At 68.4% G+C, this 55858-nt stretch carries 53 protein-coding genes and 1 pseudogene (1 of these 54 cut by a window edge); 39 read left to right on the forward strand and 15 right to left on the reverse strand.

Translation table 11 applies throughout. The features are described 5' to 3' along the window. Nucleotides 1–87: 87 nt before the first annotated feature. A complete protein-coding gene (locus tag QSK18_RS32390) occupies nt 88–834 on the reverse strand; it encodes an SDR family NAD(P)-dependent oxidoreductase (protein ID WP_352396707.1) in 747 nt (248 codons plus the stop codon). Nucleotides 835–903: 69 nt separating this feature from the next. Between QSK18_RS32390 and QSK18_RS32395 the strand changes: the two genes are divergently transcribed. Beyond that, nucleotides 904–1758 carry a LysR family transcriptional regulator gene (locus QSK18_RS32395; protein ID WP_285627116.1) on the forward strand — a complete coding sequence of 285 codons (855 nt, stop codon included), beginning with the start codon at nt 904–906 and terminating at the stop codon, nt 1756–1758. A gap of 328 nt (nt 1759–2086) precedes the next feature. On the opposite strand, the gene QSK18_RS32400 is transcribed toward QSK18_RS32395, so the two are convergent. Together QSK18_RS32400 and QSK18_RS32405 are read right to left on the reverse strand one after the other, a co-directional pair. Continuing rightward, complete coding sequence (locus QSK18_RS32400; protein ID WP_285627119.1) at nt 2087–2299, reverse strand: DUF397 domain-containing protein; 213 nt, start codon at nt 2297–2299, stop codon at nt 2087–2089. Then, nucleotides 2296–3144, reverse strand: a complete 849-nt coding sequence (locus QSK18_RS32405; protein ID WP_285627122.1) for a helix-turn-helix domain-containing protein — start codon at nt 3142–3144, stop codon at nt 2296–2298. Before QSK18_RS32405 ends, QSK18_RS32400 begins: the two co-directional genes overlap by 4 nt. 523 nt (nt 3145–3667) lie before the next feature. On the opposite strand from QSK18_RS32405, the gene QSK18_RS32410 reads away from it, so the two are divergent. The 4 genes from QSK18_RS32410 (at nt 3668) to QSK18_RS32425 (ending at nt 5526) form a co-directional block, all read left to right on the forward strand. Continuing rightward, nucleotides 3668–4006, forward strand: coding sequence for a hypothetical protein (locus QSK18_RS32410; protein WP_285627125.1), 339 nt, complete (start codon nt 3668–3670; stop codon nt 4004–4006). Then, a complete protein-coding gene (locus tag QSK18_RS32415) occupies nt 3996–4325 on the forward strand; it encodes a hypothetical protein (RefSeq protein WP_285627128.1) in 330 nt (109 codons plus the stop codon). Before QSK18_RS32410 ends, QSK18_RS32415 begins: the two co-directional genes overlap by 11 nt. A gap of 27 nt (nt 4326–4352) precedes the next feature. Then, complete coding sequence (locus tag QSK18_RS32420; protein ID WP_285627131.1) at nt 4353–4682, forward strand: hypothetical protein; 330 nt, start codon at nt 4353–4355, stop codon at nt 4680–4682. Between the two features lie 136 nt (nt 4683–4818). Then, on the forward strand, nt 4819–5526 hold the full coding sequence (locus QSK18_RS32425; protein ID WP_285627134.1) for a class I SAM-dependent methyltransferase: 708 nt from the start codon (nt 4819–4821) through the stop codon (nt 5524–5526). A 515-nt stretch (nt 5527–6041) separates the two neighbouring features. On the opposite strand, the gene QSK18_RS32430 is transcribed toward QSK18_RS32425, so the two are convergent. Then, a complete protein-coding gene (locus tag QSK18_RS32430; RefSeq protein ID WP_285627137.1) occupies nt 6042–6266 on the reverse strand; it encodes a helix-turn-helix transcriptional regulator in 225 nt (74 codons plus the stop codon). Then, entirely contained in the window at nt 6263–6685 is a 423-nt protein-coding gene (locus tag QSK18_RS32435) for a hypothetical protein (protein WP_285627142.1), read from the reverse strand. Before QSK18_RS32435 ends, QSK18_RS32430 begins: the two co-directional genes overlap by 4 nt. 227 nt (nt 6686–6912) lie before the next feature. Between QSK18_RS32435 and QSK18_RS32440 the strand changes: the two are divergent. Then, nucleotides 6913–7353 (forward strand): annotated as a pseudogene (locus QSK18_RS32440) (transposase); the annotation flags it as partial. A gap of 278 nt (nt 7354–7631) precedes the next feature. Further along, entirely contained in the window at nt 7632–8954 is a 1323-nt protein-coding gene (locus tag QSK18_RS32445) for an ISL3 family transposase (protein ID WP_285627151.1), read from the forward strand. Nucleotides 8955–9413: 459 nt separating this feature from the next. Here the strand turns inward: QSK18_RS32445 and QSK18_RS32450 are convergent, their stop codons facing one another. Continuing rightward, nucleotides 9414–9725 carry a putative quinol monooxygenase gene (locus tag QSK18_RS32450; RefSeq protein ID WP_006247389.1) on the reverse strand — a complete coding sequence of 104 codons (312 nt, stop codon included), beginning with the start codon at nt 9723–9725 and terminating at the stop codon, nt 9414–9416. Between the two features lie 111 nt (nt 9726–9836). After that, complete coding sequence (locus QSK18_RS32455; RefSeq protein ID WP_285627198.1) at nt 9837–11075, reverse strand: IS256 family transposase; 1239 nt, start codon at nt 11073–11075, stop codon at nt 9837–9839. An 835-nt stretch (nt 11076–11910) separates the two neighbouring features. Here QSK18_RS32455 and QSK18_RS32460 point away from each other — a divergent pair. From QSK18_RS32460 to QSK18_RS32480, 5 genes are all read left to right on the forward strand, one after another. Then, complete coding sequence (locus QSK18_RS32460; RefSeq protein ID WP_285627201.1) at nt 11911–12588, forward strand: hypothetical protein; 678 nt, start codon at nt 11911–11913, stop codon at nt 12586–12588. Further along, nucleotides 12585–15581, forward strand: coding sequence for a LysM peptidoglycan-binding domain-containing protein (locus QSK18_RS32465; protein ID WP_285627203.1), 2997 nt, complete (start codon nt 12585–12587; stop codon nt 15579–15581). Before QSK18_RS32460 ends, QSK18_RS32465 begins: the two co-directional genes overlap by 4 nt. Beyond that, nucleotides 15578–16351, forward strand: coding sequence for a hypothetical protein (locus QSK18_RS32470; protein WP_285627206.1), 774 nt, complete (start codon nt 15578–15580; stop codon nt 16349–16351). The genes QSK18_RS32465 and QSK18_RS32470 overlap by 4 nt, the downstream gene beginning before the upstream one ends. Nucleotides 16352–16636: 285 nt before the next feature. Beyond that, a complete protein-coding gene (locus QSK18_RS32475) occupies nt 16637–17299 on the forward strand; it encodes an ABC transporter ATP-binding protein (protein WP_285627210.1) in 663 nt (220 codons plus the stop codon). Between the two features lie 83 nt (nt 17300–17382). Continuing rightward, a complete protein-coding gene (locus QSK18_RS32480) occupies nt 17383–19521 on the forward strand; it encodes a hypothetical protein (RefSeq protein ID WP_285627213.1) in 2139 nt (712 codons plus the stop codon). Between the two features lie 333 nt (nt 19522–19854). Here QSK18_RS32480 and QSK18_RS32485 read toward each other — a convergent pair whose 3' ends face one another. Next, a complete protein-coding gene (locus QSK18_RS32485) occupies nt 19855–20493 on the reverse strand; it encodes a TetR/AcrR family transcriptional regulator (protein WP_285627216.1) in 639 nt (212 codons plus the stop codon). A 129-nt stretch (nt 20494–20622) separates the two neighbouring features. On the opposite strand from QSK18_RS32485, the gene QSK18_RS32490 reads away from it, so the two are divergent. The 13 genes from QSK18_RS32490 (at nt 20623) to QSK18_RS32550 (ending at nt 37566) form a co-directional block, all read left to right on the forward strand. Beyond that, nucleotides 20623–21390: an NADPH-dependent F420 reductase gene (locus QSK18_RS32490; RefSeq protein ID WP_502894306.1), complete on the forward strand. Its 768-nt coding sequence runs from the start codon at nt 20623–20625 to the stop codon at nt 21388–21390. A gap of 733 nt (nt 21391–22123) precedes the next feature. Next, nucleotides 22124–23968, forward strand: a complete 1845-nt coding sequence (locus tag QSK18_RS32495) for a Xaa-Pro dipeptidyl-peptidase (protein ID WP_285627222.1) — start codon at nt 22124–22126, stop codon at nt 23966–23968. Nucleotides 23969–24832: 864 nt separating this feature from the next. Next, entirely contained in the window at nt 24833–25600 is a 768-nt protein-coding gene (locus QSK18_RS32500; RefSeq protein ID WP_285627225.1) for a hypothetical protein, read from the forward strand. Between the two features lie 148 nt (nt 25601–25748). After that, on the forward strand, nt 25749–26345 hold the full coding sequence (locus tag QSK18_RS32505; RefSeq protein ID WP_285627228.1) for a hypothetical protein: 597 nt from the start codon (nt 25749–25751) through the stop codon (nt 26343–26345). 877 nt (nt 26346–27222) lie between these two features. Continuing rightward, nucleotides 27223–27864, forward strand: coding sequence for a hypothetical protein (locus QSK18_RS32510; RefSeq protein ID WP_285627231.1), 642 nt, complete (start codon nt 27223–27225; stop codon nt 27862–27864). Between the two features lie 70 nt (nt 27865–27934). Beyond that, the gene (locus tag QSK18_RS32515; protein WP_285627234.1) at nt 27935–30397 is read left to right on the forward strand and encodes a TadA family conjugal transfer-associated ATPase; all 2463 of its coding nucleotides are present in this window, start codon (nt 27935–27937) and stop codon (nt 30395–30397) included. Beyond that, nucleotides 30394–31482, forward strand: a complete 1089-nt coding sequence (locus QSK18_RS32520) for a type II secretion system F family protein (protein ID WP_285627237.1) — start codon at nt 30394–30396, stop codon at nt 31480–31482. Before QSK18_RS32515 ends, QSK18_RS32520 begins: the two co-directional genes overlap by 4 nt. Then, nucleotides 31476–32465: a hypothetical protein gene (locus QSK18_RS32525; protein ID WP_285627239.1), complete on the forward strand. Its 990-nt coding sequence runs from the start codon at nt 31476–31478 to the stop codon at nt 32463–32465. The genes QSK18_RS32520 and QSK18_RS32525 overlap by 7 nt, the downstream gene beginning before the upstream one ends. A 113-nt stretch (nt 32466–32578) precedes the next feature. Continuing rightward, nucleotides 32579–32959 (forward strand): TadE/TadG family type IV pilus assembly protein, encoded by a 381-nt coding sequence (locus QSK18_RS32530; RefSeq protein WP_232813221.1) that lies wholly within the window; start codon nt 32579–32581, stop codon nt 32957–32959. Nucleotides 32960–32964: 5 nt separating this feature from the next. Further along, nucleotides 32965–33441, forward strand: a complete 477-nt coding sequence (locus QSK18_RS32535) for a hypothetical protein (RefSeq protein WP_232813220.1) — start codon at nt 32965–32967, stop codon at nt 33439–33441. Further along, the gene (locus QSK18_RS32540; protein ID WP_285627244.1) at nt 33438–34001 is read left to right on the forward strand and encodes a hypothetical protein; all 564 of its coding nucleotides are present in this window, start codon (nt 33438–33440) and stop codon (nt 33999–34001) included. Before QSK18_RS32535 ends, QSK18_RS32540 begins: the two co-directional genes overlap by 4 nt. Then, complete coding sequence (locus QSK18_RS32545) at nt 33998–36634, forward strand: AfsR/SARP family transcriptional regulator (RefSeq protein ID WP_285627248.1); 2637 nt, start codon at nt 33998–34000, stop codon at nt 36632–36634. Before QSK18_RS32540 ends, QSK18_RS32545 begins: the two co-directional genes overlap by 4 nt. Nucleotides 36635–36750: 116 nt before the next feature. Then, complete coding sequence (locus QSK18_RS32550) at nt 36751–37566, forward strand: hypothetical protein (protein ID WP_285627251.1); 816 nt, start codon at nt 36751–36753, stop codon at nt 37564–37566. Between the two features lie 194 nt (nt 37567–37760). Here the strand turns inward: QSK18_RS32550 and QSK18_RS32555 are convergent, their stop codons facing one another. Beyond that, on the reverse strand, nt 37761–40451 hold the full coding sequence (locus tag QSK18_RS32555) for an ATP-binding protein (RefSeq protein WP_285627254.1): 2691 nt from the start codon (nt 40449–40451) through the stop codon (nt 37761–37763). Nucleotides 40452–40618: 167 nt separating this feature from the next. Here QSK18_RS32555 and QSK18_RS32560 point away from each other — a divergent pair, with 167 nt between their 5' ends. Together QSK18_RS32560 and QSK18_RS32565 are read left to right on the forward strand one after the other, a co-directional pair. Continuing rightward, a complete protein-coding gene (locus QSK18_RS32560; protein ID WP_232813217.1) occupies nt 40619–41068 on the forward strand; it encodes a hypothetical protein in 450 nt (149 codons plus the stop codon). After that, a complete protein-coding gene (locus tag QSK18_RS32565) occupies nt 41068–41808 on the forward strand; it encodes a matrixin family metalloprotease (RefSeq protein WP_285627259.1) in 741 nt (246 codons plus the stop codon). Before QSK18_RS32560 ends, QSK18_RS32565 begins: the two co-directional genes overlap by 1 nt. 8 nt (nt 41809–41816) lie before the next feature. Here the strand turns inward: QSK18_RS32565 and QSK18_RS32570 are convergent, their stop codons facing one another. Then, on the reverse strand, nt 41817–42032 hold the full coding sequence (locus QSK18_RS32570; protein ID WP_285627262.1) for a hypothetical protein: 216 nt from the start codon (nt 42030–42032) through the stop codon (nt 41817–41819). Nucleotides 42033–42370: 338 nt separating this feature from the next. Here QSK18_RS32570 and QSK18_RS32575 point away from each other — a divergent pair, with 338 nt between their 5' ends. After that, nucleotides 42371–44590, forward strand: coding sequence for a glycoside hydrolase family 3 N-terminal domain-containing protein (locus QSK18_RS32575; protein WP_285627265.1), 2220 nt, complete (start codon nt 42371–42373; stop codon nt 44588–44590). 326 nt (nt 44591–44916) lie between these two features. Here the strand turns inward: QSK18_RS32575 and QSK18_RS32580 are convergent, their stop codons facing one another. Then, nucleotides 44917–45201 carry an RNA polymerase sigma factor gene (locus QSK18_RS32580; protein WP_285627268.1) on the reverse strand — a complete coding sequence of 95 codons (285 nt, stop codon included), beginning with the start codon at nt 45199–45201 and terminating at the stop codon, nt 44917–44919. A 290-nt stretch (nt 45202–45491) separates the two neighbouring features. Here QSK18_RS32580 and QSK18_RS32585 point away from each other — a divergent pair, with 290 nt between their 5' ends. The 4 genes from QSK18_RS32585 (at nt 45492) to QSK18_RS32600 (ending at nt 48090) form a co-directional block, all read left to right on the forward strand. Continuing rightward, a complete protein-coding gene (locus tag QSK18_RS32585) occupies nt 45492–46529 on the forward strand; it encodes a hypothetical protein (RefSeq protein WP_285627271.1) in 1038 nt (345 codons plus the stop codon). Nucleotides 46530–46757: 228 nt separating this feature from the next. Next, nucleotides 46758–47027 carry a thioredoxin domain-containing protein gene (locus QSK18_RS32590; protein WP_232813211.1) on the forward strand — a complete coding sequence of 90 codons (270 nt, stop codon included), beginning with the start codon at nt 46758–46760 and terminating at the stop codon, nt 47025–47027. 287 nt (nt 47028–47314) lie between these two features. After that, entirely contained in the window at nt 47315–47740 is a 426-nt protein-coding gene (locus QSK18_RS32595; RefSeq protein ID WP_232813210.1) for a hypothetical protein, read from the forward strand. Continuing rightward, on the forward strand, nt 47737–48090 hold the full coding sequence (locus QSK18_RS32600) for a winged helix-turn-helix domain-containing protein (RefSeq protein ID WP_232813209.1): 354 nt from the start codon (nt 47737–47739) through the stop codon (nt 48088–48090). The genes QSK18_RS32595 and QSK18_RS32600 overlap by 4 nt, the downstream gene beginning before the upstream one ends. A 147-nt stretch (nt 48091–48237) precedes the next feature. Here QSK18_RS32600 and QSK18_RS32605 read toward each other — a convergent pair whose 3' ends face one another. Next, a complete protein-coding gene (locus QSK18_RS32605) occupies nt 48238–49035 on the reverse strand; it encodes an SDR family oxidoreductase (protein ID WP_285627276.1) in 798 nt (265 codons plus the stop codon). Between the two features lie 78 nt (nt 49036–49113). Here QSK18_RS32605 and QSK18_RS32610 point away from each other — a divergent pair, with 78 nt between their 5' ends. From QSK18_RS32610 to QSK18_RS32625, 4 genes are read left to right on the forward strand one after another with little or no spacing between them, the layout of a single operon-like run. Further along, complete coding sequence (locus tag QSK18_RS32610) at nt 49114–50022, forward strand: sigma-70 family RNA polymerase sigma factor (RefSeq protein ID WP_285627279.1); 909 nt, start codon at nt 49114–49116, stop codon at nt 50020–50022. Between the two features lie 39 nt (nt 50023–50061). Continuing rightward, nucleotides 50062–50577, forward strand: coding sequence for a hypothetical protein (locus QSK18_RS32615; protein ID WP_285627282.1), 516 nt, complete (start codon nt 50062–50064; stop codon nt 50575–50577). Between the two features lie 51 nt (nt 50578–50628). Next, entirely contained in the window at nt 50629–51084 is a 456-nt protein-coding gene (locus QSK18_RS32620; protein WP_285627285.1) for a MerR family transcriptional regulator, read from the forward strand. Next, entirely contained in the window at nt 51081–51464 is a 384-nt protein-coding gene (locus tag QSK18_RS32625; protein WP_285627288.1) for a PPOX class F420-dependent oxidoreductase, read from the forward strand. Before QSK18_RS32620 ends, QSK18_RS32625 begins: the two co-directional genes overlap by 4 nt. Before the next feature lie 107 nt (nt 51465–51571). On the opposite strand, the gene QSK18_RS32630 is transcribed toward QSK18_RS32625, so the two are convergent. Beyond that, nucleotides 51572–52531 (reverse strand): alpha/beta hydrolase family protein, encoded by a 960-nt coding sequence (locus tag QSK18_RS32630; RefSeq protein ID WP_285627291.1) that lies wholly within the window; start codon nt 52529–52531, stop codon nt 51572–51574. Between the two features lie 140 nt (nt 52532–52671). Between QSK18_RS32630 and QSK18_RS32635 the strand changes: the two genes are divergently transcribed. Continuing rightward, nucleotides 52672–53052: a MerR family transcriptional regulator gene (locus QSK18_RS32635; protein WP_285627293.1), complete on the forward strand. Its 381-nt coding sequence runs from the start codon at nt 52672–52674 to the stop codon at nt 53050–53052. Between the two features lie 39 nt (nt 53053–53091). Here QSK18_RS32635 and QSK18_RS32640 read toward each other — a convergent pair whose 3' ends face one another. Both QSK18_RS32640 and QSK18_RS32645 read right to left on the reverse strand, forming a co-directional pair. Then, nucleotides 53092–53478, reverse strand: coding sequence for a MarR family winged helix-turn-helix transcriptional regulator (locus QSK18_RS32640; RefSeq protein WP_232813201.1), 387 nt, complete (start codon nt 53476–53478; stop codon nt 53092–53094). A gap of 110 nt (nt 53479–53588) precedes the next feature. Beyond that, a complete protein-coding gene (locus QSK18_RS32645; RefSeq protein WP_285627296.1) occupies nt 53589–54446 on the reverse strand; it encodes an MBL fold metallo-hydrolase in 858 nt (285 codons plus the stop codon). A 255-nt stretch (nt 54447–54701) separates the two neighbouring features. Here QSK18_RS32645 and QSK18_RS32650 point away from each other — a divergent pair, with 255 nt between their 5' ends. Further along, nucleotides 54702–54980, forward strand: coding sequence for an AlbA family DNA-binding domain-containing protein (locus tag QSK18_RS32650; protein WP_285627299.1), 279 nt, complete (start codon nt 54702–54704; stop codon nt 54978–54980). A 25-nt stretch (nt 54981–55005) separates the two neighbouring features. Beyond that, nucleotides 55006–55858 carry the 5' portion of an ATP-binding protein gene (locus QSK18_RS32655; RefSeq protein WP_285627302.1) on the forward strand. Its footprint extends 275 nt past the window's final position, so only the first 853 of its 1128 coding nucleotides appear in the window; its start codon is at nt 55006–55008; the stop codon falls past the right edge of the window.

Raw genomic sequence — 55858 nt, forward strand, 5'->3', positions numbered from 1 at the left:
TAGCCACGCGGGTCCGCGAGCGTCCCCGCGTACGGATCAGCTGGTGACGGCTCCTGACCCCTGAGGGGCATGGGCCTGCCGATCTGCCTACCAGGGAACCTTGCCATTGTCGTCAAAGAAGCCACCCGTTGGGCACTCTCGCCCGAGAGTGGCCAACTGCACCACGATCGCGGCGCCCTCGGCCGCCGATCGGGTCACCTGGTACGGCAAGCCCTTAACGAAATCCGTGGCGGTCGCGCCGGGCGCGACCGCGTTCACCAGGATTCCCTCGTGGGACAGGGCCTTGGCGTACTGGACCGTGAGCATGTTCAGCGCGGCTTTCGACACTGGGTAGCCCAGCAGCCCTGGCATCCGGCTCATGTAGTGGGTCGCATCAGTCATCCAGGTCATCGAGGAGGTGCCGCTGGAGACGTTCACGATCCGGGCCGCGGACGAGCGGCGCAGCAGCGGCAGTGCCGCCTCGGTCACGGTCATGACGCCGAACAGGTTCGTCTCGAAGACCGCCCGCACCCCGTCAAGCTGCGCCGAACCCGGCGCCTGCACCCCGAAGTCGCCGGCGATGCCGGCATTGTTGACCAGAATGTCCAGACGGCCGAACCGGTCGCCGATCTCCTTGATGGTCGCCGTGACCCCGGGCTGGTCGGTCACATCCAGGGCGATCGGGTGAGCCGTACCGCCTGCTGCGCGGATCTCGGCCGCCGCCGCGGCTCCCCTTTCCAGATCCCGGGCGCCGACCAGCACGGTCATCCCGAGTTCCGCGAACCGGTCCGCGACGGCCCGTCCGATTCCCTTGTTCGCCCCGGTCACCAGCGCGATCGTCGTCTCATCACTCATGCGCATAGACGACCACCGCCCCCGCCGCCCGACCAGGATCAGCTCGATCTCGGTCGATACCCTCAGGGTATGGAGCTTGAGACCCGCGAACTGCGCTACTTCGTTGCGGTCGCCGAGGAACTGCACTTCGGGCGGGCTGCCCACCGGCTGGGTATTGCCCAGCCACCGCTGTCCCGAGCGATCCGCCTGATCGAGCGCCGGATAGGGGTCACCCTGCTGGAACGCACCAGCCGCGAGGTCAGCCTCACCCCGGCCGGCGAGGTGCTCCTCACGGAGGCCCGCGCCGCGCTGAACACGGTGGCTGCAGCGGTACGCCACACCCAGAGAGCAGCCGAAGCAACACCGCGCCTGGTCCTGGCCCTCAAGCCCGGCGGTGACTCCGACCTGCTGCGACCTCTCCTCAAGGGCTACGCCGCCACTGCCGGCGCCGTCCGGGTCGACCTCGTCTTCAGTACCGGCGAACGCGCCGCTATGGTCCGGGACGGCCGCGCTGACCTCGCCCTGCTACACCGGCCGCAGAATGACCTGAGCGGTCTGGACAGCGAGGATCTACACACCGAGGAACAGGTCGTCGTGCTTCCGCAAGGCCATCCGCTGGCCACCCGAACGACCGTGGCGATGGCCGACCTACGCGGCGAACCCCAGCCGCGCTGGCCTGAGGCCCGCCCCGGCGTGACCGGCCATCCCGTCACCGACACCGATCAGCTGCTGCAGCTCATCCAACTGGGCCGAATGGTCGCAGTGCTCCCGGGATCAGTCCGAGATCGTCTGCCTCCGGGCACGGTCAGCCGTCCGATCGAGGACGCTGGGCCGGTCACCCTCGTGATCGCCTGGCGCCGAGCATCCACATCCCGCCAAGTCGCCGGATTCGTCCGCGCCGCAACCTCCGCCACCCATGCCCCGCACCAGGGCTGCGCATCCTGAACCCGAGACAAGACATCATTGCTTCAACTCTTGCCCTACACAGCACGATTCAGCATGAGGCCCAGGTGACATACGCGCCTCCGCCGATGCTCGGCGTTGGAGGCCGGGCCAGCCACGGGAAGGAGCCGAGCCGCGGCCCAGGCTCGCTCCAGCCTGTCGATCACTTGCTCGATGCTCGCGGCGGTCGCTGGTCAGCCATCGGCCGCTGGACGCGTTACTTGATAACGAGCCCCGTGCCGGCGTAGCTATCTGCGGTGCTGGAGCGCCGAGAGCTCAAGGCGGCTCCAGGTACTCAAAATCAGGTGCTACGGGGTTGTGTCGCAGATGATCAATGCGCGAGATGGTCAAACTCGTTGCGCTTGGCCCCGTCGATGAAGGCCGCGATCTCGGAGCGTGTGAACCGCAGCACGGGTCCCTGCGTGTCCTTGCTGTCGCGCAGGTAGACAACGGTCGCGTCACCGGCACCGCTGCCCAGCTCTACGCAATTTCCGGACGAGCCGGACGCCGTGGCCTTGACCCAGGTGATGTGATCGGTGCTCATCGTTCGTACTCCTTGAGGTGAACCGACTGTGCGACCAGCCTGTCATATGTCCACCTCAGTTCCTGGAGCATCGTCGCTTTCACCGAGTACTGCCCAGCCAGGTAGGTCTCGGCGTAGGCCAGGTCCGGTTCCTTGGGATCGTCAAACTCCAGGAGTGTGAACTCACCCTTCGCAGCTGCCCTCGCCCCGTTGGTGAGCGGCAGCACGCGAATCACGACGTTCGCCTTCCTCGCCAGGACGCGCAGGTGTTCTCGCTGTTCCCGCATGACGTCCGGGCCACCCACCTGGCAGAGCAAGGCGGCCTCGTCGACGACGACCGAGACGTCAACGGTTCGCCGGTCGAAGACGTTCTGCGCCCGGTGCACGCGAATTTCGGCCAACCGGCGCGCATAATCGTGATCCTCGACGTAGTGGGGATCACTGGTGGCCAGCGCGGCGGCGTAGGCGGGGGTCTGACACCAGCCGGGAATGTTCACCCCGAAGACGCGCATGCGGTCCGCCACGGCCTCCAGATCGAGCAGCTGGACCAGCCACGGGCTGATGTCCTGCCGGTACTTCTCGTGCCACTCGTCCTCGTCAGCCTGCTCCACCATCTCGAGCAGGCGCGCCGTTGCCTCAGGATCAAGGCGGTAGAGGCGGCAGGCGCCACTGACCAGCAGGTAGCTCGGCTTCACCTCGCCGCCCTCGAGACGCCGGATGGTGCGCGGGCTGACGTGCAGCGCGGCGGCCGCCTCGGTCAGCGGAAGCTCCTTGCGGGCACGGTCCGGGAAAAACGCCTCCCGGGCGGCCTTGAGCTGGCGGCCGATAGACCTGCGCTGGGTCGCCGCGCTCGCCCTCTGCGTCATGATCGCCCCCGAACTGTGGCGCGGCCAGTGACACGAGCGCGGCGGCTTCCTGTCACGGCCTTCGAGCTAATGCCCGAACGCCACCTTGTACCCCGGGGCTGCGCAGCTGGACTGTAGTGGCAGGTGCATCGGCCCGGTCGGGCCGGAAGCTCCTGCTTCAGGTAGGGGGAGAGGAAAGCGGTGGTGGGGCCGTTGGGTCGAGAGGGATGGCCTGACGGTCCTCCGGGCGCAGCAAGATCAGTGCGGATCAGCCGGTGTGCTCGTCCCTGCCTGCAGGTTCGTAAACGGGCTGGCAGCAACGCTTCTGTCCTGCGGTTCATCGTTTCCCCTCCTCAGCTCTCGCCGTACGACTGACACACCGGGACTGGACACGTCGCCTTAACAGGCCGACGGCCTCGGCGCAACGTTCCGAAACGGGACGTGGCAGCAACGTAGACCTCCGGCAACGATCGGGATCGGAAATTCCGTTCTTGAATCGGTTAAACCTTGGTCAAGACTGTTGGATGACGTGAGGAGTGCAGCCATGGACGACGACGAAGTCCTCCGGCAACCCCTTGAAGTACCCGCAGCTGAGCTGCTGGTCTACCTGCGCCGCAACGGTATCGCCGTACGCGAGGCATGGGATCTGCCCGGGGGTGCCCTGCTCAGTTACGAGCCGGCCCTCGCCCAGGCGCAGATCGCGGAAGGGCTCCTGTTGGCGCAGCCCGGCATCGGCACGGTCGACCACGTGGGCCCGGGGCTGCTGCATGCGCGGCGTTGCTTGCAGCCTGAGGGCCAGCAGAGGCGGAACGCGCGCCCGGGACCTGCCCGGATGTTCCGAGCCCTTTCGCGATGGCCCCAGGGGTACCTCGGTGAGCGTTGACCTGTCGGCCCTGCGCCGCCCTGATGGCTACACGGGCCACACACGTATTGAGGTGGCCCTCGTGTGCAGGCGGCCGACTTCCGTTGTGCGGCTTGAGCTTGTGATGGGCGGCGAGGACATTACCGTCTGCCTCGACGGACGCCCGCTGGTCGTGATGGCGCGCCTGCCGTTCATCACCTGGCTGTGGTTCGGCGGTGACTACCGCTGCGGTGGCCTGCTCTGGGCTGTCCACGACGGGCGGGCCGTGCTGAGCGTCGACGGGCAAGAAATCTACGAAGTGGGCGGGGACGCCCTGACGCACGTGGCCAGCGTCGTCTGAGATGACATCAAGAACAGGGAGCTGAGCATGCGCGAGCGACTGCACGACAGCGGGCACCGCTGGAGCCGGACCTCGATCGTCGACGAGGCGGCCATCGACCATGAGCGGACCATCGGCACCGTCCCCGGAGCGGGCAACGACCTGGTCAGGGTCCGAGTCGCCCAGCGCGTCGACGTGAACCTGCTGGCCGAACCCATCACGCTTCATCACAGTCCTGTCCGAGTGACCGTGGGGGAGGCCTTCGAGCTCAACGTGGCGCAGACCCGGGACCTGGGCAGGCTGCTCCTGCAGGCAGCTGACTTCGCCGACCAGGTGGCAAGAGCAACATCGCGCCCTCGGCTCGTAGCCGGCGGCTGAACCGGTTGACGGGGCGGGCGCGAGCCCGCCTTACTCACAACTTCGGAAGAGGCCGAAGGTGCGTGGGGCAGCCGACGGCGGCCGATCGTCCAAAAGCACTGACATGTCGTCCTGATCAGCGAAAGGGGCCTGAGGGTTGAGCCTGAATACGCCCGCGGTCGTCCGTTCGGGCAACAACCTCTACCGAGATCCTGAGCTTCTCGACGAGCTCATGGACGACACGTCCTATACCGACCGGGTCCTACAACTGATCGGCGCCGATGACCTGCCCGCGCGCGATGTCCTGGATCTGGGATGCGGGACCGGGCGGGTCCTGGCCCAGATCGCGCAGCGGCGGCCCAACTGGCGGCTGCACGGAGTCGACTTCCAGACGGATCTGCTGCTGTACGCGGCGAGGCGGTATCCGCTCATCGGCTGGACGGAGGAAGACATCCGGACGCTCAGCCTGGAGATGGAGTTCGATGCCGTCACCATTCTGGGGCACAGCTTCTCGTACCTGATGGACGATCACGACGTCGATGCGGTCCTGGATGTGGCCATGGGGCATCTACGGCCGGGAGGTCTTCTTGTTGTCCACGTCCTGCCGGAGGTCAGGGAGAGTCCCGAACTGATCGCGACGATGCAGACCTGTCGGGGAGAAGTGACGCTGAGGACGTTGGCCACGGTGAACGGGCGCGGGCGTCGTCTGACCACGCGGTCCTGGACGTTCCATGACAGTGGGGTGGTCTGGCACGACGTGTTCGAGCAGCGGGCGATGCCTCTTGGCGATCTTGCGGCTCGGGCGCAGCAGGTTGGCTTCCGGCTGGTTCCTGGTGACGGGGATGTCCTTGCGTTTCAGGCGTAAGACGGCAGGACGAGCGCCCAGCCCCGCTCATCAGGCTTCGGTCTGGGGCGATGAAGACGGCATGGTGATGACTCTGGTTCCAGCCCGCGGCCGACATGTCCGGATCCGGCAGCAGGACCGACACACGCCATCCTGACCGGGCGCCGGGCCTGCCCATCGATCACGCCTTGCTGGAGGTCAGGGAGAGTGCCGAACTGATTGCGACGATGCAGACCTGCCGGGGAGAAGTGACGCTGAGGAGGTCGTCCACCACGGGTGAACGGGCGCGGGCGTCGCCTCACCATACGGTCCTGGACGTTCGATGACAGTGGGGTGGTCTGGCACGACGTGTTCGAGCGGCGGGTCAGGTCTCCTGACGGCCTTGCGGCTCGGGCGCAGAAGGTTGGCTTCCGTCTAGGACGTGTCCTGTGGATCAAGGCTAGGCGTCCGGCGACTACCTGGCCGCAATGAAGTAGGGGTTCCTCTGCCGAGACTCCGGACGAGCATCGCAGACGGATGACTGCCGGGTGAGGACGTCATCCATCTGGCGGGGCAGCCCACTGGAACACGTCCTGCAGGTCGGCGCCGAAGACGTGCGCGATGCGGAAGGCCGCTTCCAGTGAGGGTGAGTACTTGCCGGTTTCGATCGCAGCGATCGTTTGCCGCGTGACGCCGATGCGCTGGCCCAGTTGGCTCTGCGACATCTCCCCGTGCAGGAAGCGCAGCGTGCGAATTCGGTTGGTCAGCGTTCCTTCGATCATGACTGCAGGCGGTAGCTCGTCACCACGGAGGCGTAGTGCACGACCTCGGCGATGATGATGGCGAAGAGTGCGGCGTTGACGATGCTCCATCCCTCGGCGTTGAAGGGCATCACGACGCCGACGAGGATCATGCCGGCGATCAGGGCGTAGTACCCCAGGGTGACCGAGCGGCGGTCGATGGCGCGGTCGCGCTCATCGAGGGGCATGCGGGCATCCAGTGGTGATCGGCGCCGCAGGAACCAGTGCCCCAGCCCCAGTAGGACCGCTTGGGCGATTGCTGCGGTCCCGAACGGGACGAGGAGGTGCAGCCCGGGCAGTCGGTCACCGCCGCCGGGAGCTGCCGCGAAGGCGAAGTAGGGGCCGAAGGTGACCGCCATCGCGATCAACGACAGCCAAGCGATCTTCTCCCGGTACGGCACTGCGACCGCCTCCCCGTGTCGATGTTAAGTGAAGCGTACATGGAGTTAGATGCGGTTAACAGGGGTGGTGACCATCGGACCCGGGCCACCGCGCTAGGTGTCGAGCTGTGACGCCGCCCGACTGGGGCCGGGACTGTCCGGGGAACGGTGTAATGCGGTCCGGCCTGACCTGCCGAGCCTGAGCGTTCGGCGGACAGGAGTAGGACATGTCCGACAGCATCGAGCCCATGACGGGGGCTCAGAGAACGGTCAGTAGTGATGATCTGCAGCATGTTTCGGGTGAGGCGGGTGAGATCATCGGGGCATTCCTGACTGGTGAGGATCAGCAGCGCCTGGCCGTGGATCTCGTGGCTCAGGCCAAGGCGACGGGAGCGGATCTGGTCGGTCCGGACGGGCTGATGGCGCAGTTGACCAAGCGGGTCCTGGAGGCTGCGCTGGAGGCCGAGATGGTCGAGCACCTCGGCTACGAGGCGCACGATCCCGAGGGTCGTAACGGGCGCAATTCACGCAACGGGAAGCGGTCCAAGACGGTCCTGACCGGTCTGGGGCCGGTCGAGATCGACGTGCCGCGTGATCGTGACGGCTCGTTCGAGCCGGTGATTGTGAAGAAGCGCCAGCGGCGTCTGGACTCCATCGACCAGATCGTCTTGTCGCTCACGGCAAAGGGCAGCTCCTAGAGAGGATCAAGGAGTGGTCGGATCCTCAGGCGTTAGCCAAGGAACTAGGCGAGAACTGGGTTGGTGGCTATTTTCCCGAGCCAACCATGGCCGAAGAGATTGCCTCTCATGGCCCGATGGGGGCTGTTCTGCAGGCGCCGGGAGGCGGGCGGCATATGGGGCTCTTCGCAGTTGAGGGTGTAGAGGCCGTGGGCGCGTCGGTCCCGGGATAGGCGTCGAGGTCTTCCGAAGATGGCGGTTCCTACGCCAGCCACCTGGAAGACCTCGACATGCGTGACGCTACCTTCGATCGTCCTGACCTGACCACGTTCTGCCGCCTCGACGAACTCGGACTTCACGTCGTCGGGCAACGCTTGGAGGCCGGGCGGGCGGTGCTGGCCTGCCGCGTTGTTGCGCCGGATCCCGCAGATACCTGGTGTGACCGTTGTGGGAGCGAAGGCGCAGCGCGCGGTTCGGTCGTGCGCCGGCTGGCGCACGAACCGCTGGGCTGGCGGCCGACGACGCTGCTGGTCACGATCCGGCGCTACCGCTGCACCAGCTGCGGACACGTGTGGCGCCAGGACACCTCCCGCGCGGCCGAGCCGCGGGCGAAGCTGTCACGGCGCGGGCTGCGGTGGGCGCTGGAAGGCCTGGTCGTGCAGCACCTGTCCGTCGCGAGGGTCGCCGAAGGCCTCGGCGTCGCGTGGAACACCGCCAATACCGCGGTTCTGGCCGAGGGCAAGCGGGTCCTGATCGAGGACCCGCACCGGTTCGACGGCGTGCAGGTGATCGGCGTGGACGAGCACGTGTGGTGCCACACCCGCAAGGGCGACAAGTTCGTCACCGTGATCATCGACCTGACCCCGGTCCGCGCCGGCACGGGACCTTCACGGCTGCTGGACATGGTCGAAGGCCGCTCGAAACAGGCTTTCAAGCAGTGGCTCTCCGACCGCGACCCGTCCTGGCGGGCCGGGGTGGAGGTGGTCGCGATGGACGGGTTCACCGGGTTCAAGACCGCCGCCGCGGAGGAACTACCGGCCGCGACCGCGGTGATGGATCCCTTCCACGTCGTGCGCCTGGCCGGTGACGCGCTGGATGGGTGCCGGCGCCGGGTCCAGCAGGATCTGCACGGTCACCGCGGCCGCACCGGGGACCCGCTCTACGCCGCCCGCCGCGTGCTGCACACCGGTGCGGACCTGCTCACGACCAAGCAGCACCGGCGGATCACCGCCCTGTTCACCACCGCCGGCGGTCAGCATGTCGAGGTCGAGGCGACCTGGGGTGTCTACCAGCAGATGATCACCGCCTACCGCGAGCCCGACCGGGGCCGAGGCCGGGACCTGATGAAGAAGCTCATCGCCTCCATCAGCGACGGCGTCCCCGGCGCCCTGGTCGAAGTCGCCCGGCTGGGGCGCACCCTGAAGAAGCGGGCCGACGACGTCTTGGCCTATTTCGAGCGGCCCGGCACGAGCAACGGCCCGACTGAAGCGATCAACGGCCGCTTGGAGCACCTACGCGGCACCGCCCTCGGCTTCCGGAACCTCACCAACTACATCGCCCGCAGCCTGCTCGAGACCGGAGGCTTCAGGCCCCGACTACACCCTCAATCGTGAAGATCCCGATATGCCTCGCTCCGCTCGGCAACGCAGCGTGGCGTTGTGTCGCGACCTGGACGTGCGAGGTGTCAACGGTGCGTCGGCGCAGCGATCGTTGTGTGCGCAGCGAGATGCTCCATGCCGCACGCGCGGCGCGCACGAACGCAACGCCCCGGAACGCCAACGACCCGTCATCGCTGCGACGCGCAACACGTCTCCCGTCACGGCAACGGATCGCAACCACGACCCGCCCACGGCGCCTCGCGGGACGGAGGGCAAGTTGACACAGTTGCGCTGCCATGGAACCGCGCTGGCTCTCTCGATGACCACCGGTGAAACAGTGCCGCTCCAGGCTTGCGCCTGGTGTTGCCTGGCCTCCTCGTGATCGGCCCGTCGGGGATCGTCAACGTGGTGCCGGTGTCGAGGCGGTCGGGTCCGACGGCTCGGCGGGGCGCGATCGTCTCGTGCGTTGGCGGACTACGGGAGCTTGGACGCCAGGACGTCGGCCGCCAGGATCTCGGGTGCTGCGCCGAGGAGGTGCTGGTTGGCCATCAGGGCTGCGACGATGGCGCCGTTGGCGTGGGCGTCGCGAGCGGCCTCGTCGGGGAATGCATCGAAGATCCAGAAGGTGTCGGCGTGGGTCCTAGCCGCGAACCAGACAATCGTTCCTACTTCTTCGTTGGCGAGTGCGACAGCGCCGGCGAGCAGATCGGCGAGCGCGTCGTGCTGTCCATCGGCCGCGACGATCTTGGCGACGAAGGCATACGGAAGTGATGCGGGTGTGGACATGAGGGGTTCTCCTTGAAGTCGGGGTTCTTCGTGGGGCGAGTTCAGCGTATGACGAGGGTCAAGCCCATGGAGGTGGTGTAACGGTCGTGTCGCGTGATTCTTCTTGGCTGGTCAGGCGGTGATTGCCTGGATGTCGGGGGTGTCCTCCTTCGGGGTGTTGGCGGTGCGGGCTTGGGCGAGGATCTCGGTGCCGAGGTAGCGGCGTCCTTCGATCCATTCGTCGTGTTGTTCGGCCAGGACGGCCCCGACCAGGCGGATCAGGGCGGCGCGGTTGGGGAAGATCCCGACGACGTCGGTGCGGCGGCGGATCTCGCGGTTGAGGCGTTCCTGCGGGTTATTTGACCAGATCTGCCGCCAGAGAGACTTCGGGAACGCGGTGAAGGACAGGATCTCGGTGCCGGCGTTCTCGAGGTGCTCGGCGACGGCGGGGAGTTTCTCGTCCAGGGCCTCGATGACCCGGTCGAACTGGGCATGGACCGAGTCCGCGTCGGGCTGGTCGAAGACCGAGTGAAGAAGCGTTTTCACCCACGGCCAGCTGCTTTTCGGGGTCGCGGACATGAGGTTCGCCGCGTAGTGGGTGCGGCAGCGCTGCCACGACGTTCCGGGCAGGGTCGCGCCGATCGCGGCGACGAGCCCGGCGTGGGCATCGCTGGTGACGAGCTTGACCCCGGACAGGCCCCGCGCGGTCAGGTCCCGGAAGAACGCCAGCCATCCCGCGCCGTCCTCGGCGGACGTCACTCGCAGGCCAAGGATCTCGCGGTGTCCGTCCCGGTTGACCCCGACCGCGACCAGGGCATGGACGTTCGCCACGCGTCCGTCCTCGCGGACCTTGAGCACGAGGGCGTCGGCGGCCACGAACGTGTACGGGCCGGCGTCCAGAGGCCGGGTCCGGAACGCCTCGACCTGCCCGTCCAGGTCAGCGGCCATCGCCGAGACCTGGGACTTCGACAGACGGGTGATCCCGAGGGACTCCACCAGCTTCTCCATCCGCCGCGTCGAGACGCCCAGCAGGTAGCAGGTAGCCACCACCGACGTCAGTGCTGCTTCGGCCCGCTTGCGGCGCTCCAGCAGCCAGTCCGGGAAGTACGTACCAGTAAGGACTTTCGGAATCGCCACGTCAAGCGTTCCGACGCGGGTGTCGAAGTCCCGGTGACGGTAGCCGTTGCGGGAGTTCACCCGCTCCGAGGAGGGGACGCCGTAGCCGGCGCCGCACAGGGCATCGACCTCTGCGCCCATCAGTGTCGTGATGAACGCGCTCAGCATCTGCCGCAGCAGATCGGGCGAGGCAGACTCGAGCTGGTCATTGAGGAACTGGGCAGGGTCGATCTGGGTACTCTGGTTCTTGGCCATCGCGTGGTCTCCTACGAGCAGATTTTGGTAGGTCTCTCGAAGATTCACGCGATGGCCGCCCTACGTCCGGGTACGCCACGGTCCCCGGATCAGGTGACCCTCGTGATCGTTACACCACTCTCGTGGACTCCACTCTCATCGATCGTCCGGCAAGGATAGAAGATCATTTGATGCGTTGGTGACGGACCGGTGTGACGCGTCCGCAATCAATTGAAGACGGGCAGTCCGCTCAGAGGCAGGTCTTCGCTCCGTTCATTGCCCAGGCAGCACAGTGAAAATATCGCGCACGGACCGTCAACCTTGCTGGTCAGAGAGTGCTGGAACAAGGCATGGACGCAATACCGGCTTCTCTTCTTGCACACCGGTTGTGCGAGGAGAGGACCACATCGATGCCCCCACCAGGTTCGTCCCGGACCCGTTCGCATCGTGGGACTTGCGCCGTCGGTCCGCCTGTACGAGCGGGCCTTCAGAAGGAAGCGGCGCAGTTAACTGCTGTGCGAGGGGGAAGGCCGTAATGCTGCACCGTCCACAGGACAGAGGACGGGTCGTTACCTCACGGCGACTCTGGCTCGCGCTGGTGGTCATGGTCGCCACACTCGGGTGTGCCGCGATCGGAGCCGTGCTGCTGGCTGGCTCTGACGCGGGTGGCGATGTTGCTGGTGTGAGGGCATCGCACGAGTCCGCCGCTTCCTCGACGGCGCCGGCGAGGTCGGGTTCGCCCGGGGGAGCGGGCCAAGGCAAGGGCGAACAGCCGGCAGACCGTGATGCTTCAGCAGCGCCCGCATCGGTAAAGCCAGTGGTGAGGCGGGCGCGAAACAAGGTCGCAGCCCGGGCCATGCCGGACACCGGCACCGGCCGCGCCTACGGCGAAGCCGAGCCAGCCACAGGACCGCTGCCGGCGCCGATCGAGCTCCCCGCGGCCCGGGGCATGGACGAACTGGGGGTACCCACGGGTTTCCCGCCCACGCAGGAGGGCGCTCTGGCGCAGTTGACGGCCATCGCTACTGCGGCAGCGAACTCATCGTCGGTACCGGGCGTGGAGCGGGTCCGGCAGGCGTGGGTGGCTCCGGGTGGTCCGGATGCGGGGGAGTGGACGTGGCGGGCCTCGATGACGCACCTGCTGCAGATGCTGGACACGCCGCTGTCTGGATCAGCCGGAACCCGGATCACCGGCCGCCCGCTGATGGGGCTGGTGAAAGACACCGGCGGGCTCGATGTGGGCACCGGGTGGGCGGTGGTGTGCGTGGACGTGGCCCTGGACCTGCAGGTCGACGGGTGGACCCACCACGGGGTGGTGGCCGACTGCCAGCGCATGCTGTGGGACGGGCAGCGGTGGCTGATCGGGCCGGGTGCAATACCGGCGCAGCCCGTCTCGCAGCCGTGGCCCGGCACCGACGCTGCCTACGAGGCCGGATACCGGGACCTGGTCACGGCCGCCGAGGCCGGCGACGCTGCCGAGCCCAGAGGGTTGCAGGAGAGACCGGGGGAGACGGCCGGGCAGGGGGCGCCGTGAGCCAGACGGAGAACCCCGCCCAGCCTTCCATGGAGTCGGCAGAACGCCCTTATCTGCCAGGGGGTCTGTACGCGCGGGCTCTGGGGGCGGCCGCTGTGCTGCTCGGAATTGTTGCCGGGATTCCCGCTGCCCTGCTGGGGTTCGGAGCCGGCCCGCTCCACACCCTGACCTACGCCCAGGAAGCCGTCGAGGCCGGCCGGTACGCATGGGTGCTGCTGGCCGCGCCCAGCCTTCTGCTGTGGGCATGGTGGGTATGGGCCCTGCTGTCCATTGTTCGTGAGTTCCGCACTCAGCGGCAGGCTCTGGCCAACAACCACCTATGGACGACGCGGGGCTCGGGGCTGTTGTCGGACCGCCAGGGGCGCGGTGCGGGTCACGGGAGTTGGTGGGTGCGCGCGTTGGTCACCACCGTGGTGCTGGCCCCGATCGCTGCCCCCGCGACGGCGCTCGCCGCACCCGTGCCAGCCACGGCCAGTTCTGCAGAACTGACGGCTGGACTGCCGACTGCGGTCGGGCCGACGCTCGTTGCCGGCCCCGCGGACAACGCCAGTTCGCCATCGGCAGGCAAGGGCGAAGCTGCGGCGCGCCCTGCCCGTACGGATCCCCACGCCCAGGAGGCCGAACTAAAGGCTGTTCAGGACGCGGTACAGGTGCCCGCGTCGGCCGAGGCTGCGACGCGGGCGGTCACGGTGCAGTCGTGGGGGCAGGACTCCACGCTGTGGGGTCTGGCCGAGACGCACCTGGGAGACGGCGCTCGCTGGGGCGAGATCTGGTCCCTGAACGAGGGGCACCGCCAGCAGGACGGCACCGTGATGCGCAGTCCGTCGTTCCTGCGTCCTGGCTGGACCGTGCTTGTCCCCGAGACTCACCATCATCCGTCCAACGGCACACAGGCCGCCCAACAGGCACCTGCGACGGGCGGGAGCTACACCATCGCCACTGGCGACCGGCTGGCGGACATCGCCAGCCGCTACCTGGGCGACCCCGAGCAGTACACCCGGCTTCAGGACCTCAACCGGCGCACCATCCCGGATGCCGACCACATCGAGACCGGCGACCAGATCAGGCTGCCCAGCCAGGTCCGCGACCGGGGCAGCAGGCCTCACGCGCGGGGCACGAGCACCCCCGCGCAGCGATCCGATACGACACCAGCCAGCGGGGAGTTGGCCCAGGACGCTCCGAACGGACATCGCGTGCCCGACGATGCGACCACAACGATGCCCCAGCCTGCGCCCTCCGCCGAGGTGACCGGCAAACCAACGCGACCGAACTCGCCAACGCCGCAACCGACGTCCCCAGATTCGAGCTCTCACGAGACAACGCACGCTTCACCGACTGCGTCGACGAACTCCGGATCCACTGGCAGCCTCGCCGAGCACTGGGTGGACACTCCCGCCGGCATCGGGCCCTTGCTCGGTGACGTCTGGCAGTGGGCTCTCGGCCTGGGCGGCGCCGTCATGGCCGTTCTCCTTCTGCGGCGGCGAAAACTGCGCCCAGACGAATACTTTCCTGAACGCATGGACAGCGAGCACCGCCGGAACACCGACCGGGACGGGCTCGAGTTGGCCGGCACCGACGATGAGGAGTCCTGGGACGATACGGACCGGGAGGACGGACCCCGGCTACGGCCGGAGACCGCCGCAGTCGTTCGGCGTCCCGCGATCGACCAGGCGCGGGCAGCCATTCACCAGATGGCCCAGAACGTGCCGGCGGCTGCTCCCGCCCGTTCCGCCACCCACGAGCCGTCTGAAACACCGAGACCTGAAGTAGTTCAGGTGCAGACCAATTCGGTAGAGACCGAGCAGGGCGGTGTCGCTCCGCCGCGCCGTGTCTACGTCGTCAAGAACGATTCCGCCCGCCCGCGCAACGGCGCCGTGCCGCGAATCTCGCCGAAGCCAACTGCCGTCCGGTCAGCAGACTCGATCCCGCCCCTCGCGAATCCCGTCCACCTCAACGCTCATCCCACGGCACCGCCCCCGGATCCCGGAACCCTGCCACTCATCAACGGCCATCAGCAGAACACTCAACTGGACGACAAACCCCGGTCACAGCCGGACCCGCAGGAGCAGGCCGAGCGGCGGCCCCGGCGACCGCGGCACCGCGCCGAACCCGCTCGCACGACCAGCGAAAGCGAAGCTGCCCCAAAACCGCTCGCGCAACCGAGCCCTGCGCAACCTCCGCCACCCGACCCCACCCGTCCTCAATCGGATCAGCCCCACACGACGCCTGACCTGGCACCCAAAACCAACGCCCCACAAACTAATGCGGGACCCGCCGACCGGGGCGCGGCCGCGGCACCGGTCGCGGACTGGGAAACGAAGCCGCCTAAGAACCACAGCGCAGCCGCGTCCTCGAACGTGCACATCCGTCTGTTCGGCGCCCCCGCCATTCTCGACAGCAACGGCACCCCCGTCCCCAACCTCCGCCGTCAGGCTCTCGCCCTGCTGCTCTACCTGGCGCTGCACCCGGAAGGTGCCTCCACCAGCACCCTGCAAGAAGTCCTCTGGCCCGACGCCACCCTCACCAGTGCCAAGAAACGTTTCTCCACCGAGATCTCCAACCTGCGTCGCGTCATCCGGGCCGCCGCCGGCACCGACGACCTCAGCTACGACGCCGTCCCCGCCGACCGCGGCCACTACCGGCTGCGCCCCGACCTCGACATCGACCTGTGGACGTTTACCCGCGCCCTCGCCCGCGCCGAGAGTGACCCCGAGCACCGCGAACAACACCTGCGCCGGGCCATCGCCGCCCAGAGCGGGCACCTCGCCGACGACGGCACCCGCTACCCCTGGCTCGCGCCCCACCGCACCCACCTGAGCCGGCAGCGAGCCAAGGCCAAACGCGCCCTGGCCGCCCTCATCCAGGACGAGAACCCGGAAGAAGCAGCAGCTCTCATCACCCAAGCCGACCAGGCCGAGGCCAGCCTCGGCCCGCCACGGCAACCCCGACCCGACCAGGCCAACTCCCACCGGTCCCCGGAGAGCCCCCGATGACCCAGCCGAGCACACCCTCGACCGACACGCCCCGGCCGTGGCTTTCCGGTCTATGGACGCGGGTGCGCACCGACCCGCGCAACAGCTTCTCCGCCGCCGTCTGCCTGGCGCTCGGCTCCATCGCCTTCGCCGGCTCAGCGACCCACATCCTGCACGTGGGCGCCTACCCCCACGTCGACGTCACCGGCTGGCTGGTCTGGAGTGTCGCCGGCAGCCTGGAGGCCCTGGCCGCTTACGCCGCCTGGGAAGCACGCCAGCGCCGCGGATGGAACCGGGCCATCCCCGCTCTGGTGCTCCTGGCCTCGCTGGCCTTCATCATCCTGGCCAACCTCGCCGCAGCCGAGGACGACGCCTGGGCCGCCCGGCTGCCGTGGGCCGACGCGTTCGCTGTGGTGCCGCCGCTGTCGTTCCTGTCCGTGGTCGCCATCGCCGAGAGCCGGACCTGGAAGCTGCCCTCCCCGCCGCGCCCGACGCGGACGCCACGCACGGCCAAAGCCAAGGTGACGGGCACCGAGCCCGAGAAGCACAGGTCCCCGGTGGGGCCCACGCCGCTGGCGAGTGTCTCGGCGGTGACCTCGTTGAAGCCGGTCGTGCGTCCGGGCGAGGGGCGCTCGGACGCGGTGGAGCGGTGGCTTGCGGAGGGGCAGCGCTGGAAAGCGATGATCGAGGCCGGGATGGACGCTTACGGGGTGGGGGAGACGGCTATGAAGAACGAGATCCGTCGTGCCCGGCGGGCCGTCATCGATCAGCCGGAACAGGCCAGTCGTTGATGGCCGGCGTCAACGGCCTCCGTATTGGGGGCGCTGACCACCGTCAGCCCGTCACGACCGCCGGGTCGGGTGGAACCGGCTTCGCGCGAGCGCTCTTCGAGGCATGGACCGCCGCGCCGGGCGACATCTGAGGCCCTACCCGACCGGTAGGCCCGAGCGGCGACAACTGCGTTGTGCGGAATTTGAGCCGCTACGATCACACTCCAGTGCGCCGTGGTGTCGTTTGACAGGAGGCCCCACAGCGCCCCGCTCGAAGGTATATCTGTCATAAAAGATGGGAAGCACATGCTCACGGCCCGAGACGTGCATTTTGGCTACGGCGGTGAGCCGGTTCTTTCAGGGGCCGATCTAGTTGTGGCCCAAGGTGAGTCGGTCGCTCTTGTAGGTCCCAGTGGGGCTGGTAAGAGTTCTCTTCTGTATTGCCTCGCAGGGATTTTGCTGCCAAGTTCGGGAGAGATCACATTAGACGAAACTGTGATCTCGGCGGCATCGGCGAGCGAACGTTGCCGCCTCCGGCGGGAGCGATTCGGCTTCGTTTTCCAGTTCTCTGAACTCGTTCCGGAGTTGTCGATCCGGGAGAATGTCGAGTTTCCGCTACGCCTGATGGGATTTGCCCGCAAGGAAACTCGACGCCGGGCTACCGACATCATGGAAAGACTGGGAATCCTGGCGTCCGCAGACCGCAGGCCTGGCCAGGTATCCGGGGGACAGGCTCAACGTGCAGCTGTCGCTCGCGCCGTCATCCATCGACCGACCCATGTTTTCGCCGACGAGCCTACCGGATCTCTGGACACCGTATCCGGGCGTCAGGTTCTGGAGGAACTCCTGGCTCTGGTCAAGGAAGAGCAGAGTTCTCTCATCCTGGTCACCCACGACCAGAATGTGGCAGCCGCCATGGAACGGCAGATTCAGGTCGTGGACGGCCGATGCATGGCAGGGGTCCAGTGACGGGGTGGGCGCTGGGGTGGCGGCTGGCCACACGTCCCAGCGGTCCGGCGCGCGCCCGAGCAGTCCTGATCGTCGCCGGGTTCATGCTGGCGACCACAATCATCACTCTCATTCTTGCCTTCACTCAGGCCACCCAGGCGAGGGAGAGTCGCACCCAGAATCAGATTCCGGTGTTCAGCATGGAGCATGCGACGTTCCACGCCAAGAGTGTGACTCTGCCTTACAAAGGACAGCCCTGGACCATCATTTTCGTCGCTGCCTCTGCTCCTGAGGCAGTGCCACCCCCCGGGCTGTCGCGTTTCCCCGGCCCCGGCGAGACCTGGCTATCACCGGCTTTGGCCACCCTCAGCAGGTCGGACGACATCGTTGGGCAACGCGTCCCAGGCGACCGGATGGGGCTGATCTCCCCGGAAGGTCTAGTCGCCCCCGATCAGTTGCTGGCCATCGTCGGTCGGGAGGACCATGCTCTTGGCGATGTCGGTGCCTCGTCCGGATGGGGACCTTCCTTCGCAGGCGACGGCTCCAGCGACACTGTGGTTCCCCGCTCGGCCATCTTCATGGCGACAGCGGCCCTGGTAGGGATCCCCCTCTTCTTCTTCGCGCTGACCGTGAACCGCCTGTCATCAACCGCACGCGCACGTCGCAACGCAGCTCTGTATCTTCTCGGAGTTCCTCAGCCTGTTTTAGCAAGGGCAGCGGGCGTGGAGGCCGGCCTGCTTGCAGCCTGCGGGACCGGGCTCGGCCTGCTGATCGGATCGTTTCTCATCCCACCGGTTGCGACCAGCGGAATCATGGGGATTCGCTGGTTCCCCGAAGATACGGATCCTGGTCCGGTGCAGATCGTCCTGCTGGTGGCGACGATGACCTGGGGAGCGTCCCGCCTCAGCGCCAACAGTGTTCGGCGGCAGGTGCAGTCACCGCTCGCAGTCCGCCGTGGCAACGCTTCAGGTGGCGGCGGCCTCCTGAAGTTCCTGCCCCTGACCATCGCGTCCAGTGTCCTCCTGTCGCTGTGCATCATCGGGGCCCTGCAGCGTGATCGCGCCTTGGCTACCGGGCCTATCAGCCTCCTGTTCGTGCTGGCTGCGGCCTGCGCCGTGGGTGGTTCGCTCTTGGCCCTTCCCCCGGTGACGGCCCGCCTGGCAAGGCGATTCAGTAAATCGTACGTACCGGTTCCTGTCCTGCTGGCGGGGCGACGCTTGTCCTTTGACGCCTCCGCGAGCACTCGAATGGCTGGAGCTGTCGTTCTGCTCCTGGTCACCAGCCTTCTCGGGCTGGCCGTGGTCAACGACATTCAGTCCCTCGTGCAGGTATCACGAGCCGGTCACACCATCGAGGTGGTCCTGCCCCAGTCCGCTTCAGCTACACAACTACAGAACGCGCTCAGTTCGGTGGAAGCCCCGACCACCGCACTGCTCCTCCCAGTCAATTCTTCCGACACCGAGGTGTCCACCAATCTCGCCGTCGTCACCTGCCAGGATTTTGAGGCTCTCGGGGGTAGGACGGCCGCAGACTGCAAAGCGAACACGCTTTACTCTGTCGCCGGAACCCCGGCGTCCCTGGCAGGCCTTCCTCCGGAACGGCAGAGACAGCTTCCCTCAGCCGCGGCCATTGAACTTCCAGCGGAATCGCTCACGGCAACGGTTTTCGCCGGAAGTACGCTTCTCCTCACTCAGGAACCCTCAGGGTGGGCAGAGTCCGCGCAGGGTGCCATTTTGGTTGCTCTTCCCGGGCCTGGTGAACGGGCTGCTGCCGATTTCACGACGCAGGTCCTGCAGGCACTTCCCCTCGCCGACATCAACTACACCGACCTTGACATCACTTCGCTCTACCTCTTACCCATCTTCCGTCACATGATTTTCGCGTGCACAGGCCTAGGACTTCTGACCGCGCTGGCCACGTATCTGATCGCAGCCGGCGACCGGGGCCGGGAACGGCGCCGGGAAAATGCCGGGATGATGGCTTTGGGAACTCCACTCGCTGTGTTGATCGGTGCTGAGGTTTACCAGGTCCTTCTGGCCGTAGGGGTCGCTGTTGGCCTTGGAACCGCAGTCGGTTGGCTGATCGCCCAGGGCTATCTGACGCTCGGAGGCCACCACGGCCTCTTTCTGACTGCTCCCCTGACGGGCATCGCCCTGGGGGCCCTGGCTCTGGTTGCGGGTGGTGTCACCGCGCCACTGTTCGTCGCCGGGCGTATCAGCGCCGAGGACCTGCACCGAGAATGACAGGCCTCAACCCGAACCGCCCCGGAGTGTCCGGAGGGCACAGCACTCCGGACACGCCGGGGCGGTTCATGCAGGACGGTTGCACCGTGCTGTCCCATCCGATGGACTCGGAAGGTCGAGAGCCACTTGCCGCATGGAGCGAGCGCTACCCGACCTCGGTCACGAAAAAGCTGCTCCGTCAGAAGGCTTCAGTAGCAGAGCTGTTCCGGTCCAGTTCTGGGTGAGGATTCATAGCCTCAGAACCCCGAATTCGGAGCAGCCCCGATCGACCCTGGCCGCCGCCTTCCTTCATGGCCGTGCCCAGGACAGTGCCTGCGTCGTGGCCATCCTCGCTCAGGACGGCAGGGGTTCGAGGTGGCGGCTGCTGAGTCCGTCGAGGGAGATGGTCATCAGTCGCCGCCAGCGGTGCTCATCGCCGACGATCTGCACCGTGTTGCACAGCGATCCGCTGAGGGCAAGCAAGTCCTCGGTGCTCACACCGGGTCTGATGACTCCCGCCTGTTCACACCGCTCGCGTAGTTGATCGATGAACACCCGGCATTTGTGCACGCACGACTCCGTCGGGCCGCCGGTCTGGATGTAGCTGTCCATCAAGGCGCGGTTGTGGGCCTGGGTGGTCAGTGCCTGTTCGAAGAAGCCCGATAGTGCCTGCCAGGGATCCGGCGTGGCCGCGGCGCGTTCGTGGGCCTGGGTGAGCCAGGCGGTGAACTCCTGCTCCAGGCTCAGGCGCAGCAGGTCCTCCTTGGACGGGAAGTGGCGGTAGAGGGTGCCCATGCCGACTCCGCTGCGCCGGGCGATCTCGCGCACGTCCACGTCTGCGCCGTGCTCGGCGAAGACGGCCGTGGCGGCCGCGATGATCGCGGCCCGGTTGCGCTCGGCGTCGGCTCGTCTGGGACGAGTGGCCGTCGATGCGCCGACAGTCGTTGCAGTACTCGGTGCAGCGGTCGTTTCGGCGGCGCGGGGTTCACTCACGCGTTCAGGATACGCCCGAACGCGAGTATGCGGAGCAAGCGCTCCGCTCATGCTACGTTCAAAGGGAGCGCTTGCTCCGCTTACCCCTCATCGGGGGACGGCACACTCATTCATCAGACGGAGAGCACCATGACCACCCTGGGCATCATCGGCAGCGGCAGCATCGGCACCGCCATCGCGCGACTCGCCATCGCAGCCGGACTGGACGTGGTCCTGTCGAACTCGCGGGGCCCACAGACCCTCACCACGCTGGTCGCTGACCTTGGCGCAGCCGCACGCGCCGCGACACCGGAGGAAGCGGCTCGTGCCGCGGACCAGGTCGTGGTCGCCATCCCCCTGACCGCCTACCGCTCCCTGCCCGTCGCAGCCCTGCAGGGCAAGGTGGTCCTGGACACCATCAACTACTACGCCACCCGCGACGGGCACATCGAGGACCTGGACCTGGGGCGGACCACGACGTCCGAACTCGTCCAGGCCCACCTCGTCGGCGCCCGCACCGTCAAGGCGTTCAACAACATCGCCGCTTTCCACATCCCCGCCCTGGCGCGACCGGCCGGATCGCCCGACCGCTCGGCGTTGCCGATCGCCGGGAACGACGCAGCCGCCCGGAGCGAAGCGGCCGAACTTATCAGCCGTCTGGGCTTCGACACCGTCGACGCTGGTCCGCTCTCGCAGAGCTGGCGCTTCGAACCCGAGACCGCCGCCTACGCCCCGGCCTACGCAGCCGACCCCGCGGCCGTGCTTCGAGGCTGGCAGCAGATGGTGGACGACCTACGTGAGGGTCGGGCTCCCCAGTTGCCCGCCCCTGACGCCGGATCTCCGCTGCCGGCCGCGCGCCTGAATGAACTGCTGGCCAGTGCCGAGCGCAAGTTGACCGCCGACCGCATCGTGGCCTGAAGCTTCCCGAGCCGGATGACCGGCTTGACCGACAGGGCGTGAACGTTCGCAGCAGTGGCCCACTTCAGATGAGGGAGGTGGGCCATGGGATCGCCAACGGCGATGACCGCGTCACAGTGCTTCTCCCGGCGGGTCTGCTGTCAGCCGGCGGCGGCCTGGAGGCCGGTTCTGCAGGCCAGGCCAAGGCCCTGACTGGCGCCGACTCCTACTCACACATCACGCCATCGCTGTCGGCATCTCGGGACCAGCCGTAGCGGATGTCTTCGGGCCGAGCCAAAAGCTGGTGGTTTCGTGTCCGGAGGGATCGGCCAGGACGCCGGTGAATACGACGCACCAGTCGTCGGCGAGGGTGACGTCGGCGGGGTCGCGGCGTAGTACGTCGTTGCCCCGCTTCGACGGCCTCGACGATCCAGGAATTCGCGCTACGGGCCAACGATGGTGCCCGGGGCGGCCTGGATTCCGGGGAACTGGCGCAACTGCCCACCTGCCCCGCCTCGGAGGCCGCGCTCGTGCACTCGAGATCGTGCTCACCGGCGACCTCAGCGGCGCAGCGACCGCCAAGCGTTGGGGTGGGTGGACCGAACAGAGTCGCGCTACCGGACAGGCTCTCTCCCCATTTAGCGGATCTTGCTCCTGCCGCTAGTGAAATCCCAGGGCCCATGAGACACGGACCAGGCAATTCATTTCACGTATGCCTCGTCCTTGCACCGGCAGCTGTGATGCACTCAGGACCATGAAGCCGAGCACCCACCGGTCCCCTCTGGCCCTCGCGCTGACGCTCGTGTCGGCCGGACTGGTGGTCGGCCCTTCGCTGATCGCTCTCCCATCAGCAACCGCCGCGACTGCGTCCGTAAACTCCCTGGACGACACCACGGTCACCCGCCCCGACGGGCTGGTCGTGGCGGGCGGGATGACTCAGCCGGTCTTTGCGGCCGCCCGGGTGATCAGGGAACGGATCTGGGTCGAGACCGCTGTCGACACCGATGCCGACGGTCGTCACGACCGGGTCGCGATCGACATCGAACGCCCTGCCGCCAGAGGGCGAGTGGCCAGCATCCTGGAGGCCTCCCCCTACTGGGAATGCTGTCAGGACGTCGTCAGGCACCCGGTGGACGTCCCCCGGTTGCCTCAGGAGCGGATCGGTGACGGAAAAGGGGTGAGCGTCAGTTCAGCGGTGGAGCTCCAGGCCGCGCAGGCCAACCGCGCGGCCGCCAGGACCGCGGACCGCTACGTCTCGCGGGGCTACGCCTCCGTGCATGCCCAGACGATCGGGACGGCCGACTCGGACGGCTGCCCCACCAGCGGCGACCACAACGAGACGCTGGCGGTGACCGCCGTGATCGACTGGCTGGCCGGTCGCGGTCGTGGCTTCCACAAGGACGGCACCCCGGCCAAAGCCACCTGGAGCACCGGCAAGGTGGGCATGATCGGCACGTCCTACAACGGGACCCTCGCCCAGCAGGCGGCCACCACCGGCGTCGACGGCCTGAAGACGATCGTGCCGGTCTCGGCGATCAGCAGCTGGTACGACTACTACCGGGCCAATGGTCTGGTGGTGGCGCCAGGCACCTATCAGGGCGAGGACACAGACATCCTGGCGCGGCTGGTCGTATCTAACCGCCAGAAGAAGATCTGCGAGCCCATGATCAGGGCGATGGAACGCCAGCAGGACCGGGTCACCGGTGACTGGAACCGGTTCTGGCAGGACCGTGACTACGTGCGATCAGCCGGCAAGATCAAGGCGAGCGTGTTCGTCGTCCATGGACTAAAGGACTGGAACGTCAAAACCCGGCATGTCCAGCAGTTTTGGAACGTTCTGAACCGCAACGACGTGTCCCGCAAGATCTGGTGGCATCAGGACGGGCACGGTGGACCCTCCGACGACGACACCTACACCCTGCCGAACGGAAGGACTGCCACCTTTGACGACGTCGTGAACCGCTGGATGGACCATTGGCTCTACGGCGTCGACAACGGGATCGAAAAGGAGCCGCGGGTGATCATCCAGCGAGCGAACCGCACGTACCGCACCTACCGCAGCTGGCCGGACAAGCGGGCTCGCAACCGTAGCTACTCACTGGCCGCACTGGGCGGCACGCGCCGCGTCCAGTCCTTCGTGGACGCCGGCTCGAAGAAATCGGCGCAGAAACTGGTGAGGGAACCAGCGAAGGCCAACCCGAACCGTCTCGTCTACCGGAGCCGCAAACTGACGGGAGCCACCAGGATTTCTGGTACACCCCAGGTCAGACTGAAGCTCTCCGTCGACAACCGGCGCGATGCCAACGTCACCGCACTTCTGGTGGACTACGCCCCGTCCGGCAAGGCAAAAATTGTCAGCCGCGGCTGGACCGACCCGCAGAACCGGACCTCCACCCGTGCCAGCAAACCGCTGGTCAAGGGGCGTTTCTACGATCTGAAGTTCGGGCTTCAGCCCCAAGACTACGTTTTCGCTGCCAGGCATCGCATCGGACTGGTCGTGATCTCCACCGATTTCGAGTACACCCTGCGTCCGAAGTCGGGGACGAAGATCAGCGTGAAACCAGCGGCCAGCCGCATCAATCTTCCTGTGGTCGGCTGAGTGAGGCTCGGGAGGTCCACCAACCGGTCCGATCGCAGCCCCAGTCCGCGCTGGACACCAAGGGTCCGGTCCTGACCGGCGTTCGGTTGAACACTCTGTCTGGATGCGTGGGAGGCGTTCCGAGCAGATGCCCTGAGGCAGGCCATGAGCGCCGCCGAGGTGGACTCGGGGCCGGCCGGAAGCCGGATCTGCCTGCACTCGGACGGCACGGGCGAGGGAACGTCCACGCGACGCCGGTCAGGTAACCGGTGAGCATGGAGCTGAAAACAATCAGCGAGCTCCTCGTCCGTCAGATCTGCGTCGGCTGGAGAGCCCACGCAGGCACGGATGAGCTCACGAACTGGAGCCATTACGTCCGACCTCCAACCCTCCCGGGCCTCACGGGGGATGATCGCGCGGTCTGGCGGCGCCCAGGGTTGGTCTACGGCTGAGCGAAGTGGCAGTGGGCTCGAACAACGTGGAAGTCAGATCACGCGGTCCGGCCCGTGACGCTTCCCCAAGCGCCGGGCCCGGGTGTCGACGCCGACCAGCCACGGCGAGATGAGGTCCTCCGAGGCATTCCGGCAATTCTCGAGAACCTGCCGGAGACCGGGTCGAACGTTCCCCCGCCTCCCGGTCTCGGCTCTGGCGGATCCAAGGCACAACCCTTGTTCAGGCAACCCCGCAAACGCCCGCACAGTCATTCCGACGCCAGGATCCGGCAGGCAGGCCCCACCGGTGGCAATGCCTGGCCACGACCTTGGACAGCTGCAGAGTGTTGTGAACCTGCAGGTCAACGGTCACTAGACGTAGGTGTGGAACAAATCAGCGGTGGTCTGGGTGAGGCGACAACGCCCCCAGGACCTCTCCCCGCAGGAGCCGCTCATGCTTCATCATCGCCACTCCCAACCGCGCAACCGCGACGTGCAGCGCACGCCCCGCCGTCGAGTGTTCGCTCTGGTTGTGGGAGCCGGGGGCATCCTTGTTCTCTTCATCGCCGGCCTTGCCCTCTCGATCGCCGCCGCGCTCGGCATCGGATCGCAGGAGGAAGCAGCCGAAGCAAACCGGCGCGCCAGCGTCCACACGGCCCGGCCCAGCTCCTTCGACGCAGAGACGCCAACCATGTCGCCCGCGCCCATCGTCATCCCGGGGTCCACCACGGCCGGCATCCACGGCGTGGCCACCGGCTATCCGCAATCAGCAGAGGGCGCCGCCGCACAGCTGGCCGCCATTGACGTCGCGGTGCTCAGGGAATCCATGGACGCGGCCGGCGACACCCTGAGCGATTGGTCCCACGGCAACGCACAACCGGGCTGGAGCATCGAGGCGCTCATCAACGAGGTACGCCAGCAGCGCGGCCACCGCCCCGAGGTGATGCCGGTGATGGCCCGCATCGGGCGCACCGCCACACTCAACCGCTTCGACGTCTGCGTCCTGCTGCAGGTGCAAGACGCGAGCGAGCGCCGTCAGAGTCCAGACCGGTCGGCCCACTCCTTCGCACACTGCGAGGCCATGGTCTGGAACGAACGCCGCTGGCTCATTGCCCCCGGGAAGGCCGCCCAGCCGCAGGCAGTCCCGCAGCCGGGATCCGCTGAGGCCTACAAGGCGGGCTACCGAATGCTCCAAGGAGCGGCCGCACCCGACCAAAGGTGAAACCCGCAGGTTAGACCCTGAATTTGGGATTTTCGTGAAACAAGAACGAGTTACATATGCCCCGATTGTCTTGACATTGAAAGATGGCGGAGAGTAAACGAATGGTTGCACTGAAGAACAGTGTGCAGACGGCCACGGGAGACCACAGGTGAACAGGCGGATCAGCGCCGCATTGACGATGGGTGTGGCGCTCGCCGCGCTGGTGGCTTGCTCGGACTCGGGAGGTGATTCGACGGCGGAGCCCTCAGCCTCTGTCGCGCCCACTACAGCAGAGCCGTCCCCGACAGTCGATCCCGAAGTGCAGAAGGCTGTGGATGCGTACTTGGCCTATAGTGCGGCGTCCAACAAGGCTCAGGAGAACCCGGTTGGCAAGGGGGAGAAACTCCCTAAGGAAGCCGACTTTGAACGTTGGTCCTTCGACCCGGCTCGGGCCCAGACGCTAGTCGACATCCATGTCTTGGATACGTACAACGCTGAGTACCGAGGAAACGCGCCCGAGTCGCACGTGGATGTTGAGAGTTCCGATCTTGCAGCATCTCCTTACCCGCTGGTGAAGCTGACCGACTGTCTGGTTCCCCGTGGTGAGTATGTGCCGTTCAACCGGAAGACCGGTAAACCCCTGCGTTTGACGGGTGGCGCCAATCTCGAGGAGCCCTACCTCTCGATGATTGAGGTCGTCAAGGTGGACGACCGCTGGGGGGTCCGGTCCCTTGAGGTGCAACAAGAGGGAACATGCGAACCCTGAGGACGTACGCCTTGGCCGGGCTGTTCGTCCTTGCCCTCAGTTTCAGTTCGATGCCAGCACACGCCTCCTGTCCAGGTAAGAAAACTGACGGGCTGTGCAACTACAAGGGTCGCGTTTGTTTTGCTCTAACTCAGGAATGCGAAGAAAACGGGGGAGAGCAACCGAGCAGCGGAGGCGAGACGCCGGGGGCGCCTGAGTCACGTCGCTCAACACGGAACACGATGAGCGACCTCTGCGAGATCGCGCTAGCGGTGCCACAACCCCCCGCTTCAGATCCTGTCTGGCGAGGCAATTCTGACGGAGCCGTCTACACGAGGACTTGTCCGATGTCAAAGGACCGCGTGCCCGTGATGACTACCTATTGGGCACCGCCAGAGGCGGAAGCCGAGGTGCTAGTCGTCGATCCCATACTCCTGGCCGAGCAGGCGAGGAGCAGTATGCGTCTGCCGAAACCGAAGTTGGCCCGTTCGCCAGGTAACTCGTCTTGGGTCAACGAGTACACGTGGGTGTGGTTGGAGAGCGCCTGGAAGGAAAAGGAGGCCACGGCCAGGGCCGGGGCGTCCTGGGCCACGGTCACCGCCAAGCCCAAGAAGATGCGTGTCACTGCAGGATCGCAGAGCGTCTCGTGCCCGGGCCCAGGAAGGGCATGGACGCCAGCCGACGGCGCCGGTGCCCCGTCCAAAGGCGGGTGTGCGCTCATGTTCTCGGAGTCAGGGAAAGGGATTGACGTGACGGTCACGGTTCCATACGAGGTGTCATGGACCGGATCCGGTGGCTCCGGTGGCGATCTGGGCGTGCTCACGATGACCGCGACGCAGTCGGTTACGGTTCTGGAGGCTGCGGCGGTGGCGCGGTCATGACTGCCGGGCCATTCGGGGTGCCGGTCGCGGCCCGCGAGCGTCCGCCCGTGCGACGGCGGCGTAGCCCCGTGCGACTTGTCCTGACCTTGCTGCTGTTCGGGGTCGTGATGCTTGTGATCGGGTTCGTGATCGAGCGGGCGGGAGCAAAGACACAGGTCCTGGTGCTGGCGCAACGTGTGGTGCAGGCGCAGGAGATCACCCGGGCCGATCTGACGAGCACCGATCTGGCTGGCGGGGTTTCGGCGATCTCGGTTGATCAGCTGGAGCGGGTGCTGGGGCAGCATGCGGCGTTCACGATGGAGGCCGGCACGTTGCTGCAACCGACGTCGTTGATCGGGCAGGACGCTGCCGATGCCGGCCAGTCGAGTGTCGGCATCAGTGTGCCGGTGGGTTTGGTGCCGGAAGGGCTGCGGGCTGGGGACACGGTCCGGGTGATGCAGATCCCCGAGCCGGAAAACGACTCTAACGACCAGACACTGAACGGGCTTTCGCCGGGCACGGTGCTGGTGGACGGCGCCCTGATCACCGCCGTGTCCGAAGAGCCCACGAGTGCGGGGAACCTGGTGATCACGGTGCGGGTGCCGACGGACGTTTCGGGGCCGCTCCTGGTGGCCAGTACCTGGGGGCAGGTCGGTCTGATCCGGGTGGGCGGGGCGTGAGCGCTCTCTGCAGGGTCGAGGGGGCGTGGCGTGCGCTCCGTGGTGGGGGTTTTGAGATGAGGAGCAGGGCATGACGGGGGCCGTGAGTTACGCGCTGGTGCGGGAACTGCGCGCGCAGGTCGCTCAGCGGATGACCACGGCCCGCAGCGTCCGGGCGCAGGCCGGTCAGGGCGAGCTGGGCACGGGGGAGGAACGTCAGCTTGCTCTGGCGCTGATTGCGGAGGCTGTGAGGGATCTGGCGGCCACGCACGTGGCGGAGGGCCGCGGGGCGCCGGACGGGGTCAGCGACGGGCGGCTGGCGTGGGCGGTGGAGGCGGCCATGTTCGGGGCCGGCCCGCTGCAGCCGCTGCTGGAGGACGAGGACCTGGAGAACCTGGACCTCAACGGGTACGACGAGGTGTGGGCGACGTACGCCTCCCGGGGCCGGGTGCGGCTGCCGCCCATCGGTGACTCGGATCAGGATCTGATCGACATCCTGCGCTCGCTGGCCAGTTACGCCGGTCCGGTGGCCCGCCCGTGGAGCACGGTGCACCCGCAGCTGGATCTGGGTCTGCCGGGCGGGGTGCGGGTCTCGGGTCTGCTGGCGGCCTCGGCGCGTCCGCAAGTGTCGATCCGGCGTGACCGGCTGGGGCCGCAGGCGTTCCTGGACGTGCCGCCGCGCCGTTACGCCGATGCCATTTCCCTGGTGGAACTGGGGACGATGGACCGCCAGTGCGCGGCGTTCCTGGGCGCGGCGGTGCGGGCTCGCGCGAACATCCTGATCGCGGGGGCCACGGACGCGGGCAAGACCACGTTGTTGCGGGCGATGGCGAACGCCATCCCGCCGGGCGAGCGGATCATCACGATCGAGCAGGCCCGGGAGTTGCGGCTGGGGCGTGAGGCCGCGCTGCACGCCGATGTGGTGGAGCTGGAGACGGTGCTGCCGTCGGCCGATCACAAGGGGGGCCTGGAGGGCGCGGATCTGGTGCGCCGGTCCAAGCGGATGAATCCCGACCGGCTGATCTTCGGTGAGGTCCTGGCCGGTGCGGAGGCCCGCGCCATGCTGGAGGCGATGCTGCAGGGCGGTGACGGGTCGATGTCGACCATCCACTCCCGCAACGCTTATGGCGCGATCGCCCGGCTGATCATCGGTCTGGGGTCGTTGCGGGAGCCGGTCCAGCCCTCGACGACGGCAGCGCTGATCGGGCAGGCCATCGATTTCGTCGTCTACGTCCGCCACGTTGCCGGATCGCGCCGGGTCGTGACCGAGATCCTGGAGATCTCCGGCCATCAGGGCGAGAGCGTCTCGTACGCGACCATCTTCGTCTCGCCGGAGCCCGGCGAGCAGCCAGCCGGACTACCGCACGTCTCTGGGCGGGGCGAGGCCCCCGGCGAGAGCTACACGCCAGCGCGCCGGGACACGCGGATTCCGCTGCGGCGCGCGGGCTTACTGGCCCAGCACGGTTACACCGATGAGCTGGGGGAGCGGCTCAACGCTGAGGGCACCCGGTCGGAGCGACGCCGCAACCGGCAGGACCCCGGTGATCGGTCCGGCAGTCACCGGCTGCCCGTGCCCGAGCCGGAACGTGCCCGGCCGTGGTCGGATCTCATGCCGTCCACACACCCAGCTATCAACGTCGGTGCGGTCGAGCCGGCTGAGCCCCTGGGGTCTGTACACCTGGCGGGGAACGCTGTCGAAGCACCGGCCGGCAATGTCGACCCGGCGGGCATTCCTGAGTCCTTGCTGCAGGATACCTGGACTGCAGCGGATCCGACTGACCTAGCATTCGTCGCAACGTCTTTCAACAGCCGGGCGCCGGGTGATGGATCAGATGCCCTGGTCGAACATGTCACGGTCGACGGTGTCGTCCGCGCGAGCCTGGATCTGCCAGACGACGGGCGTGTTGACAGCGAGCCGATCGTTCACCGTCGCAGGCCTGAACCGCTGGCCCCGGCGCCTGCTGCCGCCGATGATGCGGACGCAGCAGCGTCCCTGGACGGCGACAAGCTGGTCAGCGAGGTCCACGACGCGCCAGGGGCCATGGCTGGGCTGACCGCGCGTGCTACCAGCCCGATCATCGATATGGGCGCACGCCGGCGAGGCGCTGCGCAGGCCGTGTCCTCCGCCGAGGCGCCCCTGCTGGTGCCTGGCGAGAACGATCACTACAAGGGGACGTCCGTGGCCACCGTGGGCGCCGACGTCGAGGAGGCGGGGGCTGAGGAGGCAACGCGAAGTTCCGGCTCGGGGACCGGCTGGCCCTCTGCATATCCGACCCGCCGTGGCCGGCGTGCCCGGCCGCCCGCTTCACCGCACACTTCGTCCGTAACGTCCAACGAGGCAGCAGGATCCGGCGTGCTCGACAGGGCCGCCGGCTATCGCGACGAGGGACGGGCCGGGGAACAGGGGCCGGCCGAGCCGTGGCTGGCCGAACCGGCGTCGTTGGTCGCAGCTACGGACATACCCGGCCACCGGGCGCAGGCCGGACCGGGGCCTGCTGATGAAGACGACGTGCCGGAGTGGAAACGCCTGGGTCTGCCGCGGAGCCAGCGATGACCCCCACCCCATCCATCCTGCTCCTGAGCGCACTGCTGGCCCTGTCCGCCGTCGCCGCCCTGAATCTTCTGATCACCGAGCTGCGCGCCGCCCGCGCCGACTCGTCACCGGCAGGCGAGAACGCCGGGGACCGTAATGGCTCCTGGCTGCCGGGCGGGTCCGTGCTGGACGCGGCCGGCCCGGGACGACGGTGGACGCCCTTCGTGGTCCGCTGGGTCGCGGCGGGGGCTGTGGCGGTGCTGGTGGGCTGGGCGACCGGGTGGCCGGTCGCGGCGGTGGCCTGCGCGGCTCTGGTGGTGGCGTGGCCGGTGCTGACGGGTGGCCGTCGCGCCGAGCGTCGTGACATCGATGTGCTGGAGGCGATCGTCACCTGGACCCAGGGCCTGCGCGACACCGTGGGTGGTGGCGCGAGCCTGGAACAGGCGATCGGGGTCAGCGTCGAGGGCGCCCCGCCGGTGCTGCGGCCCGGCCTGGAGCAGGTCCGCAGTCGCATGATGCTGCGTCAGCCCCTGGACAGTGCGCTGCGGCCCCTGCAGGGCGTTCCCGGCGCCGACTTCGTGGTGGCAGCGCTGATCCTGGCGGCCCGCCGCCGGGGTGACCGGCTGCCCGACGTGCTGTCGGGGATCGTGGCCACGTCCGCGCACGAGGTCGCACAGCGGCGGCAGATCATGGCGGCCAGGGCGGGTATTCACCGCAGCGTGCAGATCATCATGGCCGTCACGGCGGGGATCCTGGCGTGGATGGCGACGGTGGGCGCCGCCTACATGGCCCCCTACGACAGTCTTTCCGGCCAGGGGGTGCTGGCTGTCGTCATCGCCATCCTGTCGGCGGGCTTCATCTGGCTGCTGCGCCTGGACGCCACCAGCACCGGCCCGGGATTCCTGAGCGACACGGAGCTGAGCGCCCGCCAGCACCGCATCATCGACTCCCTCGCCCGGCCGCCGGCCGCCACACCCATCACGCCCATCACCTCGCCAACCGCCGTGGCCACCTCCTCCGCGGCTGGCGCCCGCCCCGTCTCGTCCCTGGGTAACGGCGTGGACGCCGGCGAGACGGCCTACCCGCAGCAGGTGCGGCCATGGTGATCACGATCGTCCTGGCGGCAACCGGGGCCGCTGCCGTCACGGCGCTGGCCACCGCCCTCTGGCCCGCCCAGTCCCTTCCTGCTGGCCGTCCCGGTGAGCGCTCCGAGGACCGGGCCGACGTCCGCGCCCGCAACGCCGGAGCCGTCCGCGGTGGTGGGCGCAGCGCCGGGTCCACCGTGGACCCGGCCCGGAGGGCAGGGGCGGGTAGGGCGGTCGTGTCGTCGGTCTCCGATGCCCTGTCGGCCTCCGGGGTTCCCTATCCCGGTGGGCTGGGCCGGTGGGCGGCGCGGCGTGGCGCCGGGATCCGGGTGACACCGCAGGACCTGGCCATTAGCGGCTATGAGCACGACGACGTGCTGACCGCCAAGATCCTGACCACCACGGCAGCCGCCGTGAGCGCCCTGGCCAGTGGAGTCGTCCTCAATCGGGTTTTTGCACTTGGTCTTCCGGGGGTCGGGGTGCTGCTGCTGGCCCTGCTGTTCGGGGCGGCCGCCTATCTGCTGCCCGACGCGGTCGTGCGCAGCCGGGCCCGGGCCCGCCGGTACGAGTTCGAGCAGGCGCTGCCGGTGTGGTGTGACCTGGTGGCGCTGGAGATGGCCGGTTCCGCCGCTCCGCAGGAGGCCCTGGTCACCGCGGCCGAGGCGGGCACGACCTGGCCGATGCACGTGGTGCGCAACACGCTCTACCGGGCGGTGCGGGCCCGTGAACCGCACTGGCCGGCCCTGATGAGTCTGGGCCAGCGCATCGGCGTGGAGGACCTGGCCCAGCTGGGACGACTGTCCCAGCTGGTCAGCCACGAGGGCGCCCAGGTCAGGGACACCCTGATCGAACGGGCCGCCAGCATGCGCCGCCGCGCTCTGGCCTCCGCGCTCGGCCAGGCCGGGCAGCGTGACGAGTCCATGCGCCTGGCCGTGCTTGTCATCGCCGCCGGCGTCATCCTGCTCCTGCTGTACCCCGGCGTCATCGCGGTGATGAACCTGTGAGCGCCCTGGACGCTCCCGCCGAAGCCGATCGCATGGCAGGGGAGTGGGCCTGCCCTGCGGCGGATCGTCCCAGACGCCAGTGCGGCCCGTCCGGGGCCGGCCAGGGTTTGCGTGTGCATCGGGACGCCGGGGCCAGCACGGTGGAGCTGCTGGTGTGGTTTCCCGCGCTCCTCCTGCTGGTCGTCATGGTCCTCCAGGTCTTCGGGTACGTCTGGGCCAGGGAAACAGCCCAGGGCGCAGCCCGATACGGCGCTCACCACGCCGCCCTGTACGGGGGCACCGACGCCGACGGGCGCCGCCAGGTCGACGCGTACCTGAAGGAGGTCGCCGGGCCTCTCGTCCAGAAACCCTCGGTCACGGTCTCCCGCAGCGAGGACACCGTCACCGTGACCATCACGGCCCGCCCCCGCCAGATCCCTCTCCCCGCCCTGAAACTGCGCAGCTTCACCGTGCACGCCCACGGGCCGATCGAGCAGTTCACGGCCGGGCGGTGAACACCATGACCGCCGTCCTCGGCAGCCCCGGCGTCCTGCAGGCCCGTCGCCCCGGTAAGGAATGTGGTCGCCGGACCGATGAGGGGTCCCTGAGCGTCGAGATGGTCATCCTCGCTGTCGTTGTCGCTACCGCCCTGTGCCTGGGCATCGGCGCCGGAACCCTGGTCCTGGCCGACGGCCGCGTCAGCGCGGCCGCCGCGGCCGCTGCCCGGGCCGCCAGCCAGCAGAACCATCCCGCAGCGGCCGCTGCGGTAGCCCGCGCCAGCGCCCAGCAGGTCCTCACCGACTCCGGCACCACCTGCATCCCCGACGTGGACGTCGACACCAGCCAGTTCCGCCCCGGCGGGCGCGTCGACGTACAGGTCAACTGCCGTGTCGACCTGACACCGGTGGCCATCGCCGGCTTCCCCGCCCACCGCACCCTCAGCGCCAGCGCCGGTGCACCCCTGGAACGACATCGCTCCTACCAGGACAGCCCATGACCGCCACCACGCTCCGGCGTCCCATGCCTCGTCACCGACCGGGCGAGCGCGAAACCCGGCGCACCGCGGGCCGTCGGGCAGGCCGAAACCTGTCCCGGGACGACAGCGGCCAGGGCAGCATCTTCGTCATCACCCTCGTCGGCCTGACCTTCCTGCTCACCGCGTTCTTCGTGGACGTCAGCCGCTCCCTGCAGGCCCGCGGAGCGTCCCTGGAAGTCGCCTCACAGGCCGCCCGCGCCGCTGCCGACCAGGTCACCCAGGAGTCCCTGCGCACCGGCGACCCCACCCAGTTGCGCATCGACCCAGGCGCAGCCCGCGCCGCCGGACAGGACTGGCTCGCCGAATCCGGGGCCACCGGCCGCATCGAGGTGGGAGAGGGCAACACCGTCGTCACCGTGACCGCCCGCGTGCCCTGCCCGGCCACCCTGCTGAAGGTCCTCGGCTACGACGACCTGTCCCGGCCGGCCACCGCCAGCGCCACCCTCCTGTTCGGCACCGCAGGCGAGGACGGCCGCCCCATCGCCGCGTCTTCTTCGCAGGCAATAGGGAGCACGCCATGAGGGCGTTGCGGCTGTACCTGCGGGCGCTGGGCGCCGCCGCCGTCCTGGCACTGATGCTGTTCGGCACGCCCGTCCTGCTGTGGGCGCTCATCGGCAACCCCCTACCGGCCTGGGGCGCCCTGCAGGTCGGGGACTTCTCCGACGACGTCCTGCTGCACATCATGGCCACCATCGCCTGGATCGGCTGGGCCTCCCTCGTCCTGACCGTCGTGGTCGAGGCCCGCGCCCACGCCCTGGAACGGCCCGCTCCCGCCCTGCCGGTCCTGCCCGGCCAGCAGGACTTCACCCGCTCCCTGCTCGCCGCGCTGTTGCTGGCCGCACCCACCCTGGCCGTGACCGCCACCGCCATCCACCAGCCCGGCATCCTGCCCGACTCCGGCGAACCCGCCCGGCCCGGCACCACAACCGGCCAGGCCGCCCACCACGCCTCGCCCGAACACCACGACTCCACGCACCGGCAAGCGACGCACCTGCAAGCGGCCCCGATCAGCCGACAGACCCCACGCGCCGACACCCCTGCTGATACTGGCGCTGACACCCGCGCGCCCGTCGTCCGCTCGCACCCGGCGTCCTCTCCGCAGCAATCGTCCCCGGCACAGGCGTACCTCCTGGGCACCGCCTCCGGCATCGGCGTCAGCCTGGCCGCCGCCGGCCTGCACACGATCGTGGTGCGCCGGCGGCGCCAGGAGCGGGCCGCCCGTCAGCCGGGGCGCCTACCGGATCTACCCACACCCGATGCCACCCGCGTCGAACGCCACCTGGTCACCAGTGCCTGGCTCGCCCAGGCCCTGCGTGAACGGCTGGCCGCCGCCCTGCACCATCTCGACACCGCACTACAGGCGGAGGGCCGTGAGGGCGTGGTGTTTCTGGCCGCCCGCCTTGATGCCGAACGCACCGAACTGGTCCCGGCCCGTCCTATGACGGAACCGCCACCGCCACCCTGGGACGTCGACCCCGACAGCGGACACTGGATCCTCAAGGACGGTGCTGTCCTCGAGGAACACCACGACCGTCTGGTCTCGACGCAGCCGGCCAACCACGGCCACCGCTGGGCCTGGATCGGCTCCAGCACGCCCACAGCTCACCAGCAACGCCCCAGTGCCCCCGACGAGACCGATGTGTGGCTGCTCAACCTCACCGCGGCCGCCAGCGTCAGGATCTTCGGCGAACCGGACCAGACCGCCGACCTAGCCCGCGCCATCCTGCTCTCACAGGCACCCCAGGCACTGCTGGCAACCTCTTCTGATCCGGCGCACACGGTGACCATTCACACCGACGCCCACGACCTGACCGAACTGGGCCACCTCATCGATGCCGACACCGTCCCGGCCGCCCACGAATCCTCCAGCGCCCCGGGCACCCTCATCGTCGTCGACCAGCGCCGCCACCCGGCCAGCCCGCCGCCCCTACCGGTCGCGGCATCACCCGGCGCGACCACCATCGTCCTGACCGACGACCTCGGCGCCATCCGCGACGAGAACGTACGCCTGGTCATCGACCGCACCGGCAGCCTGCACCTCAGCTTCACCAAGCCACCCATCACCTCGGCGCTGATCACCCGCAGGGACATCAACTGGATCAGCCCACTCCTGAGCGCCGCCCACGCCGGCGCGTCCCGGCGGGCCCCATGGGCCACCGGGCGGGACAAACGCCACCCGCCCGCCCTGCGAACTGCGCCGAACCCGTACAGCCTGCCGTCCCCAGCCGGAGACGAAACAGCCCCAACGGCTGACCCGATCGAGGCGCGCAACGCGCCGCCAGCCAGCGCCCCCGCTACCGAAAACCTGCGTCCAGCACCCGAGCAGGGAAGCGACGCTGCCCTCGACGCCGACCTACGCCTCTGGCACTCCGACGACACCACCCGCCCACGTCTGCGTCTGCTCGGACCCGTCGAGGTGAGGGCCGCCGGAAAACCCCGCCCCGGCGACCGCATCCCCTGGCAGACCGAGATCGTCGCCCTCTTCCACGCCTACCCCCACGGGCTCACCATGGGCGAGTTCACCGACAAGATGTGGCCCCACGACGCCGACCGCAAGGCCGCCTCGGCCATGCCGCGCCAGGCGATCAGCGGTGTGCGGCACTGGCTCGGCGTCGACCCCGACACCGGCCAGCACTACCTGCCCAAGCTCCCTCCCCGCGACGCCGACGCCCGCTACCGCATCAACCACCTCCTCACCGACGCCGACCTGGCCAGCAGGCTCTACCAGCGCGCCACCAGCACCCAGCCACCGGACGTCCAGGACCTGCAGACAGCCCTGGACCTGGTCACCGGGCCGGTACTCGACGAACGGCGCCCCGCCGGCTATCTGTGGCTGCTGGACACCCTGCTGGAGGCCGAACTCACCGCCCTGGTCTCGGACATCGCCCACGCACTCGCCGAGCACTGGCTCACCCACGCACGCCCCGACCTGGCCACCAGCGCCGCCAAGGTCGCCCTCACCGCGGGCAGCAGCGACGACACCACCTACCTGGACCTCATCGCGGCCGCCGAAGCATCCGGCCACCCGGCCCAGGCCGGCGCCTGGCTCCGCCAGCTGCTGCAGACCCACGACGCCGAGACCGAGAACGATCTGCCGCCGCCGACCCTGACCCGCCTGACCCGGCTGCGCCGCACAACCTTCACCGGCCCCTAGACCGGCGCCGGGCGCTTCGCGCACCCGCTCAGCAAGACCCACGCATACGAACACCGTAAGCCGCTGGCTCAGCGGTTTCTCCTCACGCACGCCTTCGCCAGGAAGGGAGCCCCATCGTGGTCTGGTTCATGGTCGACGACGGCTTCACCGAACACCCCAAGACCCTGTCCATCCCCAGAACAGCCCGCCTGAACGCCGTCGGCCTGTGGACGATGTCGGGGATCTGGGCCTCGCGGCAGATGACCGACGGACGCCTCACCAACGACCTCGTCCTCGAAAAGGGTGGGCGCACGGGCCACATCAAGGCGCTCGTCGAATCCGGTCTCTGGCACGACGAGACGTCCGTCTGCATGCACGCCGCCACCCGGTGCCCCGGCATCCCCGACCAGCGCGGCCTGGTCTTCCACGACTGGTACGACTGGCAGCGCTCACGCGCCCAGATCCTCGGCGAACGCCAACGAAAAGCCGCCGCCGGAAAGGCCGGCGGCAGAGCCTCGGGAGCCAGTCGCCGGAACCAATCGCGAAGCAGAAACGAAGCACCTGCTTCGCCCGTCGTTCAACCCCCAGTCCACGTCCCTCACCCACCCCCAAACCCTTCCCTGACCAAAATCGTCCTTCGTCGCCTGTTCGGTGACGGGCCGCGTGAGACCGCGGTCGAGGATCTGATCCCGTTGTGGCGCAGCGCCGTCGGTGCCGCCAACCTCGAGGTGGAACTACGGAACTTCTTGATCCACAACGCCGACACCGAATTGCGCAACCCCGCCGCAGCCCTCCTGGGCTGGCTGGCGCGCGCGGCCGAACGCGCCGCAGCGCCAGGGCCACGCCCCGTTCTGGGCTGTGCCGAGTGCGCTTCGGGGTGGCTGCCGGACGATCCCGAGACCGGCATGCCCAGACCGTGCCCGACCTGCAAACCGCACCGGTACGTCTCCTAGGGTGCTGACCTGAAGCGCCCAAACCTGCACGCCGCGGTCGCCTCTGCCGTCCTTGCAGCCGCCGGGGAGATTGTGGATCATGGCGGCTTCGATGTTCGGGTTGGAGGCGAAGGTGAAGTCGCGCAGCCATTGCTGCCGGGGAAACCCGGCTCTGCGGCACCGCCCTGAGCGCGGTCGTCCGCCTCGAGCGCAACCTACCGGTGAAGTCGCTGCCCGGGGTCACGCTTCTGGTGCGGGCCAGCGTCCGACCTGAGTCCCAAGTCGCCCAGCAGTCGGGCGGCCACCTGGCGGTTCTCCGGGGCGGCTCCCGGCAGTCGGTCCAGTGCCAGCAACGTCATCGCCTGCTCGTACCGGTCACTGGTGTCGACGGCCATCCGCAGGGCGGCGGTGAGGGTCGCCGATGCTTCCTCCGAGGGGCCCACGGACAGCAGCACCTCGCCGAGTTCGCGGGTGGCGGCGGTGCGGGATCCACCCTCGCCCAACTGTTCTGCCAGGGCCAGTGCCTCGCGCAGGTACGCGACGGCCTGGTCCTGGTGGGCGCTTCGGGCCAGAACCACCCCGAGCCCGCGCAGGGCATCGATGCGGCCGACCGGGTAGGCGATCTCGTCGGCGATGCGCAGGGCCAGCCGCAGCGATGCCTCGGCCTCGGCCAGCCGACCGAGACGTTCCTGGGCCAGGCCGAGGTTCGACAGCACGGCGTTCTCCCCGGCCCGGTCGCCGAGGCGGCGCTGGATCGCCAGTGTCCGCTCCAGCGACACCAGCGCCCGTTCCGGCTCGCCCCGGTACACCTGCAGCACGGCCAGGTTGTTCAGGGCCTTGCCGAGACCGACCAGGTCACCGATCTCCTCCAGCAACGTCACCGCCGCCCGGTGGCATTGGGCGGCCAGACGGTAGTCACCCAGCCGGCGGTGCACGATGCCCAGGCTGTAGAGGGTCGTACCCTCCCCACTGCGCGCGCCCACGGCCCGGTGCAGGGCCAGCGCCTGCTCCAGGGCGGCCCGGCCGCCCGGATAGTCGCCGCGCCGCCAGCGGATGATCCCGCTGTTCTGCAGCGCCTGGCCGAGCCCGGCGTCGTCCCCGGCGGCCCGGAAGAGCTCGGCGGACCGCTGGTACTCGTGCAGAGCCTGGTCGAAGGCACCCCGGCGGCGGTGGATGGTGCCCAGTCGGTTCAGGGCCCGGGCCCGGGCCTGATCGTTGTCCGCGGTGGCCAGGGCCCGCCGGTGCAGCGTCTCGGCATCGTCGTAGTGCGCCCCGGCGTCGAGGAACGGTGCGAGGATCTCGGACAGCTGCCCGGCGTGCGGTCCGGAGACCTGCCCGATCGCCAGGAGGGCGGCCCGCTGGGTAGTGAGCCATTGCAGGCCGATGTTCTTCGGGTTCACCCCCGTGCTCACCCCGGAGGGGAAGGCGCTGGCGGCAGCGGCCCGGGCATCGGCGCAGGCGCTGTCGAACAGCCGGGTGCGAGCGGCCTCGTTCTCGTCCGCCGGGTCGGCCGCGACCAGCTCGGCGGCATAGGCCCGCAACAGGTCGTGCATCCGGAACCGGTCCCCCGGAAGTCTTTCCAGGAGATGGCTGCGGGTCAGCTCGTCGGCCGCGGCGCGGGCCGCGCGCCGGTCGCAGTCGGCCAGAGCCGCGAAACCGGCCAGGTGGTAGTCCGGCCCCGGGTGCAGGCCGATCCTCCGGAACAGCCGGGCGGGCAGTTCAGTCAGGTGCTCGTAGGACCAGGAGAACACTGTGCGCACCCCGGACCAGCCGTCCCCGGGATCCAGGACATCCAGCAGGTCCGGCGCCTGGAGTTCCTCGACCAGGTCGGCGATCGACTCCTCGGGCCGGGAGGTGATCAGCTCGGCCGCCACCCGCAGGGCCAGGGGCAGCCGGGCGCACCGCCTGACCAGGACGTCGACCGGCCCGGGTTCGGTCGTCACCCGCGCTCCCGCCACGGACGACATCAGCGCCCGGGCTTCCGGTCCGCTCATCAGGCCGACCCCGAACCGGGTGGCGCCGTAGCGGACCACCAGCCCGCTCAGCGCGTCGCGGCTGGTGACCAGCGCGGCGCAGCCGGGATCGCCGGGCAGCAGATCCTCGACCTGACCGGCGGTGCCGGCATTGTCGAGCAGCACCAGGATGCGCCGGCCGGCCACGAGCGACCGGAACAGCGCGGCGCGCTCACGGGTGCCCTCGGGGACGGGAGTCGTCCCCGGCCGGAGGGCCCGGACGAACTCGGCCAGCACCTCGTGCGCCGACACCGCCGGGCCCGGATGGTAGCCGTGCAGGTCCACATAGAGCGTGCCACCCGGATACCGCTCCGCACGACGGTGAGCCCATTGTCGGGCCAGCGCGGTCTTGCCGACACCCGCGGTGCCGGTCAGGAGCCCGATCGGCACCGAGTTGCCCGGGGCCGCGAGGAGCAGAGCGTCCAGCCCGGCCAGCAGATCGGTCCGGCCGATGAAACCGGCCACGGCGGCCGGCATCTGTCGCAGCTGGGCGGTCGGGGGAAGGGCGGCCGGGCCCAGGGCGGACGTCTGGACGGAGTCGTCGGGGGCGGCGGGGCCCGGTACCCGGGAGCCAGAGGGCGGGCCGGTGTCCGGTGAGCTTGCGGCGGCTGGGGTGCTGCGGGCCGGTCCGGCCGGATCCTGGGTGGCCTGCAGCCACATCCGGTGGAACGGCTCGAGGTCCGCCCCCAGCGCCTCCACCACGAGTTCGAGCAGGCCCCAGCGCGGTGGACGCGGTTCCGAGAACATGGCCGACACCGTGGTCCGGCTGCAGCCCACCTCGCGGGCCAGATCGCGCAGGCTCGGCCGGCCGGCCCGATGGTGCGCCTCGTGCAGGGCGTCGGAGAGGGTGCGCAGGTCGCCGGGCGGCAGGTCCGGCCGGGTCAGTGTCCCCATCGGAGATCTCCCGGGGTCGGGGGGATCGGCGTGGTCCGGAGGTCAGGGTGAGGGGTACGGCGGCGGTCTTCGTCAGTTTTCGTCAGGTTTCGTCAACCACGGTCCAGGGCTTCCTACCGTCGTAGACGTCGGCCGCAGCCCGCGGCCACCGACCAGGGGAGCCAGCAGTGACCGCAACTGATACGTCGACGAAGATCAGTTTCGAGAGCGCCGCCGAGCTGTACCGGGTGCGCCGGGAACTGCACGGCGCCTCGCCGGTGGACGCCAAGAGCAACCTCGAGAAGTACGGCTCCGACCCCGACCTGCTGTGGCAGAGCCTGGCCTTCCTGGTGGCCTCCGGCTACTTCAGTGCCGAGCAGGCGGCCGCGGTGTGGCGGATGATCACCGGCGCCGAGGGGTTCGTCGAACTCGCGCCGATTCCGTTCCCGGAAGGCCGGGCCGGTTCCGCGCCGTACAACGCCATTCGGGCCGCCATCGCTCTCCAGGCGTCCTCGGCCGGCCCGGTGGACTCGGTCGGGGAGACGATCGACGACATCGTCCAGTTCATCGGCGAACTGGTCGACGCCGTCGGGGGTATCGGCAGTCTTGTGGACGCGATTGCAGGTCTGTTCAGCTGATGCCGGCCGAACTCCCGGACCTGTCCACCCTGAGCTACCTCGAGCGCTACGGGTATCTGCCGCCCGGGGCGGCCGGACCGGATCTCGACGTGGACACCGTCGCCCACGCGCTGGCCCGGTTCCAGGACCGGATGAACGTCCCGGTCACCGGCCGGGTCGACGCAGACACCCGGTCCGAGCTCGAGGCGGCTCGCTGCGGAATGCCGGACCTGGTCAACGGGCTGGCCCTGAAGGCGCTCTGCCCCTGGGACGGACCGGAACTGCGGTACGCGTTCGGGGCGCCGTGTACCAATTACGAGGGCGCCTTCGAGGCGGTCGAACGGGCCGCCTCGACCTGGGCGGGGGTGCTGCCCTTCGTCCTTCGCCGGGTGGAGAGTACGCAGGAGCCGGACGTGATGGTGGAATGGCGTCCGGCCCAGGACCCGGACCACAGCATGGTCGGAACCGTGGTGGCCCACGCCGACTTCCCGGGACCGTGCTGGACGATCACCGAAGCCCCGCCCAAGCCCCTGCATTTCGACGACGACGAGAGCATCTGGGCGGACGGGGCGATCCGCGGCGCCTTCGACGTGGAAACGGTGGCTCTGCACGAGTTCGGCCATCTGCTCGGACTCGCCCACACCCAGGTCCCGGGGGCGGTGATGTACCCACGGGTCCGCCATCACTACGTGCTCCGGGAACTGCAGCCCGACGACCTGGACCAGGTCTGCAGTCTCTACCCGGCGTCGGTGCCGACCTGAGACCGTCCTCAGTCCTGGTCGGAGTCGTAGGCGATGTCATACGTCGGCCGCCCCTGCAACTGCGTGTAGAGGCGGCCGACGTGCCTGGCCGACGCCCAGGATTTCGGGCTGCGCGAGCGCGAGGCACTGGAACGCACGATGTCGACGGTCGAAGGGATCATGCTGGCCGCCTCGCCGCTGCCGGACTCGGCGATCCGGATGCTCACCAGGCAACGGCCCGCCATGGTGCTGAACCTTCAGGTATGCAGGGTCGGCCCTCACGAGGCGACCACGGCCGGGGGGCAGTAGAGGTCTGGCCCAGCGTGTTGGAGTGCCACGGCGCCTTGCCCGGCTCGTTCATGGAAGACCTGGCGATCCTGGACCAGGCCGAGGCCGCCTGGTTCGAGCGCGTCGCTGACACGGAGCACTCGGCCGGTCCAGCTAATTATTAACACTTGGTCGAAATTCATGTACCTTCGCACCGCGAGCTGTCCGGACGGACGGCCGACTGGCGAGCGCAAAGGGGTGCTCAGGTGGACGAGCGCAGGAACAAGGCCCGCTACCTCGGTGAAGGGGTGGCCCGATGAGCTCCGCCCGGGTCGAGAAACTGCTGCAGAGCATGACGCCGGCCGAGAAGATCGGTCAGCTCATCCAGTACTTCTACTTCCGGCTCCCCGAGCGCGGCGACCCGAGCATGGTGCCGCCCGGGCAGGTGGAGGCGGTCGAGGCTGCGCTGGCCGCAGGCCGGGCCGGTTCGCTGCTGTTCGTCACCGACCCGGCGACGTCGAACCGCCTGCAGCGGCAGGCGATCGCCGGCAACCGGCACGGCATCCCGGTGCTGTTCGGTTTCGACGTCATCCACGGCCTGCGCACCATCTTCCCGGTGCCGATCGCCCTGGCCGCGTCGTGGAACCCCGAGCTGATCGAGCAGTCCCAGGCGGTCGCCGCCCGGGAGGCCCGGGCCGTCGGCATCCACTGGGCCTTCGCCCCGATGCTGGACATCGCCCGGGATCCTCGCTGGGGCCGGATCATCGAGGGCGCCGGTGAGGACCCGTACCTGGGCTCGGTGGTCGCCGCCGCCCAGGTGCGCGGCTTCCAGGGCCCGCACCTCGGCGCCGACGAGCACATCATCGCCGGCCCCAAGCACTTCGCCGGTTACGGCGCCGCGCTCGGCGGGCGCGACTACGACGAGGTCGACCTGTCCGACCAGGAGCTCTGGAACACCTACCTGCCCCCGTTCAAGGCGGCGATCGACGCGGGCGCGGGCAACGTGATGTCGGCGTACATGGACCTGAACGGCGTACCCGCCACCGGCAACCGCTGGCTGCTGAACGACATCCTGCGCGAGGCACTGGGCTTCGAGGGTTTCGTGGTCTCGGACGCCAACTCCGCCCGTGACCTGGCGGCCCACCACTACGCGGCCGACCTCACCGATGCCGGGGCCCGGGCCCTGAACGCCGGCCTGGACCTCGAGATGGCCATCCTCGACCCGGCCTTCGAACACCTGGACGAGGCGTTGGAGAACGGCCAGGTCGACATCGAACGGATCGACACCAGCGTCCGCCGCCTGCTGTCGGCCAAGGAGGCGCTCGGTCTGCTGGACGACCCGTTCGTGGACGAGCAGGCCGCGCAGACCGTGCTGAACGACCCGGCCCACCGCGAAACAGCCCGGAAAGCGGCCGAGGAGAGCGCGGTTCTCCTGCGCAACGAGAACGATCTGCTGCCGTTGACCGGGATCGGATCGGTCGCCGTGCTGGGCCAGATGGCAAACTCCAAGCGCGACACCCTCGGGCCGTGGATCTTCGACTACGACCTCGAAGAGACCGTCACCGTCCTGGAGGGGATCCGCGCCCACGCCGCCGGGCTCGAGACGCCCGTCGAGGTCACCTACGCGCCGGGGGTGCCCTCGCCCGTCCGGCTCTTCCCGTCGATGTTCGACATGTGGGGCGACGGCAGCAAGACCGACGAAAACTTCGACAGTGAGGCTGAGCTCAGCCGTGCGGTCGAGATCGCGACGGCTGCCGACGTCGCGGTGGTGGTGGTCGGCGAGCGTCAGGACATGATCGGTGAAACCGCCTCCCGTTCCACCCTTGACCTGCCTGGCGAGCAGCTGGCCCTGCTTCAGGCCGTGGTGGCCACCGGTACGCCCACCGTCGTGGTCCTGATGAGCGGCCGTCCTCTGGACCTGCGCTGGGCCGAGGCCAACACACCCGCCATTCTGCAGGTCTGGTACCCCGGGACGCGGGGCGGTGAGGCTGTGGCCAATCTGCTGTTCGGGCAGGCGGTTCCCGGCGGCAAGCTGCCCTTCACCTGGCTGCGCCACGTGGGGCAGGTGCCGATGCACTACGCCCACACCCGATCCCACGACCCGAGCAAGCAGGACCGCCGCTACTGGGACGAGGAGAGCACCCCGCTGTACCCGTTCGGGTTCGGCCTCAGCTACGCGAAGTTCGCCTACAGCAACCTTGCCGTCAGCAGTTCGAGCACACCTGTGGACGGTGTGGTCACCGTCAGCGTGGACGTCACCAACACCTCGGGCCGGGACGGGAACGAGGTGGCCCAGCTCTACCTGCACCAGCGTTACGGCACGGCGTCACGACCGGTCCGGCTGCTGAAGGGTTTCCGCCGTCTTCACCTGCGGGCCGGCCAGACCGAACGGGTCGAATTCGCCGTTACAGCAGAGGAACGGCGCTACTGGAGCGCGGCGACCCGTGACTGGGTCCTCGACGCAACCAGCTTCGACGTCTGGGTGGGCGGCAGCTCGACCGCCGACCTGCACACCGAGTTCACCGTCACCGACTGAGCAGTCCGGCCCGCACCCCTTACGACACTTCGTCGCAATGGGTGCGGGCCGAGGCTCCGGCGAAAACGATGGCGCCTCAGCCTTTCTCTGTCGGAACCTGCATGACGCCGGAAGCGCGGCAGTCATTTGGGCCGACTGCGGCGGCGTGGTGGCCACCAACCAGATCACCTGCCCGGAACGACAGAGGGGGACCGCGCCCGAGGGGCTCGCCTGAGGGCAGGATCGGCGCAGCCCGTGCTGACGCCCAGTCATGAGCGGTGGCGATCTCGGCCTGGGCCGGGAAGACCTTGTGCAGCAGTATCGCGCTTCACAAGTCGAAGGCTCGCTTATCCAGGTCGGCATCGACGCGCGTCAGCACGGGGCTGGTCATAGCGGTGCCGCCCGCGGAAGGCTTGCAGGATGGCATCGGACATCGCGTCCTGCTCCAGATCCGGTCCCAGCCGCCGGTGCGCGAAGCGGTACAACGCCAGCGCGTGCCGCTCGTAGACCAAGGAGAACACCTCAGGCTCGGACAGGGACCCGGCCACCAGGGCCGCATCCCCTGTCATCACCTCGTCACGGGGTGGGCCTTCGGCCTGGGCCACACCGGGCCTCTCATCGGTCGGCTTCACAACGCTCCCTCCGTTCGAGCGCCGTGTGGCGCCCGCCGACCTGTATTGGTTCCCAGCGTCGATCGAGTTCACGGGTCGATCGGTCCCGGAATCTACAAGCGCCCCGACGGAACGTCGTAGCGTCCGCGCGGACCCCTTCAGCGCTCTCAGCGATTTGCGGCGGACCGTGAGGACAGGGGTCTTCCCCGCCTGGACGGCTGACTCGCCGCCCGCCGGGCAGGCGCCTACGGTGAGTCGTGTCCAGATCCACTCTCAGCCTGCACCTCGAACGTGTGAGCCATGTCTTTCGCATGGACCTGGTTCGGTCGGAAAAGGCAATCATCCACCTGACCACGTTCGTCGTCGCGGGCGTTTCCACCATCCTGATCACCCGCGCCTACCTCGCCCTGACCGGCTATCCACAGATCGGCGGCGACAGCGGCCTGCACGTGGCTCATGTGCTGCCGGGCGGGCTGCTCATGATGCTTGCTCTCGTCCTGGGGTTCGCCTACATCGGCCGTGGGCCGCGGCCGGTCGCGGCCCTACTGGGCGGGGTGGGCTTCGGGCTCTTCATCGACGAGGTGGGCAAGTTCGTCACGGCCGACAACGACTACTTCTTCGAACCGGCAGCCGCGATCATGTACGCGGTCTTCGCGGGACTGGTGGTCGCCGCGCACACCTGGCGCCGGCACCGGCCCCTCAGCGACCAGGAGAAGGTCGCCAACGCCGCCCACGTGCTGGTGGACGGACTGGCGGGGCGGCTGCCGGACTCCCGTCGCCGTGAGGTGGTGGCCACGCTGGAAGCTCTGGGGCACGTGCGCGGGGCCCCGGAACTGCGCGAACTGCTGACGATGGTCGAGCCGAGGCCGCCGACGCTACCCCAGCGCTTCGAGAGACTGTGGGGAACGGTCGCTGAAGCCTTCGACCGCGTGGCCCAGTCCCGGTTCGCCGCGCCCCTGCTGGCTGTGCTGTTCGCATTTCAGGCGATCGGGGCCGCGCTGGTGGCGGTGGGTCTCTGGCAGACCGGCGACTCCTACGCAGTCACCATCTGTGGGGTACTGATCGGCACGAGCGCCTCACTGGTCTTCGCCGCGCTGGGAGTACGGATGTGGCGGATGAACAGCAAACGCTCCGCCCTGGACTGGTTCCAGCGCTCGGCCCTGACAAGTCTCCTGCTCACACAGGTCTTCCTGTTCGCGGCGTCCCAGTTCGCCGCGGTCATCGGCCTCCTGGTCGACCTGCTGCTCCTGGGCGTGGTGGCCACCAGCCGAGCCCGGGTACTGCCTCGACACGACCGAGGCAGTACGTTGGGCGACGACCACGAGAAGGCACAGCTCTCGACGTTCTGAACCATAGGGTGTGCCCAGCCTCCGTCAGGGAGGGGTGGGGTCTCACCCAAGTTGGGGCCGCCGGTGGCCTCCCGTTGCGCGGGAGGCCACCAGGGCGTCCTACGTCAGTGTCCTGCCTGCGAACGTCATCCGCAGGATCTCTTCGTTCTCCTGACCCATGGTCTCGACAAATCTGGTGCGTCCCGGCGCGCCATCTGCTCGCGCACTTACGCGGTGACCTTCCCTGTGATGTCGAAGATCAGTGTGCTGGGCACGCAGCAGCATCCGCTCTACGGCGCGCTGACCATGGCCGTGCCGGTGGGCCAGGACAACCAGCAGTTCCGCGAAGACCTGCGGGGGCACGGCCTGAACCCCACCGAGGATCCGGACGTCCTGTGGAGCTTCGAGAGGTTCGTGATCTCCAGGGACGGACGGCCGGTCGCGCGTTTCGGCCCCAAGGTCGCCCCGGACGACCCGGCCCTTCCGAAGGTGCTGAACGTGGAGCTGGCCGCTGGCTAGCAGGCCGCGTGCTGAAAGGGCCGGGGCACCTGGTGAGCAGGCGAGCGGCCACCTGCAGACGCTGGCAGTGCTGCCCCGGCAGCACTGCCAGGCTGGACGGCCGGGATCAGCCGCCCGGCCCGACGGCCCCGACCGAAGCAGGGCTCGTGTCGTGCTCCGGGCGTAGCCGTCGCCGCGGACTTACCTGGTCGACGCTTAGTTGCTCGTCGGGCAACACTTGCCTCAGGAGAAAGACGGCGCTAACTTTCCTGACAGGCAAGAAAGCTTCCGACTGAGAGGACGATCCGATGGATGCCCACGAAGCGCAGCAGACCCTGGACCAGGTCGCTCAGCGACGACAGCAGGCCATCGACGAGGGCACCGCTCCTTGGAGCTGGAGGGCCACGTGGAGCCTGTGTTCCAGCGCGCTCGCCCTCGGCGTGCTGGTCGACGTCGACATGATCTGGCTGTGGGTCCTGCTGATGGTGATGGGGGTCGGGTTCGGGTACCAGCGCGGGGTCACCCTGAAGGGGGTGCGGCCGTCCTTGCGGTGGCAGATGGCCTATGGCGCGACCTTGGTCCTGGCCGTACTGGTCAATATCCTGTTCCAGGCCGTTGCACGAGGGCTGGACTGGCCCATGCCGAACACGATCGGCATGATCGGCGTCGTCCTGGTGTTCGTCGGGGTGACCAAGCCGGTGCAGGCCTCCATGGTCCGGAGCATGCGCCCATGAGCACCGCCGACCCCGAACCCACCGGCATCGTCACCGACCCCCACGCCAACCCCAACGACATCGCCATCGACGAGTTCCTGCACACCCCGGCCCGGCTTAACATCTGCTCGCTGCTGGCCCCGGCCGACTGGGTCCAGTTCTCCTTCCTGCGCGACACCATCGGCACCAGCGACTCGGCCCTGTCCAAGCAGGTGACAGCCCTGGAGCAGGTCGGCTACGTAGAGGTGCGCAAGGAGCGGGCGATGCGCCGGCAGACCACCGTGCGCCTGACTGACACCGGTCGCGCCGCCTTCAACGCCTATCTGGCCAACCTGGAACGCCTGGTCGCCCGGGCTCGCGGTGGTCAATGACTTCAGACCGGGCCGGCCAGGGTGACGCCCGGCCCCACCCCCGGCTCCCCGCGGCCACCCCAGCCGCAAGCATTACTCCTCCGTCTGGGTTCCTCCACCATCTCGTGGCCCAGGAACTGCGCCCAGAAGCGGGTTAGGCGCTGCGGCTCACGCGCGTCGAAACTGAGGGCGAACAGATGAGGAGTCATCTCCCGGCAGGAAAAGGAACGCCTCCCAGGTCCTACCCGCCCGCAGAACCCCCGGCCCGGCCAGATTCTCCCCGGCCCGGTAGGCGCGCCCCACGCCACCGGGAATCCCCGTCCCGACCAGCCGACGGCTACGCCCCTGAGCGGCAAGGTACTGGCCGAGGATCTGCCGCATGTCCAACACCTCAGGCCCGGCCAGATCCGCCACCCGCCCGGCCGGCCTGCCCAGCGTGAGCTCGGTCAGGCGTTGCGCCACGGCGTCCACATCCACCGGTTCAAAGCGCAGCCCTCGCGGGGCCAGGGCTAGCGGCAGCCGGGTGAGGAACTTGGCCACCGGCAGCACGAACTCGTGCAGCTGAGCCACCCGGACGATGCTGAACGGAACCCCGGAACGCTCGAACGTCTGCTCGGCCCTGGCCTTCGCCCTGAAGTAACCGATCGGCATCCGGTCGGCGCCGACCACCGAGATCAGCACCAGATGCTCGGTCCTGGCCCGCCGGGCGGCTTCGACCAGGTTCTCGGCCGCCACGTCGTCGCCCTTGGCCCCGCCGGCCAGGTGCAGCACGGTCGAGACCCCCTCCAGGGCCTCGGTCAGTCCCCGGCCCTTGACCGTGTTGCCGGCGACATACTGAATTTGAGGACGATCGGTGCCGGGTTTGCGACTCAGCACCCGTACGTCGTGGTCGGCTTGGACCAGCAGGGGGACGACGCGGCTGCCGATGGTTCCGGTGCCACCGGTCACCAGGACGGGATGGGTCATGAACGGCATCTCCCTCATGTCACATGCGCGGCTCGGCGCTCGTCACAGGGGTGACGTACGAGCGCTGGAGGATGTGACATGACCGATCTCGACGACCTGGCCGGGCACTTCGAGCAGGAACGACCCCGGCTGTGGGCCGTGGCCACGCACCTGCTGGGCTCCGCCGCCGACGCCGAGGACGCCGTGCAGGAGACGTGGCTGCGCCTGGAACGATCCCGGGCGCAGGACATCCACAACCTCCAGGGCTGGCTGACCACCGTCGTCTCCCGGGTCAGCCTGGACATCCTGCGCAGCCGTCGTCGCTCGACCGCCTCAGCCTGGTTGGTAGAGGCCTGGCCAGGTGAGGCGAACACCAACGCCGATCCGGTGGATCCGGAGCCGAACCCGGCCGACCTGGTCGCCGAGGCCGACAGGGCCGGTGCCGCGCTGCTGCTGGTCCTGGAGATCCTGCAGCCGGCCGAGCGGATCGCCCTGGTCCTGCACGACGTGTTCGGGTACTCCTTCGAGGAGGTCGCCCAGGTTCTCGGGCGCTCCGGCCAGGCCACCCGTCAACTGGCCTCCCGAGCCCGGCGGCGGGTCCGGCAGGTGGGGCGGCCCGCCGTTGCCAGCCGCCGCGACGAGCGGCTGATCGTCGACGCCTGGCTGGCAGCGGTGCGGACCGGCGATCTGGGCGCACTGGTGTCACTGCTGAGCGAGCAGGCGGTGCTGCAGGCCGACTTCGGCGAGCACCAGGAAGTGCTCGAGGGCGCCGATGCCATCTCGCAGCAGGCCGTACTGTTCGGGCGACTGGCCGAGCGGTCGGTGCCCCTGCTCATCGGTGGGCTTCCCGGCCTGGCCGCGGTAATGAACGGGCGGGTGGTCTCGCTGATGGCCTTCCAGATCGTCGACGACCAGATCGATAGCATCGAGGTGCTGGCCGATCCGCAGCGCCTGGGCACCTTCGAGGAACTGGGCCTTGCGGCGGCGGGCCAGGAGGCCGCCGAATAATCAGGCGTACGCAGAACGGGTCTCTGCCACCATGACGTCATGCCGCCGGAAACGATCCGCCACCACGACACCGGCCATGACCTGACCCACTACTTCGGTCGCCTGCTCGTCACCTGCCCGAACTGCTCGGGCCAGGCGCTGATCCTGCCCACCCCAGGCACCCCGTACAACCAGGAAAGTCACTACGACGCCGTCTTTCACCCCCGTCGGCTCACCTGCACGCACTGCGCCGCCGTCGCGGACTGGACCATGCGCAGGGAAGGCAAGGTCGGGTTCGGCGTCTGTGTGTCCGGCGGTACCAGCGATCCGTTCTTCGGCCACCCCCTGTGGCTGCAGACTCCCTGCGCCGGGCACGTCCTGTGGGCGTACAACGGGCAGCATGTCGAAGACCTGCGCGCGTACGTCGCTGCCAGCCTGCGGGAACGCGGTGAGACTCGCATGAACTCCAGCATGTTCTCCCGGCTGCCCCTGTGGATGAAGGCCGCAGACAACCGCGGCCAGGTGCTCGCCGGGCTGACGAAGCTTCACGATCTGACGGCACACGTTCGTCGGTGAGGGCCGAGAAACGCTTGCGTTGAAGTGCGCTTCAACGGCGATAGTGGACGGGTGACCGCCACCGACCCTGATGTCGAGACCTGGCTCAGCATCGCCGACGTCTCGCAGCTGACCGGACTCAGCGCGCCGACCCTGCGCTGGTACGAGCGCGAGGGACTGCTTCCCCGGGTCCGGCGCGGGTCTGACCGGCGTCGACGCTACAGCGAAGCTGAGGCCCAGCTCGTGGTGCTGCTGGCGCGGCTGCGCGCCACCGGCATGCCGACGGAGGAGATGCGCACCTTCTCGATCCTGCTGGCCGGCGGCGCACCCACGCACGGGCGCAGGCTGGCCCTGCTGGAACGGCACGAGGCCCGCATCCGCGCCCAGATGGCGGAGCTGGAGCAGGGTCTGGAAGCGCTGCAGGGCAAGGCGGCCCACTACCGGTCGCTGATCGCCTCCGGCCTGGACTGCGAGGGCCGGCCGGTGGACGCGGCAGTGGCAAGCGAACAGCGAAGGAGTGACGTGTGATTCCGCAGACCCACTTAGATCTGCTGACCCGGCCCCTGTTCGGGCATCTGGCCACCATCCGCCCGGAGGGGCGGCCCCAGGTGAATCCGATGTGGTTCCTCTGGGACGGTGAGCACCTGAAGCTGACCAACACCACCACCCGGCACAAGTACCGCAACGTCACGGCCCACCCGCAGGTGGCGTTGTCGGTGGTCGACCCGGACGAGCCGTACCGCTATCTGGAGGTGCGGGGCACGGTGACCAGCATTGAACCGGATCCGGATGGGGCGTTCTTCGCGGTGCTGGCCGAGCGGTACGGCATGACGATGCAAGGACCGGTCGCGGACGCGCAGCACCGCGTGGTCTACGTGGTGCGTCCCGAGCAGGTCAGCTTGCAGTAAGGGGGGACAGTACGACATCAGGCGGCGACGCGCTTGAGGTTCTCACCTTCGCCGACCTCACGTCGCCGGGCGAAGGCCGGAGCCAGGGCCTGACCCGTTCAGCGGGCCTACAGACCCGTCAGCAGAGGCCGTTTCGATACGAGGTGCCCCAGCGGATGACTGCTCGTGAGAACGGTCTGAGCGGTGATCCAGGCGGCGGAGTCGATCCCGGTGGCGTGGCGCAGATAGGCCAGGGTGACCTGTTGGACGAGGGCGACACGGTCGGGGTTCTCGTCGGTGGTCTCCGCCGACCTGTACCCGGAGATGCCACCCAGGAAGTGTTCCCCGCCGCGCACGGTGAGCAGGCTCTTGTCGCCACGGCTGAGGGTGTAGGGGTCAGCCGTCCAGGCCGGGCCCCGGGTGGTGAGCGGAAGGTCGTCCTTGTCTCCGGCGACCACCAGGCCGGGGGCTGTGATGTGGGAGAAGTCCTGATCGCGCAGCCAGGGAAGGTGCTCATGGGCGAAGGGCGTCAGTTCGTCACCACCCTGACCCGCGGTGGCCAACTGGATACTAGCCATAATCCGGTTGTCGGAAAGGTCTTCGGCAACGCCGGTCTGCGGATCAGTGACGCGCAGGCCGACCAGTAGGCCGGCGGTCTGACCTCCGAAGGAGTGCCCGGCCGCCACGATGCGGTCGCGGTCCAGGCGCCCGGACAGGCCCGGCACGGCTGCCTCCAGGGTCGCGAGTTCGTCGAGGATGCGCCGCATGTCCTGCACGCGATGGCGCCACAGATGCGGCCGGCGGGGGTCATCGGCGGGAAGGTGCATCCGCTGGGAATCGAGATGGGTGGCCTGGATCACGGCGAAGCCGCCGGGTGCCCAGTGGTCGACCAGCGGGGCGTAGCCGTCCAGGTCTGAGCCGAAGCCGTGAGCGAAAAGGACGACCGGAAGCTCGGTTCCGGTCGTGGGGGCAGTGACGCGCACGTGCAGGTCGGCACCGCGCAGTGGTGCGCTCAGTACGAGTGGTTTGAGTGACAGGGTCGCGGTGTGGGCGGGACCGGAGGCGCGGGTCGTGGGGATCGCGGTCATGAATGCATCTGCCTTCCAGGGGGTCTGGCGTCGCAGCGTGGAATTTCACCGTTGCGGACGTAGGAGCTACGGTAAAAGTTGACGCTGGCGTCAAAGGCAAGTGCGTGTGATGCGCGGCACATGAACAGAGGTGAGGCAGGATGCGGATCGGTGAACTCGCGCGCCGCACGGGGGTGACCACCCGGGCTCTGCGGTACTACGAACAGCAGAACCTGCTGACCTCCGAGCGCAGTCACAGCGGACAGCGCCACTACGCAGAAGATGCGGTCGAGCGGATCCATCTCATTCGACGGCTGTACGCCGCCGGGCTGAGCAGCAGGACCATCGCCGAACTGACGCCGCGCGTCATCGAGGGTCAGGCCACCCCTGAACTCGTCCAGCGCCTGGTCGTCGAACGAGACGACCTCGATCAGCGCATCGCCGACCTCGTTCAGACGCGGGCCGAGCTCGAATCCGTGATCAGTGGCGCCTCGTTCAACCTGCACACCCGCGCCCCTTGTCCGTCGGGCGCCGAAGCATGACCCCGACGCGCCGGCCCTGGAATTGCTACGGATGCCTGCTCAGATGCACGATCCCGGGTCGTCCGTTGTTCCGATGATGAGATAGAGAGCCTCACGCAGCAGCGCGACCTGAGTGGGGGCGAGGGCCTGCACGGCTGCTTCCTCGGCAGCTTCGGTGCGCTGCGCGACGGCGGCACGGATCCGGTCGCCTTCCGGTGTGATGGCTGGGATGCGAGCTCGGCGGTCACGCGGGTCGACCAGCCGGGAGACGAATCCCGCCTTCTCCAGACGGTCGATCTCGGCCGTCAGCGTCGTCTTGTCCATGCCCAGTGCCTGTCCGAGCTCGATCTGGGTGAGATTCTTCGTCTTGTGAAGAGCACTGAGCACGATGTGATCGCGCAGGGTGATGCCGTGGCGGGCGGCCTCCGAACCCACGAGGGCGTGCATGCGCTGCGCTGCGCGGTGCAGGAGCCAGGTCAGCTCGGAGTCGGGCCCCGGTCCCAGAGTGGGGTGCGGAGCTTGGTGCGCGGCCGGCAAGGAGTCCATGGGGCACTTTCTCATTCGACGGAATGTGCGAATTGCTTGGGCAGAAGCGGGATGCCGTCGTAGGCACGCACGTCGTGGGCGGGCACTACCTGAAATGCTCGGCTGAGGGCAATGCTGCGCTGCAGGCCCAGTCGGACGGTGTCGGGGTCGACGTCGGCGAGGCGGCGCATGAGCCAGGGACGCTCGGCGCCCCGGGTGATGCCGTCCATCTGCCACGTGAGGTCACCGATGAATGCGTACCGCTTGCCAGAAGGCAGGGTCACGAACACCACGACGGACCCGGACGTGTGCCCCGCGGCCAGGGCGACGACCAGGGAGCCGTCGCCGTGCACATCGAAACTTGCTGGAAAGCCCAGGTACTCCGGACCGGTGAGGGCGTACTCGCGAATGGGCAGGCCCTGGGACACGGAGCGGAACACGGAGCCGTGCGTGTCGTCGGCTGCGTACTGCAGTTCGTCCTTGTTGATCCACACTGGTACGCGCAGCGAGTCCAGTCCACTGACGTGGTCCCAGTGCACATGGGTGACCAGCACCCCCAGCAGCCGTGACTGGTCGTATCCCGCGGCGGCAAGTTGCTGCGCGACCGTCTCGCCCTGCTCGTAGGGGGCCCGCTCCAGACGCGCGAGCATCTTGATGTGGGCGGCCACGTTCTCCCCGAAGCCCGCATCGATCAGCAGGTCACCCCGGGGATGACTGACCAGCACAGCCGTTGCCGCGAAGTGCCTCATGTCCCGGAAAGACCCACCCGTGACGGCGAACTTGGCCCGCGTGGCGTACGTGCCGGTCGGTAAGCGGTAGAGCGCCATTTCCGCCGGCGGACGGGCCTGGGGCAGCGAACTGGACCAGAAGGAGGGCTGCTCGATGACCATGAAGAGATAGTACGAGCTCGGATCATCTCATTCAAGAGTAAGTTGCTGAGCGAGCTGTGAAGGAGAGCGAGGACTCGATCCGATGTCCTGGACGAGTCGCAGCGGGTGGCCGTGTTCCTCCGACGCCACCGGGAGATGCCGGAACTCGGGCTCGGCGGTGCTGGAATGCGACCGATCCGCGGTCCGTTCGGGCAACTCCAGCGAAATGTAACTCGAAATGGTCAAATGTAACCGGGGTTGGGTTACATTTGCCGGGTGGTGGAAGATCTGAGTTCCTTGGTCGCCCGATTGCGCGCCGGTGGCGGCGACACCTCTGACGTTGAGGTGAAGGCCGCTGCTGGCGGGCTGCCTGAGTCACTGACGCCTTCGCTGAGCGCTTTGGCCAACTTGCCTGGCGGCGGCACCATCATCCTGGGCTTGGACGAGCGTGCTGACTTCGCCCCTGTCAAACTGAGTTCGGCCCAGCAGCTCAAGCAAGGGCTTGCGAGTAAGTCGCGGTCCCTTCGTGCCGCCGGTCCGGCTCGACATCAGTGACGGCACTGTAGACGGGGAGCCGGTGGTGATTGCCCGGGTGCACGAGTGTGACCCGTCGGCCAAGCCATGTCGGGCAGCCACCAGCGGCAAGGCTTACCTGCGCAGCTATGACGGTGATTTCGAGCTGTCGCAGGTGGAGGAGCAGGGGTTTCTTGCGGCTCGAACTTCCCCTCATTTTGATCGGCGTCCCGTCGAGGGGGCTGCCCGTGAGGACCTGGACGAGGAGCTCGTCTTCTCGTTCATTCGCGCGGTGAAAGACCGAGACCCAGGAGGACTGGGGCGTTTCAGGTCTGATGAGGAGCTCTTGCGCCGGGCGGGGGTGATTCTGGACGGTGGACAGCCCAGCGTGGCCGGCCTCCTGGCACTGGGCGTCTATCCGCAGCAGTTCTTCCCTCGTTACGTGATCCAGGCTGCGGCGGAGTCCAGGCCCGGTGATCCTGCCGGGGTCCGGGCCCGGAACCAGATGACGATCACCGGCCCCATCCCGCGCATGCTGGACGAAGCCATGGCGTGGGCGCGCCGAACGTTCGACAGTGTCATCGTCACCGAGGCCGGGGGCATGGTGGTGGACGAGCCTGAGTACCCCCTCGTGGCTTTTCGGGAACTCGTCGCCAACGCCCTGGTGCACCGTGACCTGGACAACTGGTCCGAAGGACTGTCGGTTGAGGTGCGCCTGCGGCGCGACCGGCTCGTTGTCAGTAACCCCGGCGGCCTGTACGGGATTACGACGGATCGGTTGGGCCGGGAAGGTGTCACGTCGGCGCGGAACGCGAGGCTGGTCGCGATCTGCCAGCACGTGCGCACGCCGGACACCGGAGCGCGGGTGATTGAGGCACTGGCCAGCGGTATCCCCATCGTGGGTTCCTCCCTGGCCGAGG

This window comes from Kineosporia sp. NBRC 101677, assembly GCF_030269265.1.
GTDB lineage: Bacteria > Actinomycetota > Actinomycetes > Actinomycetales > Kineosporiaceae > Kineosporia > Kineosporia rhizophila.

What these genes read in the sequence shown, in the direction of transcription:
- QSK18_RS32390 (WP_352396707.1), bottom strand. Translation starts at nt 834, where the DNA reads ATGAGTGATGAGACGACGATCGCGCTGGTGACCGGGGCGAACAAGGGA.
- QSK18_RS32395 (WP_285627116.1), top strand. Translation starts at nt 904, where the DNA reads ATGGAGCTTGAGACCCGCGAACTGCGCTACTTCGTTGCGGTCGCCGAG.
- QSK18_RS32400 (WP_285627119.1), bottom strand. Translation starts at nt 2,299, where the DNA reads ATGAGCACCGATCACATCACCTGGGTCAAGGCCACGGCGTCCGGCTCG.
- QSK18_RS32405 (WP_285627122.1), bottom strand. Translation starts at nt 3,144, where the DNA reads ATGACGCAGAGGGCGAGCGCGGCGACCCAGCGCAGGTCTATCGGCCGC.
- QSK18_RS32410 (WP_285627125.1), top strand. Translation starts at nt 3,668, where the DNA reads ATGGACGACGACGAAGTCCTCCGGCAACCCCTTGAAGTACCCGCAGCT.
- QSK18_RS32420 (WP_285627131.1), top strand. Translation starts at nt 4,353, where the DNA reads ATGCGCGAGCGACTGCACGACAGCGGGCACCGCTGGAGCCGGACCTCG.
- QSK18_RS32430 (WP_285627137.1), bottom strand. Translation starts at nt 6,266, where the DNA reads ATGATCGAAGGAACGCTGACCAACCGAATTCGCACGCTGCGCTTCCTG.
- QSK18_RS32445 (WP_285627151.1), top strand. Translation starts at nt 7,632, where the DNA reads ATGCGTGACGCTACCTTCGATCGTCCTGACCTGACCACGTTCTGCCGC.
- QSK18_RS32450 (WP_006247389.1), bottom strand. Translation starts at nt 9,725, where the DNA reads ATGTCCACACCCGCATCACTTCCGTATGCCTTCGTCGCCAAGATCGTC.
- QSK18_RS32455 (WP_285627198.1), bottom strand. Translation starts at nt 11,075, where the DNA reads ATGGCCAAGAACCAGAGTACCCAGATCGACCCTGCCCAGTTCCTCAAT.
- QSK18_RS32460 (WP_285627201.1), top strand. Translation starts at nt 11,911, where the DNA reads ATGCCGGACACCGGCACCGGCCGCGCCTACGGCGAAGCCGAGCCAGCC.
- QSK18_RS32470 (WP_285627206.1), top strand. Translation starts at nt 15,578, where the DNA reads ATGACCCAGCCGAGCACACCCTCGACCGACACGCCCCGGCCGTGGCTT.
- QSK18_RS32475 (WP_285627210.1), top strand. Translation starts at nt 16,637, where the DNA reads ATGCTCACGGCCCGAGACGTGCATTTTGGCTACGGCGGTGAGCCGGTT.
- QSK18_RS32480 (WP_285627213.1), top strand. Translation starts at nt 17,383, where the DNA reads ATGCTGGCGACCACAATCATCACTCTCATTCTTGCCTTCACTCAGGCC.
- QSK18_RS32490 (WP_502894306.1), top strand. Translation starts at nt 20,623, where the DNA reads ATGACCACCCTGGGCATCATCGGCAGCGGCAGCATCGGCACCGCCATC.
- QSK18_RS32495 (WP_285627222.1), top strand. Translation starts at nt 22,124, where the DNA reads ATGAAGCCGAGCACCCACCGGTCCCCTCTGGCCCTCGCGCTGACGCTC.
- QSK18_RS32500 (WP_285627225.1), top strand. Translation starts at nt 24,833, where the DNA reads ATGCTTCATCATCGCCACTCCCAACCGCGCAACCGCGACGTGCAGCGC.
- QSK18_RS32515 (WP_285627234.1), top strand. Translation starts at nt 27,935, where the DNA reads ATGACGGGGGCCGTGAGTTACGCGCTGGTGCGGGAACTGCGCGCGCAG.
- QSK18_RS32520 (WP_285627237.1), top strand. Translation starts at nt 30,394, where the DNA reads ATGACCCCCACCCCATCCATCCTGCTCCTGAGCGCACTGCTGGCCCTG.
- QSK18_RS32525 (WP_285627239.1), top strand. Translation starts at nt 31,476, where the DNA reads ATGGTGATCACGATCGTCCTGGCGGCAACCGGGGCCGCTGCCGTCACG.
- QSK18_RS32535 (WP_232813220.1), top strand. Translation starts at nt 32,965, where the DNA reads ATGACCGCCGTCCTCGGCAGCCCCGGCGTCCTGCAGGCCCGTCGCCCC.
- QSK18_RS32540 (WP_285627244.1), top strand. Translation starts at nt 33,438, where the DNA reads ATGACCGCCACCACGCTCCGGCGTCCCATGCCTCGTCACCGACCGGGC.
- QSK18_RS32545 (WP_285627248.1), top strand. Translation starts at nt 33,998, where the DNA reads ATGAGGGCGTTGCGGCTGTACCTGCGGGCGCTGGGCGCCGCCGCCGTC.
- QSK18_RS32555 (WP_285627254.1), bottom strand. Translation starts at nt 40,451, where the DNA reads ATGGGGACACTGACCCGGCCGGACCTGCCGCCCGGCGACCTGCGCACC.
- QSK18_RS32565 (WP_285627259.1), top strand. Translation starts at nt 41,068, where the DNA reads ATGCCGGCCGAACTCCCGGACCTGTCCACCCTGAGCTACCTCGAGCGC.
- QSK18_RS32570 (WP_285627262.1), bottom strand. Translation starts at nt 42,032, where the DNA reads ATGGCGGGCCGTTGCCTGGTGAGCATCCGGATCGCCGAGTCCGGCAGC.
- QSK18_RS32575 (WP_285627265.1), top strand. Translation starts at nt 42,371, where the DNA reads ATGAGCTCCGCCCGGGTCGAGAAACTGCTGCAGAGCATGACGCCGGCC.
- QSK18_RS32585 (WP_285627271.1), top strand. Translation starts at nt 45,492, where the DNA reads ATGGACCTGGTTCGGTCGGAAAAGGCAATCATCCACCTGACCACGTTC.
- QSK18_RS32590 (WP_232813211.1), top strand. Translation starts at nt 46,758, where the DNA reads ATGTCGAAGATCAGTGTGCTGGGCACGCAGCAGCATCCGCTCTACGGC.
- QSK18_RS32595 (WP_232813210.1), top strand. Translation starts at nt 47,315, where the DNA reads ATGGATGCCCACGAAGCGCAGCAGACCCTGGACCAGGTCGCTCAGCGA.
- QSK18_RS32600 (WP_232813209.1), top strand. Translation starts at nt 47,737, where the DNA reads ATGAGCACCGCCGACCCCGAACCCACCGGCATCGTCACCGACCCCCAC.
- QSK18_RS32605 (WP_285627276.1), bottom strand. Translation starts at nt 49,035, where the DNA reads ATGACCCATCCCGTCCTGGTGACCGGTGGCACCGGAACCATCGGCAGC.
- QSK18_RS32610 (WP_285627279.1), top strand. Translation starts at nt 49,114, where the DNA reads ATGACCGATCTCGACGACCTGGCCGGGCACTTCGAGCAGGAACGACCC.
- QSK18_RS32615 (WP_285627282.1), top strand. Translation starts at nt 50,062, where the DNA reads ATGCCGCCGGAAACGATCCGCCACCACGACACCGGCCATGACCTGACC.
- QSK18_RS32630 (WP_285627291.1), bottom strand. Translation starts at nt 52,531, where the DNA reads ATGACCGCGATCCCCACGACCCGCGCCTCCGGTCCCGCCCACACCGCG.
- QSK18_RS32635 (WP_285627293.1), top strand. Translation starts at nt 52,672, where the DNA reads ATGCGGATCGGTGAACTCGCGCGCCGCACGGGGGTGACCACCCGGGCT.
- QSK18_RS32640 (WP_232813201.1), bottom strand. Translation starts at nt 53,478, where the DNA reads ATGCACGCCCTCGTGGGTTCGGAGGCCGCCCGCCACGGCATCACCCTG.
- QSK18_RS32645 (WP_285627296.1), bottom strand. Translation starts at nt 54,446, where the DNA reads ATGGTCATCGAGCAGCCCTCCTTCTGGTCCAGTTCGCTGCCCCAGGCC.